We start from the raw sequence: 57,671 nt of genomic DNA on the forward strand, positions 1-57,671 counted from the left end.
AGCTTTCCGCGTACGCCGCCGTGGCCCGGGCGGCGAGCTTCACCGCCGCCGCCGCACAGCTTCACGTCTCTCAGTCGTCGCTGAGTCGGGCGGTCGCCGACCTCGAACGGCTGGTGGGGGCCCAGTTGCTGGAGCGCGACACCCGCAACGTACAGCTGACCGCGGCCGGGGCGGAGGCGCTGCGGATCGCGGACCAGATCCTCGGTGCGCACCGGGCGGGGATGAAGGAGATGGAGCGCTTCCTGCTCGGCGAGTCCGGGACGGTCGCCGTGGCGACACTGCCCTCGGTCGCCGCCGTGCTGCTCCCGCAGGTCATTTCCCGGTTCCGCAGAGAGCGGCCCCACGCTTCCGTACGGATCATGGACGGGCCGGAGCGCACAGTGCTGGCCCACGTCACCTCCGGCGACGCGGACTTCGCGATCACGACGGGGGAGCCGTCGGCGCAGCTCGAACACCGGCCCCTGGTCCGCGACCGGTTCGTCGCGGTGCTGCCGCCCGAGCACGAACTGGCGGAACGGGACGAGGTGACCTGGGAAGACCTCGCACGGCATCCGTATCTCGCCATCGGCCGGGACTCCAGCGTGCGGCGGCTCGCCGATGCCACCTTCGCGCAGATCGACGCCCGGGTCGCACCCGCGGCGGAGGCGGGGAGCGTGGCGACGGTCGGCGGTCTGGTCGCCGCCGGGCTGGGGGTCTCGGCGATGCCTGCCCTCGTCCTTCCGCTTCTGGGCAGCGGTCCCTTCGTCACCAGGCCGCTCTCCCGGCCGGTGGTCCACCGGCGTCTCGACGTCGCCATGCGGACCAGGCGGACGGTGCCCCTCGCGGCCCACCGCTTCCTGGAGACTCTCGACGCGCTGCGCGAAGCGGGCAGCGGCCTCCCGGACGGCGTCTCGTGGGCGTGAGGCGGCCACTGGAACGGCCATGCGAAAAGCGCATCGATTGATGGTCCTTTCTTGCTGGACAGGCATTTCTCGCTCGGAGAGGCTGAAGCGGAAGACACCCGCGACGAGGCCGAACGAGGGAGCCGCTCTGTGACCGACGACCACCACGCCTCCGGACGCCGCGGGCAGCTGTGCGACCTGAAGGTGGTCGAGTTCGCCCATGTCGTCGCCGGACCGCTGGCCGGCTCGATGCTGGCGGACCAGGGCGCGGACGTCGTACACGTCGAACCCCCGGGCTCCGGTGACGCGGCCCGGGCCATGGGCCCCCGGCGCGACGGCACGCCCCTGTGGTTCAAGGTCGCCGGACGCAACAAGCGGTCCGTCACCCTCGACCTGCACCAGGAGGAAGGACGGCGGCTCGCGCACCGCCTCGTCGCCTGGGCCGACGTCGTGATCGTCACGCTGCGGGCGGGCCGCCTGCGCGAGTGGGGTCTCGACTGGGAATCGGTGCACCGGCTGAACCCGAAGGCGGTGCTGCTGCAGATATCGGGCTACGGCGCGACATCGTCACTGGCCGACAGCCCGGGTTTCGGCAAGATGGGCGAGGCGCGCAGCGGGGTCGTTCATCTGACCGGCTTTCCGGACGGCCCTCCCGTCCACACCGGCTTCTCGCACGGCGACGCGGTCAACGGGCTGATGGGTGCCTACGCGGTGCTGGCCGCCCTGCACCGCCGCGAACGCGACCCGGACTTCGACGGGGAGTGGATCGACCTCGCCCTCTTCGAGCCCCTCTTCCGCCTCGTCGAATGGCAGGTCATCGTGCACGACCAGCTGGGCACGGTGCCCGAGCGGTCGGGCAACCAGCTCGCCGTCGCACCCGCCGCGGTGATCAACACCTACCGGTCCCGCGACGGCGAGTGGATCACCGTCACCTCCGCGACGCTGCGTTCGGTACGCAACGTGGCTGTCCTTCTCGGCCTGCCCGAGGAGGAGTTCGCCACCGCCGAGGCGCAGCAGGCCAGGCGCGACCAGCTCGACGCGGGACTGCGTGAGTGGGTCGCGCAGCGCTCCACGGACGAGTGCCTGGAGCTGTTCGCCCGCAACGAGGTGGTGGCCTCCCGCGTGTTCGACGCCGCCGACATCGCGGCCGACCCCGTGTACGCGGAACGGGAGGACATCGTGACCGTCGAGGACCCGGAACTCGGCCCCGTTCGCATGCAGGCCGTCATCCCTCACTTCCGGCAGAACCCGGGGCGGGTGTGGCGCACCGGGCCGGCTCTCGGCGAGGACAACCGCATCGTCTACCAGCGCTGGCTCGGCATCGGGGACGAGGAACTCGCTGAGCTGGAGCGGCACGGTGTCGTCTGAGCCGGGCGGCGCTTCCGGGGTCGGGCGGACACCCCTGCGCTCGCTGCTGTTCGTACCTGGCACGAAGACGGAATGGCTGCCCAAGGCCGAGGCGTCCGGCGCCGACGCGGCGATCCTCGACCTGGAGGACGCGGTGGCGGGCCAGGACAAGCGGACGGCCCGTGCGCGCGTGGCCGAGGCCGTCACCCGGCACGCCGCACCCGGGGACCGCGCAGACGGCGGCATGGAACTCTTCGTGAGGATCAATCCGCTCGGCGACTGGTCCGCCGCCGAGGAACTCCGGGCCGCCGCCCGGCCCGGCCTCGCCGGAATCGTCCTGCCGAAGGTGTGCTCCGAGGAGGACATCAGGATCACCGACCGCCTGCTGACGTGGTGCGAGCGCGAGCACGGCCTGCGGGCGGGCACCTTCGCGGTGGTCCCTCTGCTGGAGACGGCGCGGGCTCTGCGCAACGCGCACGACATCGCAGCCGCCTCCGCCCGCGTGGCCTACGCGGGCGCGCTCACCGCCCCCGGCGGCGACGTCGAACGGGCGGTCGGTTACCGCTGGAGCCCCGAGGGCGGCGAGACGCACGCCCTTCGTTCGCGCGTCCTGCTGGACGTGCGTGCCGCCGGCGCCGAACACCCCGTCGGCGGTCTGTGGACGGACATCGGCGACCTGGCAGGCCTGCGGCGCTTCGCCGAACAGAACCGGGCACTCGGCTACACCGGCATGATGGCGATCCACCCCTCGCACGTTCCCGTGGTCAACGAGGTCTTCTCCCCCGGCGCGGACGAACTCGCCCGCGCCGAGCGGCTGATCGCCGCCGTACGCGACGGGCAGGCACGGGGCGCGGGTGCCGTGACCTTCGAGGGCCGGATGGTGGACGAGGCGATGGCCGCCGGCGCGGAGCAGCTTCTATTGCGGCACGGGCGGCGTGAGCAGGGTCCGGATGCCGTGGAGAGCCCGCCCGAGGGCTGAGCGCGGCTGCCGCGCAGCGACTCCGGCTCCGGAGCGCCGCCGGTACGACGCGGGGCGGCGCACGGCGGCGCGGAGCGGGGCGGCGTACCCGGCACCCGGGCGCGCGGCCGCCGCTCCCGCTGCCCGTGTCAGGCGGCGGACGAGAGACGGGCGACGGCGTCCGCCACCGTCAGCTCCTCGCGCTCGCCGGTGCGTCGGTCCTTCAGCTCGACCAGACCGTCCTTCGCGCCACGGCCCACGATCAGGATCGTCGGGACGCCGATCAGCTCGGCGTCGGTGAACTTCACTCCCGGCGAGACTCCCGCGCGGTCGTCCACGATCACGCGCACGCCGGCCGCACCCAGCTTCTCCGCGACGTCGACCGCGAGCTCCGTCTGCAGCGCCTTGCCCGCCGCGACGACGTGGACGTCGGCGGGCGCGATCTCCCGCGGCCAGCACAACCCCTGCTCGTCCGCGGTCTGTTCGGCCAGCGCCGCCACGGCGCGCGTCACGCCGATGCCGTACGAGCCCATCGTCACGCGCACCGGCTTGCCGTCCTGGCCGAGCACGTCCAGCTCGAAGGCGTCGGTGTACTTGCGGCCGAGCTGGAAGATGTGGCCGATTTCGATCGCCCTGTCGAGGACGATGCCGGAGCCGCAGTTCGGGCAGGGATCTCCGGGCTCGACGACGACCACGTCGAGGTAGTCGTCCACCTCGAAGTCGCGTCCGCAGACCACGTGCCGCGCGTGCTTGTCCGGCTTGTTCGCACCCGTGACCCATTCGGTGCCGGGCGCGACGCGGGGGTCGGCGATGTACCGGAAGGCCTTGCCGGCCATGCCGTCCTGCGGGCCGACGTAGCCGCGCACCAGGTCGGGCCGGCCGACGAAGTCCTCCGCGGTGACCAACTCGACCTCGGCGGGAGCGAGATGCTCGCCCAGCTTGCCGAGATCCACGTCGCGGTCGCCGGGGACGCCGACGGCGGCGATCTCACCGTCGATCTTCACCAGCAGGTTCTTCAGCGTGGCCGAGGCCGGGATGCCCAGGTGCTCGGCGAGCGTCTCGATCGTCGGGGTGTCCGGGGTGTCGAGTTCCTCGATCGCGGGATGCCCGGCCGCTTCCGCGGGCACCACGGGGACCGACAGCGCCTCGGTGTTGGCCGCGAACCCGCATGAGGGGCACTGCGCGTAGGTGTCCTCACCCGCGGCGGCCGGCGCAAGGAACTCCTCCGATGCCGAGCCGCCCATGGCGCCCGAGACGGCGGAGACGATGCGGTAGTCGAGGCCGAGGCGCTCGAAGATGCGCTGGTACGCCTCGCGTTCGCGCGCGTAGGACTCGGCGAGGCCCTCGTCGGAGACGTCGAAGGAGTAGGCGTCCTTCATCGTGAACTCACGTCCGCGCAGAATCCCGGACCGGGGACGCGCCTCGTCCCGGTACTTCGTCTGGATCTGGTAGAGCGTGACAGGCAGGTCCTTGTACGAGGTGCACTGGTCCTTGACGACCTGGGTGAAGATCTCCTCGTGCGTCGGCCCGAGCAGATATCCGGCGCCCTTGCGGTCCTCCAGGCGGAAGAGCAGGTCGCCGTACTGGTCGTAGCGTCCGGAGACCTCGTAGGGCTCCTTGGGCAGCAGCGCGGGAAGCAGCACCTCCTGGGCGCCGATGGCGTCCATCTCCTCGCGTACGACCCGGGTGACGTTCTCCAGCACCGTGAGCCCGAGCGGCAGCCACGTCCAGATGCCGGCGGCCGCCCGCCGCACATATCCGGCGCGCACCAGCAGCTTGTGGCTGGTGGTCTCGGCATCGGCCGGGTCGTCGCGCAGCGTCTTCAGCATCGACCGGGACAAACGCTGGACTCGGGCTGCCATGGAATTCTCCGTGCGGTGGTTGAAAGAAGCCGGAAACAACTGAGGAGGAGGGTATCCGGCCCGCTGCACGGCACGGAAATGCGATTCCCCCGTCGCGTCAGGAACGCCTCAGCGGCAGCCATGCCCCCATCACCGCGTACGGGCTGGGCGCGCTCGGGAAGTGCACGTTGCGGGCCAGGTCGCGGTAGCCGAGCCGGTGGTAGAGGTGGCGGGCGGGGCTGTCGGTGTCGATCGCGGAGAGCAGGGAGCGCGGTTCGGCGGCGGTGTCGGTGAGCATGGTGATCAAACGGCGTCCGAGACCCCGCCGCTGGTGGAGGGGGAGGACGTGGAGTTCGGTGATGACGAACGAGTCGTCCAGCCAGTCGCCGCAGCCCGCCGCGCGCAGATATCCGGCGACGACGGTGGACCACCACTGGGTGCGGTCGTTGGGCATTCCGTAGACGAAACCGATCAGCCGGCCTTCCGGTGTGCGGGCGCCGAGCGCCCGCGCTCCGGGGGACTTCATGTGCCGCAGCACGATGTGGCGCCGCACTGCGATCTCCTCGTCGCTCAGCCCGAAGGCGACGGCCTGCACGGCGAGCGCATCGTCGACGTCCGCCTCCAGGTCGAGCGGTCCGACGAGGGGTTCGCGGGGGTCCTGGGGTGATGGTCCCCCGGCAGAATGCAGCATGCCCGGGAGGCTACTAGGAGCTACCGACGGTCAACGCCTCCGCCGACCGCCGTGGACGCCCGTTCTCAGAAGAGGACGCTCATGAACGCGCCGGTCTCGCGGAAGCCGACACGTCTGTACGCGGCACGCGCCGCCAGGTTGTAGTCGTTGACGTAGAGGCTCGCGAGGGGCGCCACTTCGTTCAGCGCGTAGCGCAGCACCGCCGCCATGCCGGAGACGGACAGGCCTTCGCCTCGCCGCTCGGGGGTGACCCAGACGCCCTGGATCTGGCAGGCATGGGGCGTGGCAGCGCCGATCTCGGCCTTGAAGACGATCCGGCCGTCCTCGACGCGGGCGAACGAGCGCCCGGAGCCCACGAGTTCGGCGACCCTCGACTGGTAGACCAGGCCGCCGTCACCCGCGAGCGGGGAGACACCCACCTCCTCGGTGAACATCTCCACACAGGCGGGGAGCACCAGTTCCATCTCGTCCTTGCGGAGGCGGCGCACCAGAGGATCGGGGCGCACGTCCCGGGGGACCTCTTCGGTGATCATGAGCGGCTGCCGGCGGCGGACCTCGCGGGCGGGGCCCCAGTGCGGTTCGAGGTAGGACCACAGGGCGGCGGTGGAGTCCGCCGGGCCGACGATGGAGGAGCAGCGGCGCCCCTGCCGGCGTGCCCTTTCGGCGAAGGCGCGGACGGCCTCCGGTCCCGCGCACAGCGGTACGAGGTTGGCCCCGGCGTAGCAGAGGGACTTCAGCCGGCCCCGCTGGTACCAGCCCCACATCTCACCGCCGAGACGCAGCGCGTCGAGCCCGGCGGCGTGGACGCGGGAGGCGATGAAGGCATTGTTGACAGGCTCACGACGCAGCACGGCGAAGACGTCGTCGAGTTCGGCCGGGTCGACAACCCTGGTGGAGGTGGTGGTCAACAACGTGTCGGCTGCCTCACCGTGACATGCCCCCTGAGGACGGAAGGGATGGAGTGGGGGCTCTCCGACTGTACCTGCCACGCGGCCGGCGCGACTGCGCCACAGGGCCCCGTCAGCCATCGCGGCGACGGGGCCCGGTTCCAGGCGCGTGTGCGGACGTCCGCGGACGTCGGCGGCAGTTCAGCCGCTGACGGCGACCTCGGGTTCACCGGAGGCGACGCCGTCCTTCTCCATCTTCTCGGCGATCTTCATCGCCTCGTCGATGAGCGTCTCGACGATCTTGGACTCGGGGACGGTCTTGATGACCTCGCCCTTGACGAAGATCTGCCCCTTGCCGTTGCCCGACGCGACTCCGAGGTCCGCCTCGCGGGCCTCCCCGGGGCCGTTGACGACGCATCCCATGACGGCGACGCGGAGCGGAACCTCCATGCCCTCCAGTCCCGCGGTGACCTCGTCGGCCAGCTTGTAGACGTCCACCTGGGCACGTCCGCAGGACGGGCAGGAGACGATCTCGAGACGACGCTGGCGCAGGCCGAGAGACTCCAGGATGGAGATGCCGACCTTGCACTCCTCGGCGGGCGGCGCCGACAGCGAGACCCGGATCGTGTCGCCGATGCCCTCGGCCAGCAGGGCGCCGAAGGCGACGGAGGACTTGATGGTGCCCTGGAAGGCGGGACCGGCCTCGGTGACGCCGAGGTGCAGCGGGTAGTCGCACTGGGCGGCGAGCTGCCGGTAGGCGTTGATCATCACGACCGGGTCGTTGTGCTTGACCGAGATCTTGATGTCGCGGAAGCCGTGCTCCTCGAAGAGGGAGCATTCCCACAGCGCCGACTCGACGAGCGCCTCCGGTGTGGCCTTCCCGTACTTCTGCAGCAGCCGCTTGTCGAGGGAGCCCGCGTTGACGCCGATGCGGATGGGCGTCCCCGCGGCGGAGGCCGCCCGTGCGATCTCCTTGACCTTGTCGTCGAACTGCTTGATGTTGCCGGGGTTGACGCGGACGGCGGCGCAGCCCGCGTCGATCGCGGCGAAGACGTACTTCGGCTGGAAGTGGATGTCGGCGATCACCGGGATCTGCGACTTGCGCGCGATGGTGGACAGCGCATCCGCGTCGTCCTGCGTGGGGCAGGCGACCCGCACGATCTGGCAGCCGGACGCGGTCAGTTCGGCGATCTGCTGGAGAGTCGAGCCGATGTCGGCCGTGCGGGTCGTGGTCATCGACTGTACGGACACCGGTGCGTCACCACCGACCGCGACCGGACCGACGTGGATCTTCCGGCTCTTGCGGCGGTCGGTGAGCTTGGTCGGTACGTCCGGCATTCCGAGCGAAATCGCTGTCGCTGTCATCAGGCGTGCAACCCCAAGGTGTGGTTCGAGAAGTCCCGGGAGATCGACGGGCTCCGGCCCCCGAGATTACGGCACCCCCACCCCTGGGAGCACATCCCTCTCCCGCGAACCGGATGAAGCGTACATACGGAGCAAAGGCACGGCGGGCGGGACGGGACGCGTTTCCGGCGGCGCCGACGGGCGTTCCCCTGCCCGGCCGGGCTCGCCCGACCGAGCCTGCCAGGACCGTCTGCTCTCCCCCGCTATCCCGCGAGTCTGACCGGGTTGACCACGTCGGCCACCAGGACCAGGAGGGTGAAGCAGATGAAGATCCCCGCGACCACGTACGCCACGGGCATCAGCTTCGCCACGTCGAACGGTCCGGGGTCGGGTCGCCGGAAGACCCTGGCGAAGGCCCGGCGCAGCGACTCCCACACGGCGCCCGCGATGTGGCCCCCGTCCAGGGGCAGCAGCGGCAGCATGTTGAAGAGGAAGAGCGACAGGTTGAAGCCCGCGACGAGGAACAGCATCGTCGCCACGCGCTGCGTCGGCGGGATGTCGAGCGAGAAGACCTCGCCGCCGACGCGGGCCGCGCCCACGACTCCCATCGGCGAGTCCTGCTGCCGCTCGGCGCCGCCGAAGGCGGCGTTCCACAGGTCGGGGACCTTCGACGGGAGGGCGACCAGCGCCTCCACGCCGGAGACCATCATGTCGCTCATCCGGTCGACGGACTGCGGGAAGGTCTGCGGGACCACGCCGCTGGCCGGCGTGAAGCCGAGGAAACCGGCCGTCACGTACTCGCCCTCGACGTAGCCGCCGCGGCCGTCGGACTTGGCGACCTTGTTCGGGATCAGATCGGCCTGGAGCGTCTTGCGGCCGCCGTCACGCGCGACGGTGATGGTGGCGGGCCCCGTGGTGTCCCGGATCTGCTGCTGGAGGGCGCCCCACTCGGTGACGCGCTTGCCGTCGAAGGCCACGATCTTGTCGCCCGGCAGCAGACCGGCGGCCTTGGCCGGTGAGTCCTTCGCGCCCGCCGGGCACTTGTCGGACTTCGACGACGCCGGGATGACGCACTTGGACACGGAGGAGACCGTCGTGGTCTGGGTGTTGATGCCGAAGGACATCAGCACGACCAGGAAGATCACGACGGCCAGGATGAGGTTCATGAACGGCCCGGCGAACATCACGACGACGCGCTTCCAGGGCGCCCGCGTGTAGAAGAGGCGCTTCTCGTCGCCCGGCTTCAGCTCTTCGAAGGCCGCGGCACGCGCGTCCTCGATCATGCCCCGGAACGGCGAGGTCGAGCGCTGCCGCAGCGCCCCGTCCTCGCCGGGCGGGAACATGCCGATCATGCGGATGTAGCCGCCGAGGGGCACCGCCTTCAGGCCGTACTCCGTCTCGCCCCTGCGGCGGGAGAAGATCGTCGGGCCGAAGCCGACCATGTACTGCGGCACGCGGATGCCGAACATCTTCGCCGTCGAAAGGTGCCCCAGCTCGTGCCAGGCGATGGAGAAGAGCAGCCCCACGATGAAGACGACTATGCCGAGAATCGTCATGAAGGTGATCACGCGCGGGCCTCCGCTGCTGCCGTCGCCAGTTCACGGGCGCGTGCGCGCGCCCACGTCTCCGCGTCGAGGACATCGTCGAGCGTGAGCGCCGCCTCGGCAGGCGTCCCGTGCTCCTCGACCACAGCGGCAACCGTATCCACGATGCCGGGGAACGGCAGCCTTCCGCTCAAGAACGCCTCGACGCATTCCTCGTTCGCCGCGTTGTAGACGGCCGGTGCGGTCCCCCCGTACCGGCCCACCCGGAAGGCGAGCGGCACGGCCGGGAACGCCTCGGCGTCCAGCGGGAAGAAGTCCCACGACATCGCACGCGACCAGTCGAAGACCGGGCCCGCGTCCGGAACCCTCCGGGGCCAGCCGATGCCGAGCGCGATCGGCAGCCGCATGTCCGGCGGCCCGCACTGGGCGAGTGTCGAGCCGTCGGTGAACTCGACCATGGAGTGCACGGCCGACTGGGGGTGCACGACCACCTGGATACGGTCGAAGGGCAGGTCGTAGAGGAGGTGGGCCTCGATCACCTCCAGGCCCTTGTTGACGAGCGTCGCCGAGTTGACGGTGATCACCGGGCCCATTTCCCAAGTGGGGTGGGCGAGCGCCTCCTTCGGTGTCACGTCGGCGAGTTGAGCCTTCGTACGGCCGCGGAAGGGCCCGCCGGACGCGGTGATCAGCAGCTTGCGCACCTCCTCGTGCGTGCCGCTCATCAGGGCCTGGAAGAGGGCGGAGTGCTCGGAGTCGACGGGCACGATCTGGCCGGGTGCCGCCAGCGCCCTCACCAGGGGGCCGCCGACGATCAGCGACTCCTTGTTGGCCAGCGCCAGCGACCGGCCCGCCTTCAGTGCCGCGAGTGTGGGGGCCAGGCCGATGGAGCCGGTGATGCCGTTGAGCACGGTGTGGCACTCGCTTGCCGCCAGTTCGGTCGCCGCGTCCGGCCCGGCCAGCACCTCGGGAATCGCCTTCCCCGGCCCGTACTCGGCGCGCAACGTCTCCCTCAGCTGCACGGCCTTGTCCTCGCGGGCGACGGCCACGGTCCGCACCTGGAGCCGGTGCGCCTGCCCGGCCAGCAGCTCCAGCCTTCCGCCGGCGGCCGACAGTCCGGTGACCCGGAACCGGCCGGGGTTGCTCAGTACGACGTCGACCGCCTGGGTGCCGATGGAGCCGGTCGATCCGAGGATGACGATGTCGCGGGGCCCTTCCGGCACGTCCGGCGCCACGGAGGGCCGCAGGTGCGGATCAGCGAGGGATTGGGTCATGGCCCCATTCTGACGGTTCCTCTGCCTGCTGCATCAACCGCCTGCCGCCCCCGCCCCACCGGAGGTCCGCCGGCAGGCCGCGACTTCGCTGCGGAGCCACCGTGCGCATCGGCGCGGGCGCCCGGCGCGCGTGCCCGCGCCGGGCGCCCACCCCCTCCCACGCCGGATCAGCGGTGCTTCAGCCGATCCGCCTGTGCACGTCCTTCTTCTTAGAGGGTCCCGGCACTGCCTCGGCGATCCACGGACCGTCCGACGAGGCGTCGACGACGCCCTCCTCCAGCCACGTGTAGGCGCCGTCGAGGATGCCGCCCACGACCTTGCGGTCCAGGTCGTCCGTGTTGTGCCACAGCCGGCCGAACAGCTCCTCGACCCGGATGCGCGACTGCCTGCAGAACGCGTCGGCCAACTGGTACGGCGCCTTGCCGTCGGGGCCGCTGCTCAACGCGTCGCGCCGCAGCTTCTCCGCGCGTACGCACGCCGCGCTCTGCGCGAACAGCTCGGCGCCGATGTCCACGACCCGTCCGAGGAAGCCCTGCTTGGTCTCCATGCGCCCCTGCCAGCGCGACATGGCGTAGAAGGTGGAGCGCGCGAGCTTGCGCGAGGTGCGCTCCACGTAGCGCAGATGCCCGGCGAGTTCACCGAAGTCCGAGTACGTGCCGGGCAACTGGCCCGGCCCCGCGACGAGTTTGGGCAGCCAGCGGGCATAGAAACCGCCGGCGGCCACGGCCGCGCGTCCCTTGTCGGAGATCGTCTTGTCCGGGTCGATCAGATCGCCCGCGACCGCCAGGTGCGCGTCGACGGCCTCGCGGGCGATGAGGAGATGCATGATCTCCGTCGAGCCCTCGAAGATGCGGTTGATGCGCAGATCCCGCAGCAGCTGCTCGGCGGGGACGCCCCGCTCGCCGCGCGCCGCGAGCGACTCGGCCGTCTCGAAGCCGCGTCCGCCGCGGATCTGGACGAGTTCGTCAGCCATCAGCCACGCCATCTCGCTGCCGAACAGCTTGGCCAGCGCGGCCTCGATCCGGATGTCGTTGCGCTCCTCGTCGGCCATCTGGCTGGAGAGGTCGACCACTGCCTCCAGAGCGAACGTCGTCGCGGCGATGAACGACATCTTGCTGCCGACTGCCTCGTGCCTGGCGACGGGCCGCCCCCACTGCACGCGCGCCTCGCTCCACTCGCGGGCGACCTTCAGGCACCACTTGCCGGCGCCCACGCACGTCGCCGGCAGGGACAGGCGCCCCGTGTTGAGGGTCGTCAGGGCGATCTTGAGCCCTTCGCCCTCCTTGCCGATGCGGTTGGCCGCGGGGACGCGGACCTGGTGGAGGCGGGTGACGCCGTTCTCCAGGCCGCGCAGACCCATGAAGGTGTTGCGGTTCTCGACGGTGACGCCCTCGGACTCGCCCTCGACGACGAACGCCGTGATGCCGCCCCTGTGCCCCTCGGACTTCGGCACGCGGGCCATGACGACGAGGAGGTCGGCGACGACGCCGTTCGTCGTCCAGAGCTTCACACCGTCGAGGACGTAGTCGTCCCCGTCGGGCACGGCCGTCGTCGCAAGCCGGGCCGGGTCGGAGCCCACGTCCGGCTCGGTGAGCAGGAAGGCGGAGATGTCCGTACGGGCACAGCGCGGCAGGAAGGTGTCCTTCTGCTCCTGGGTGCCGAACATCTTCAGCGGCTGCGGCACCCCGATCGACTGGTGCGCGGAGAGCAGCGCGCCGACGGCCGGGCTGGCGCTGCTGACCATGGCGAGCGCCTTGTTGTAGTAGACCTGCGTGAGGCCGAGGCCCCCGTATTCGGGGCCGACCTTCATCCCGAGCGCGCCGAGGTCCTTCAGGCCGGCGACGACCTCGTCGGGGATGCGGTCCTCGCGCTCGATCCGGGCGCCGTCGATCGTCGTCTCGCAGAAGTCGCGCAGCTTCGTCAGGAACTCCTCGCCGCGGCGCACCTCCTCGGCGGACGGCTCGGGGTGGGGATGGATCAGGTCCAGCCGGAAGCGGCCCAGGAACATTTCCTTGGCGAAGCTGGGCTTGCGCCAGTCCTGTTCGCGTGCGGCCTCGGCTACTTCTCGGGCTTCGCGCTCGGAGACAGTCATCTCACTCATCTCGCCGCGTGGTAGGGACAGTGAACGCCGTGCGGCGCCGTGCGGCGCCGCGCACTACCGGCCGGTGCTACTCGCTCGTATGTACCCGATTCATCCGGTGCGTACCAGACTTTCCGCACGCGGTGTCCTGGATGCGCCGCGGCGCGTGGCGGCGCGGTCGCACGCCCTTCTGCCCCGTGGGCCGGCCGTCATGCCGCCCGGCGCCGTGCGGAGCGGGCCCGCGCTCGGGCAGGCCGCATCCGGACGGGGTCGCAGCAGCCTCGGCGCCCGGTCAGGGCACCACCCGGAAGTGCGTCGTCAGACGGCCCTCGTCGTCGTGGACGTGGTAGGCGAGCATCGGCGGCAGCGCGTAGTCGAGCGGCCCTCCGGCCTCGCCCTCACAGGGCATCTTCAGCGTGGAGACGACGCCGGGCGCCGCGACCAGCGGAAGGCCCGCGAACGTCGTGACGGCGGGCGTGTGGCTGTGTCCGCACAGCAGCGCCGCCACATGTGTGTGACCTTCGACGACGGCGGCGAGCCGGTGCTCCCCGAACTGGCGTATGGGATCGACGTATTGACCGTGCAGCGGCACTGGCGGGTGGTGGAAGCAGACGAACGCGGGCCTGTCGTGCGGCGCTCCGGCGAGCGCGCTGTCGAGCCAGGCGAGAGTGCCGTCGTCGAGGTAGCCGTCGCCGCGGCCGGGGATGCTGGAGTCGCACATCGCGAAGGTGGCACCGGGCAGCACGACCAGCCGGTTGACGGGCGAGGTGTCGTCCGGGTCGGCGTCCAGCAGCGCGGCACGGTACGGGCCGCGTGAGTCGTGGTTGCCCGGACAGTGCAGCGAAACGTGTCTGGAGCCGTCGAGCAGCTTCGCGGCCTCCGCGTACTCCTCCGGGGTGCCGTGATCGGTGACGTCGCCGGTGAGGACCACGGCGTCCAGGTCGCCCGGCAGCTCCTCCAGGTACCGCAGTACGCGCTCCGTGCGTTCGCGTGCGCGGACACCGCCGTCCCCGCGGTCCTGTCCGATGTGCGTGTCACTCATGTGTGCGAAGACGAACAACCGCTCGGTCCTTCCACTCGGCCGCGAGAGCGCGGGCAGGGTTGTGCACGAATATCCGCTCGGCGGCCTCCGGGCCCAACTCCCGGGCGAGGCGCGGCCGCAGCACCGCCGGCAGGTAGTGCATACCCGGAGCGCCCCGGGCTTCGGCATGCGTGATGTCGGAGCCGATCATGATCCGGTCGCCGTGCCCGTGCTCGACGAGCGACGCGAGGCACTCCGTCAGCCGCGCGTCCGTCGCGCGGTGGGCGCGGGAGGGGCCGTCGAAGACGAGCCAGGCACCGCGTCGCGCGAGCTCGCGGTGGTGCGCGGGATCGGGGAGGCGGCCGACGTGACCCAGCAGCACACGGTCCGGCGGCACACCCTGGCCTTCGCAGAGCAGGTCGAGCACCTCGTGTGCGGCGGTGCCGCCTTCGAGGTGCACCGCGACGGGTGCGCCCGTGGCGTGGTGTGCCTCGGCCGCAGCGTGCATCACGCGCGTCGCGTGTGCGTCCAGGCCGTGGAGGCCGCCGGCCACCGTGATCAGCCCGGCTCGCGGTCCCTCGCCGCAGACGCTGCCGCGCACTCCCCGGGTCAGCTCCTCGACGAAGAGCTCTGCGAGGCCGGCCGCCCCGGCGCCGAGGGGATCCGGCTGTCCGGGACGGCCCGTCGTGCGGTGGGCGCTCTTGCAGCCGGGGGGCTTGTGGTGCACCGCCTGGTGCAGGCCCGTCGCGGCGATCAGATGCAGCCGGGTGCGGCGGGCCAGCTCCGCCAGGGCGCCCGTGCAACGTCCCATCCCGTAGGGCGTCCACTGCACGGCCGACTGCCCGCCCGCGTCCGCGAAGGCGACCGACTCGGCCTCGGCCGCGGCGGCGTCGTCCAGCTCCCGGCCGGGAAGCGCCGGAGAGCGGAGGAAGAGATGGGCGTGCGCGTCGCACACTCCGAGCCGGTCGCCGGGGACATCACCGAGGACGGTGCGGACGGCACTCACGGGCTGCGGCCCGGCCTCTTCGTTCCCACTGGTCACGGGCATGGCGTGAATCTACCCCGCGCAGCGGGCGAAGAGCTCGGGCCTTTACCGGGCGCGTGCTTCTGATAGGACAGAGGCATGCAGGTCGAACCCGGCGAAGACGCTGTAGACACCTTCCTTGCCGCCTTCAACGCCCCGAACCAGGCCTACGTGACCGAGTTGCTCTCGCGCGCGCTGACGCAGGACGTCGTCTTCTGGGGGCCGCTGGGGCGCAGCACCGGGGTGGAGGCGGTGGAGAACTTCATCAACGAACTCCGCGCGCATCCCGACGGCCCGGGAAAGGTGACGCGGACCACGGTGGTCGACGCCCCCGGCGAGTGGGCGCGCTACAGCTGGAGTTACCACAACGGAGCGGGTCAACTGCTGCTGACGGGAACCGACATGGTGCACCTGCGTGACGAACGCATCGACCAGATGGTCGTCTTCGCCGGGGACCTCGCGGCGATCTGAGCGCCCCGCCCCGCCCGCCGGTCCGTTCCCGTCCGGCGCAGAGGGCCGGACGGCACACACGACGCGACGCGGCGGACCCGGACCGCGCGCACACCGCGCACGGTCCGGGTCCGTCTGTCTCCGCCGGGTCCGCCGTTCCGGATTCCCCCTGGAGCGGCGAGCGCTACAGCTCCAGATTGGTCAGCACCATCACGCGCTCGTAGGTGTAGTCCTCCATCGCGAAACGGACGCCCTCACGGCCCACGCCCGACTGCTTCGCACCGCCGTAGGGCATCTGGTCGGCGCGGTAGGAGGGGACGTCACCGACGATCACGCCGCCCATCTCCAGCGCACGGTGCGCGCGGAAGGCGGCCTGGATGTCGTGCGTGAACAGGCCTGCCTGGAGGCCGTACTTGGAGTCGTTGGCCACGGCGAACGCCTCGTCCTCGCCGTCCACCTTCGTCAGCGACATGACCGGCCCGAAGACCTCCTCGCAGCCGATCTGCGTCTCGGGGCCCACGCCCTCCAGCACGGTCGGCGCGTACGTGGCGCCCTCGCGCTTGCCGCCCGCGAGCAGCTTCGCGCCTGCCGAGACGGCCTCCTCGACCCACGCCTCCACGCGCTTGGCCGCGTCCTCGCTCACCAGCGGCCCGACGTCGGTGGCCGGGTCGGAGGGGTCTCCGGTGCGCAGGGCCTCGACGGCGGTGACGATCCTCGGCACGAGACGGTCGTAGACGGAGGAGTCGGCGATCACGCGCTGCACCGAGATGCAGGACTGGCCCGCCTGGTAGTTGGAGAACGTCGCGATGCGCTGCGCCGCCCAGTCGAGGTCCTCCTCCGAGGAGAAGTCGCCCAGCACGATCGCCGCGCCGTTGCCGCCGAGTTCGAGCGTGACGCGCTTGCGCGGGGCGGAGTCGAGGATGGACCAGCCGACGGGCGCCGAGCCGGTGAAGGAGATGATCGGCAGCCGCTCGTCCTGCACCAGCTCCGGCATCCGGTCGTTGGGCACGGGCAGCACGGACCACGACCCGGCGGGCAGGTCCGTCTCCGCGAGCAGCTCACCGATCAGCAGACCCGACAGCGGTGTGGCCGGGGCGGGCTTGAGGATGATCGGGGTGCCGACGGCCAGCGCGGGTGCGACCTTGTGGGCGCACAGGTTGAGCGGGAAGTTGAAGGGCGCGATGCCGAGCACCGGCCCGAACGGGAAGCGCCGGGTGTAGGCGAGGCGTCCCGTGCCGCCGGCGTCCGAGTCGAGCCGCTGCGCCTCGCCGCTGTTGAAGCGGCGCGCCTCGTCGGCGGCCCAGCGGAAGACGGAGACGCACCGGCCGACCTCGCCGCGCGCCCACTTCATGGGCTTGCCGTTCTCCGCCGAGATCAGCGTCGCGATCTCCTCGGACCGCTCGCGGACGCGGGCCGTGACGTGGTCCAGAGCGGCGGCACGCACGTGCGCGGGAGTCGCGGAGAACTCCTCGGCGACGGCGGCAGCGGCGGCCACGGCCTCCTCGACCTGATCGGCCGTGGGAAGGCTGATGCTTCCCACGTGCCTGCCGTCCCAGGGCGAGGTGACATCGAGCGTGTCGTCGCCCGTGGCCTCACGGCCGGCGAGCCAGAACGCGTGCGGGGAGGTCGCTGTCGTCACTGCGGGGCCGCCCTTCCGGTGTGGTGGTGTCAGAGCAATGCGATGTGAGCGTGCAAGGCGGCAGACCACGGCGGAACGGCCACGGTGGAAACCGGGCCTGTCCGCGGACACTGCCGGTGGAGCCGGACGGCTTTCGTCCGTCTCTTCTGCCAACGGTAGAGCCTGCGGATGGGCACGTTTCTTGTCCGGTGCGGCACACTTGCCCCTCGCCACACGCCGATTTGGCACGGCCACCGAGCGTGGCCTTCCCGGCCGCCGCGGCGTCGCCGCCGGGGTCCGTCCGGCGGGGCGGCCCGCCGTGCGACCGGGCCGAGGACGGCGCCGGCGGTCCGGCGGCGCGGCACGCTCAGGGCTGCGGCGCCGCGCAGGCCGCCCGCCCGCGCTCCGCGGCGGTCACCGGGCCGCTCACCCCGTGGCCTTGAGGGCGAGCCACAGCTCCATGCGTACGTCCGGATCGTCCAGGGAACGGCCCAGGATCTCCTCGACGCGGCGCATGCGGTAGCGCAGCGTGTGCCGGTGCACGCCCAGATCGGCGGCCGCCGCGTCCCACTGGCCGTGCCGCGAGAGCCAGGCGCGCAGCGACGCGACGAGATCGCCGCGCCCGTTCGCGTCGTGGTCCCGGAGCGAGCGCAGCAGACCGTCGGCGAAGGCCCGCACCGCGTCGTCGGCGAGCAGGGGCAGCACCGAGCCGGCGGCGACGTCCTCGTGCTCGACGAGCGGGGCACCGCGGCGGCGGGCCACCGAGAGCGCCTGGTCCGCCTGCTTGAACGCGACGGTCGCGGCGGCGAGACCGGTGGGAGCGGAGACCCCGATGGCGAGCGCGTCGTCGGGCACGGATGCCGGCCCTCCGGACTGATGCGCACCGCCGGAGCCGGACGCTTCGACGGCTTTGGCGCACGCGGCAGCGTACTGGGCGCACGCCGCGACGGCGGCGCCCCCGTCGGCGGCGAGCACCACGAGACGGTTGCCGTCCGGCACGACGAGTACGGCTTCCCCGTTGCGTGCCGCGGCGGTCTCGACAAGGTCCGCGAGCTGTTCCAGAGGTCCCGTCAGGCCGTCCGCGATGCCCTCGGGCACGGGGACCGGCACGCCCGAGGACTCGGTGACCGTCACGACGGGCAGGTTGCCCCCGGGCCCGCCGCCGACGGCCGCTGCGGCAGAGGCGCCGCCGGCCGCCGGCCTGTCCCCGTTCACGGCGGCCTGCCCGTCGGCGCCACGCCGCCCGCGGGACGCCGAGCCCGCCGCGGGCTCGGCCACCAGAACCCGCATCGGCGCGTCCAGCAGTCCGCCGTAGAGCGCACCGGCGACGGCACGCGCGTGATCGGGCTCGCCGGAGAGCAGCATCCTCATCACCGCGGCGCCGAGGCGCTGTTCGGCCTCCTGCAGTGCCCTCGACCGTTCCATCGTGAGCGTCAGCAGCGCGATGGCGGAGTGCACCGCGTAGCGTTCGGCGGTGCCCAGCGGTGCGGCCGTCCCGACGGCGAGCACGGCCTTCGCGCGGCGCCCGCTGCCGACCGTCTGCAGCTCGACCCGGTCGTCACCGGCGTCCGATCCGCTGACGACGGCGCTCGCGGGGGCCGGCCTGTCGCGCAGCCGTTCCGCGTCCGTGACGAACCGGGCGGCACGGCGCACCGCCCAGGCCGGCGCGGTGGCGACCATGGCACCGGAGACGTCGTACAGCGCGGCCCAACCGGCCACCTCGGAGGCGAGTTTGGTGAGCAGGGCGGAGGGGCCCTCCTGCGACAGTGCCGCCCGTGTCATCTCCCGCTGCGCCTCGAAACCCGCCGTGACCGCCCGGTACTGCTCGGCGGCTATGGCGGCGGAGACAGCCTTGCTGATGGCGATGAAGGGGGTACGGCGCGGAACTTCGAGCAGCGGCAGGCCCTCCTCACGGCATGCCTCGACGGTCGCTTCCGGCACCTTCTCGTAGTTGACCCCGGCGGCGAACCCCAGGCCGACCACGCCCTTTTCGGTGAGCCGCCGCACGTAGGCGCGCATCGCCTCCGGGTCCTCGGCGTCCAGCTTCAGGGCCGTGAGGAGGAGCAGTTCGCCGCCGTCCAGATACGGGGTCGGGTCCGCCAGCTCGCTGGCATGCGCCCAGCGCACATCGGTGTCCAGCCTGTCCTGCCCGGTGAGCACGGCCAGTCGGAGCGCGGAGTGCTGCACGAGTGAGGCAAGAGTGGGTGGCATAACAAGGCTCACCGTACAGGCGCCCAGCTCATTTCGGTCATTCCCGAACTCATTCCCCCAACTCCGTGAGGATCGGCGGTGTCCGCTCTCCACGGACAGTGGTCACCGACAGCACAGCGTGACCGGGAGGCAGGTCGTTCGCCAGGTCGGAGGCGGACCAGCGCTCGCGCTGCACCCTGCGGACGGTGACGGACTCGGCCGTCACGTGCCTGCCCGTGGCGAGCCTGCGCACCGCGTGCATCATCTTGGTCAGCGGCTCGTCGGAGACGAGCTGACGGTTCGTCACGTCGCGCGTCTCCACCCACTCCGTGCCCCACACCTCGGCGAAGTGTTCCGCGTCCCAAGGGGTCACGCCGGCGCACACCATGCGGCAGCCCACCGCGCCCAGCAGTGGGCCGCGAAGCTGCGCCGGCACCTCGTCCAGAGCGCGCAGCGTCAGCAGGACGCCGCCGTGCGCGGACCGCACGCGCTGCAGTCCGCGCAGCGACTGGGGGGTGACGGTCTGGGCCGCGTCGTCGAGCACGAGCCCCGCGAAGAGGGACTGGTCCTCGCGTGCGCTCACGCACTCGGTGAACTGCGCGAGGACGAGCCGCGCGAGGATGCGCGACGCCTCGGCGTGGCCCCGCTCGGGCAGGTCGATGCGCACACGCAGCGGCTTCTCCAGGGCACGCAGCGAGAACGGCCTCGGCGACGCCCCCGCCCCGGCGGCACCGGCAGGACCGCCGGGGCCCTCGGGCACGAAGAAACCGGAGAACGCGGGCCTGTCCAGCAGCGCGATGCGGTCCGCGAGAAGCGCCGGTGCGTCGGCGGGACGGCCCGACTGCCGCCCGTACGCGTCGAGTTCACGAAGCTGGGCGTGCAGGCCGGCGTCGTCGAGTGCGGTGCGCAGCTCATCGAGCGCGGAGGCGGAGCCGTCCAGCAGTTCGCGCAGCTCCGGCACGGCGGGGAAGCGGCCGTGTGCGGCCCGGAAGGGCCCGATGAGCTGGGCCAGTGCCGTCGCCGCGCGGCGGCTGTCGCCGCCGGGGAGGGAGTCGGTCAGGTCCCCGACGAGGGCCTCGGCGAGCATGCCCGCGGCCTCGTCCGGGTCGTGCGCCCCGCCGTAGAGGTCGAGGTCGTGCGTGGAGTCGGGGTGGCCGACGCGGACGACGAGGTCGAAGGACTCCTCGCGCGCCAGCCGGTCGCCGTTCGCCGTCACCGCGACGACGGCGGCCTGCCCCGCGAGCGCCTGGAGGCAGAGCGATTCGGTGACGGGCCGGGCGAGCCGCGTCGTCTTCCCCGACCCGGGGGGCCCGACGGCGAGCGCGGAGGTGCCCAGCAGCGACGGCTCCAGGGCAACGCCGGCACCCCGGTAGTTGAGCGGGTTGCGCTCGCTGTCGGCGGCTGTGCCGATGCGCACCTGGCTCACGCTCAGGTCGTGCCGTGCCGCCCGGCCGTGCGGCAGGTCGCGGCGCCCCGAGGGATGTGCGCAGGCCCCGGCGCCCTTCGCCTCGACGGCCTCGACGAACGCGGAGAGCCGTCCCGGGCGTGCGCGTACGGACTCCCAGGCGCGGTGGATGCGGGCGTGGTCGACGTCGTTCATGCGGCCGCCGCGCACCTCGGCGGCGAGGAGGTCGGCGGCGCCGGCAGCGCCGTGGCCCCGCAGGTCCGGCCACTCGACGGGGTCCGCCTGCGGCGGGGGCGCCGGGACCGGGGGCGCCTCCGTGGCCTCGTGCCGTTCCCTCGCGGGCCGGTGCGCGCTGCTGCCGGAGAGGCGCGCCCACGCGCGGCGGGCCAGCTCCGGCCAGTGGCCCAGCCGTCCGAAGACGACGGCGAGGGCGGCGACGACGAGGCCGTAGTAGATGTACGAGGCGACGACGTACTCCATGTGCCCGAGCCAGGAGTCCGGCGTGAGGACCTGCAACGGCCAGAGCCAGTAGCCGCCCAGGTAGTTGTTGTAGAGCAGCGACCAGACCAGCCAGCCGATCAGGAACGCGACCAGCGCGCCCCCGAGCAGCTGACGCGTCGGCGTGCGGTCCGGGTCGACGGGCGGCAGCGGGCGGTACCCGTACCGCCAGATTCCCGGTTCCGCCTCGGGGCGCGGAACCCGCAGCCAGTCGGCGAGCCGGGTGCCGGATCCGGGCGCATGCGCGGGCATCGGCGGAGCCGCGGGCCGCGGCTCCTGAACGGGCGGCCGGGGCCGGCCCCCGGGACGCGGGGACGTCTGCTCCGCCGGCGGTGCCTGTTCCGCGGGCGGTGCCTGTTCCGCCGGAGGCGGGGCGCTCCCCCGCCGGTCCTGCCCGCTCCCCTGCGGGGGCAGCCCCGTGCGGGGCTCCCTCTGCGAACCGTGTGCGCTGCCCGCACCCTGCCCCCGGTGCGGAGACTCCATGTCCATGTACTGCCTCTACCCCTGCCCGGCCGGTGGGTTTCCGCCCCGTCACGGCGCCCTGGTCCCTGGTCCCTGCTCCCGGTCCCAATCTAGCCGCCGGAGGGGGGAGTTGACCCACGCAGGTCGGCCCGCCGGATCCTCCGGCGACCGTGGACGCGGTACGTCGCCACTCCCCGTGCCTATAGCCGTGACGGCCAACACGACACGGGGACTTCTCCGCACCGGTGCATGTCCCGCCCTCCTCCGGGCCTCTAGCCTTCGAGGGACGTGCAGACCCCTTCGCCCTGAGAGAGAGCGCTATGAGCACGATGACGGAAATGTCCGGTGGCCCTGCCCTCCCCCAGGAGCGCCGCGTCGTCACGTCCGTCCCGGGCCCGAAGTCCCAGGAGCTGATGGCCCGCAAGCAGGCCGCCGTCGCCGACGGCATCGGCACCGTGATGCCTGTCTTCGCCGAGCGCGCGGGCGGTGGCGTCCTGGAGGACGTCGACGGCAACTCCTTCATCGACTTCGGTTCCGGCATCGCCGTGACCGGTGTCGGCAACAGCGCCGACGCGGTCGTGCGCCGCGCTTCCGCGCAGCTCGCCCAGTACACGCACACCTGCGTGATGGTGACGCCGTACGAGCCGTACGTGGAGGTCTGCGAGGAGCTGGCGAAGCTCACACCCGGCGACCACGCGAAGAAGAGCGCCCTGTTCAACTCGGGTGCCGAGGCCGTGGAGAACGCCGTCAAGATCGCGCGCTCGTACACCAAGCGCCAGGCCGTCGTCGTCTTCGACCACGGCTACCACGGCCGCACGAACCTGACGATGGCTCTGACGTCGAAGAACATGCCGTACAAGCACAGCTTCGGGCCGTTCGCGCCCGAGGTGTACCGGGTGCCGGTCGCCTACCCGTTCCGCTGGCTGACCGGGCCCGAGAACTGCGCCGAGGAGGCCGCGGCCCAGGCCATCGACCAGATCAACAAGCAGGTCGGCGCCGAGAACGTCGCCGCGATCCTGATCGAGCCGCTGCTCGGCGAGGGCGGCTTCATCGAGCCGGCGAAGGGCTTCCTGCCGCGCCTCGCGCAGTTCGCGAAGGAGAACGGGATCGTCTTCGTCGCGGACGAGATCCAGTCCGGCTTCTGCCGCACGGGACAGTGGTTCGCCTGCGAGGACGAGGGCATCGTCCCCGACCTGATCACCACCGCCAAGGGCATCGCCGGCGGAATGCCGCTGGCCGCCGTCACCGGCCGCGCCGAGATCATGGACGCGCCGCACGTCGGCGGCCTGGGCGGCACCTACGGCGGAAACCCGGTGGCCTGCGCCGCGGCGCTGGGCTCCATCGAGACGATGCGCGAGATGGACCTGCCGGCAAGGGCCAGGCGCATCGAGGAGGTCATGAAGCCGCGGCTGCGGAAGCTGGCCGAGCAGTACGACGTCATCGGCGACGTCCGCGGGCGCGGCGCCATGCTCGCCATCGAGCTGGTCAAGCCCGGCGGCAAGGAGCCGGACCCCCAGGTCACCGCTGCTCTCGCCAAGGCGTGCCACGAGAACGGTCTGCTCGTTCTGACCACCGGGACGTACGGCAACGTGATGCGTTTCCTGCCTCCGATGGTGATCGGCGAGGACCTGCTCGATGAGGGCCTGGACGTGCTGGAAGGCGCCCTGGCCGAGCTGTGAGCAGAACCGGGAATCCGTACGGCGTGAAGAATCTGTGCGAGGCCGATGGCCGGTCCGTAATCCGGCTGTCCGGCCCCGCTGACCTGCCGTACGGTTCCCGTATTCGGGTACTTCGGAACTCCACTCCGGACTCCCGGCCTGAGCCGGCCTCTCCCCAAGACCGGCTCGGAAGTGCCCTGGCGCACGCTCCTCACCGATCGGGGGACCGTCGGCTCCACACCCCCCGGGGCCTGCGGAATACCGGTCGCCACGGCCGCTCCGGAACTCTCCCCCCTGTTCCGGGGCGGTCGGTCTTCCACCTCGCTCTCTGCGCGCTCTGTTGCGTGCTCTTCGCCCTGATCACCTGGCAGGTCGCCCTCGGCGGTCCGCTCGTCGGAGCCGACATGCGGCTGGGGAACGCTCTCCAGCGCACCTCCCCTCCCGACGCCGTGGCCGAGGCCTTCGCGGATCTGGGCAACCTCGTCGTGGCGGTCCCGGTGCTCGTCGCGGCGATGACGTACGCCCTGGTGACCGGGGGTGCGCGCCGCTGGCTGCCGCCGCTGTGCCTGGCGCTGGCGCTGGCCTTCACCGCTCTTGCCGTCACGGCCGTGAAGGTGTGGCTGGGCAGGCCCGGGCCCCCGGGCGGCACCAATTACTACCCCTCGGGTCACACCGCCACGGCGGCCGTCGCCTTCGGCGGCGCGGCCCTGCTCTTCTCGCTGACGGTCCGCCGGCCCCCGTACTGGCCGCTGCCCGCCACGGCCGCGCTGCTCACGCTGGCGTGCAGCGCGGGCCTGGTGTGGCGTGGCTACCACTGGCCGCTGGATGTGGTGGCGAGCTGGTGCCTGAGCTGGGTGGTGCTCACGTCGGCCGCGTTCGCGCTGCGCCGGCTGCTGCGGCGCCCCGGCAACGGCGGTGCCCCGCACAGGAGTTGAGGGTCCTCGTCACGACGCCCGGGAGGTGCGGGTTCGCGTGAAGCGCCGGAGCCGGGCCGTACGCCGGACGTGGCACCGGACCCGGACCCGGACCCGGAGCCGTACGCCGGACCGCACAACCGCGGCCGCAGGGGGAAGAGGCCACGCGGGAGGACGGTCCGGCGTACGGGGTACTTCGGGGGCCTGCCGGTGCCGGGCCGGTCAGGAGTCAGCTGTCGAAGCCCATCCCCGACGCGTCCATGGCCTTCAGCCACAGGTTGCGGCGGCCTCCCCGCGCGTCCGCACGCGCGAGCGACCACTGCGTCAGCGCGATCCCGGCCCAGCGCACCGGCTCCGGCGGGAACGGCAGCGGCTTCTTGCGCACCAGCGTCAGCTCCGTGCGCACCGTCGGCTCACCTCCGAGCAGGTCGAGCATCACCTCTGCTCCGAAGCGGGTCGCCCCCACGCCCAGGCCGGTGTAGCCGGCGGCGTACGCGACGCGCCCGCCGTGCGCCGTACCGAAGAAGGGTGAAAAGCGTGAGCAGGTGTCGATGACACCGCCCCAGGCGTGGGTGAAACGCAGACCCCTCAACTGCGGGAAGGTGTCGAAGAAGTGGCCTGCCAGCTTGCGGAACGTCTCGGGCCGCTGGTCGTACTCGGCGGCGATCCTGCTGCCGTAGTGGTACAGGACGTCGTAACCGCCCCACAGGATGCGGTTGTCGGCGGTGAGCCGGAAGTAGTGGAAGTGGTTGGCGCTGTCCGCGAGGCCCTGCCGCCCCTTCCAGCCGACGGCGGCCCGCTGCCGCTCGTCCATCGGCTCGGTCATCAGCGCGTAGTCGTAGACCGGGACGATGTAGGGGCGCAGCCTCCGCAGCAGCGAGGGAAAGGCGTTGGTGGCGAGGGCGGCCTGCCGGGCACGCACGCGGCCGTACGGGGTGCCCATGGTCACCGCGGTGTCGCCGGCGCTCAGGCCGCGCACCGGTGTGTGCTCGTAGATGCGTACGCCCGCCTCCAGGCATGCCCGCTTGAGGCCCCAGGCGAGCTTCGCCGGGTTGAGCATGGCCACGCTCCGGCGGAACCACAGGCCGGCGAGGAAGGAGGGCGAGTCGACCTGTGCGCGTACGGCCTCACGGTCCAGGAAGGTCACGCGGTCACCGAATCCGTGCCGCCGTGCCTGAGCCGCCGACTCCTGGAGCTCGGCCACCTGGTGCGGCCGGGTCGCCACTTCGATCTCCCCGGTGCGTTCGAAGTCGCAGTTGATGCCGTGGCGCCGCACCGCTCCCTCGATGGCGTCGAGGTTGGCGAGCCCGAGGCGCTCCAGCTTCTCGATCTCGCCCGGCCAGCGGGCGAGCCCGTTCGCGAAGCCGTGGGTGAGCGAGGCGTCGCAGAATCCACCGTTCCGTCCGGAGGCCGCCCACCCTGCCTCCTTGCCCTCCAGCAGGACGACGTCGCGGGACGGGTCGCGCTCCTTGGCGATGAGCGCGGTCCACAGGCCGCTGTAGCCGCCGCCGACGACAGCCAGGTCGCACTTCGTCTCCCTCGCCAGCGAGGGCAGCGCGGCGGGGCGGTGCTCCGGGTCGTCCAGCCAGAAGGGCACGGGCCGCGCACCGGTGAGCGCCCGGGCGGCCTCGGCCTCCCCCTCGCCGGCCGCGGCTGCCGCACCGGCCGGGCGGGAGCCCGTACCGCCCGCACCGCCGGCCGCCCTCGGGCGGGGTGATCTGCGCGGCAGTGCCGTCACGCCTGCCTCCTGCGCCGGCCGGCGGCGATCTGCCCGCCGAGGACGATCGCGACGGCGATCAGGAACATGGCCGTACCGATGACGTTCACCTGCACGGGCACGCCGCGCTGCGCCGCCCCCCATACGAACATCGGGAAAGTGACCGTCGAAGGACCGGCGTTGAACTGCGTGATGATGAAGTCGTCGAAGGACAGCGCGAAGCTGAGCATCGCGCCGGCCGCGATACCCGGCGCCGCGAGCGGCAGCGTCACCCGCAGGAACGTCTGCAGCGGCCCCGCGTACAGATCGCGTGCCGCCTCCTCCAGGCGCGGGTCCATGCTCATCACCCGCGCCTTCACGGCCACCACCACGAAGCTCAGGCAGAACATGATGTGGGCGATGAGGATCGTGACGAAGCCGAACGCCACCCGGGTGTTGAGGAAGAGCGTGCCGAGCGAGGCGCCCATGACGACCTCGGGCATCGCCATGGGCAGGAAGATCAGCGCATTGCCGGTGCCCTTGCCGCGGAACCGGTGGCGGGCGAGGGCGAAGGCGGCGAGCGTGCCGAACGCGGTGGCCACCACCGTGGACAGCAGGGCGATCTGGAGGCTCAGCGCCAGCGACCCGCACATGTCGGCGACGCCGCAGGGGTCGGTCCAGGCGTCGGCGGAGAAGGCGCGCCACTCGTAGTTGAAGCGTCCCGCCGGCTTGTTGAAGGAGAACAGCATCACCACCACGTTCGGCAGCAGCAGATACACCAGTGATGCCGCACCGGCGATGACGACGGCGTGGCGGCGCAGCCGGCGCAGCGGCGCGAGGACCGCGGAGCGCTTGGCCGGAGCCGGTGAGCCCTTCGGTGAACCGTCCCTGTTCCGGGGGGAGTCGGCGAGGTGCGTTGCGTCGGCCATCACACCAGTTCCTCCGTTCCGGCCTTGCGCATGTAGACGCTCACCACGATCAGGATGATCGCCATGAGGATGAACGACATGGCGGCCGCGGCGGGGTAGTCGAGGACGTTGAGGAACTGCTTCTGGATGGCGTTGCCGACCATCTGCGTGTTCGGCGAGCCGAGCAGCTGGGCGTTGATGTAGTCGCCCGACGCGGGGATGAAGGTCAGCAGCGTGCCGGCCACCACTCCGGGGAGGGAGAGCGGGAAGGTCACCTTGCGGAAGACGGTCGCGGGCTTCGCGTACAGGTCCCGGGCCGCCTCGTGCAGCGAGGTGTCGATCCTCTCCAGTGAGCTGTACAGCGGCAGGATCATGAACGGCAGGAAGTTGTACGTCAGTCCGCACACCACCGCCAGCGGGGTCGCGAGGAGCCTGTCGTCCCCGGTCAGGCCCAACTGGCTTGTCACGTCGAGGACATGCACGGACTTCAGCACGGTCACCACCGGACCGGCGTCCGAGAGGATCGTCTTCCAGGCGAGGGTGCGGATGAGGAAGCTGGTGAAGAAGGGCGCGATCACCATCACCAGCAGCAGCCCGCGCCACCGCCCCGCACGGAAGGCGATCGTGTACGCGAGGGGGTAGCCGATGAGCAGGCACAGCAGCGTGGCCGTCGCGGCGTAGAGGAACGAGCGCACGAAGTGCGGCGCGTAGGCAGCCAGCGCGTCGGTGTAGTTGGTGAAGTCCCAGGTGACGCGGAAGCCCTCCTCCAGGCTGCCGCTCTGCACGGACGTGGAGGCCTGGTAGAAGAACGGCGCGACGAAGAAGACGGCGAGCCACAGCCCGGCCGGAAGCAGCAGCCAGTACGGCGTGAGGCGGCGCCGGGAGCGGGCGGACGCACCGGCATCGTCGCCGGACGGCCCGGCGGGGGCCGCCGCCCCGGCCGGCCCGGGCGGCGGGGAGGCGCCCGCGGACGCCGGGAGGGTGGTCGTCACAGCGCCTCCTCCACCGTGCCGGCGTCGGCGTCCTGTGCGGCGTCGAGCGCGAAGGTGTGTGCGGGCCGCCAGCGCAGTACGACTTCGGTGCCGGGCGTGAGACGTGCGTCCCGTTCCACGTTCTGTTCGTAGACGCTGAACTCGGGGCACACCGGGCTGTCGACGACGTACTGGAGGCAGACGCCCAGATATCCGGCGTCGCGTATGCGGCCGGTGAGCAGGTTGTCGGCGCCGCCCGTGTCCGCGTCGGCGTCCTCGGCGTGTGTGAGGGAGATCTTCTCGGGGCGTACGCCCACGAGCACCTTGCCGCCCGCCTGCGGGTTCTCGAGGGCGCACCGGTCCGCGGGCAGGCGCAGCACGGTGTCGGAGGCGACGGCCTTCAGCACCAACTCCTCGCCCTTCGCCTCGGTGATCTCCGCCTCGATGAGGTTGGACGTGCCGAGGAAGTTGGCGACGAAGGTGGAGCGGGGCCGCTCGTAGAGCTCGTCGGGCGGACCGAGTTGCTCGACGCGTCCCGCGTTCATGACGGCCACGGTGTCGGCCATCGTCATGGCCTCCTCCTGGTCGTGCGTGACGTGGACGAAGGTGATGCCGACCTCCGTCTGGATGCGCTTGAGTTCCAGCTGCATCTGCCGGCGAAGCTTGAGGTCGAGGGCTCCGAGGGGCTCGTCCAGCAGCAGCACCTGCGGCCGGTTGATCAACGCGCGGGCGAGCGCGACGCGTTGCTGCTGCCCGCCGGAGAGCTGGCGCGGCTTGCGCTTGGCGAGCGGTCCCAGCTCGACGAGTTCCAGCATCTCCTCGACCTGCTTGCGCACGGAGCCGATCCCCCGGCGGCGCAGCCCGAAGGCGACGTTCTCCGACACGTCGAGGTGCGGGAAGAGGGCGTAGTTCTGGAAGACGGTGTTCACGGGGCGCTTGTGCGGCGGCAGCGCGGTGATGTCCTCGTCGCCGAGCCGGACGCTGCCGCCCGTCGGCTCCTCGAGCCCGGCGATCATGCGCAGGGTCGTGGTCTTGCCGCAGCCGGATGCGCCGAGCAGCGCGAAGAAGGAGCCTTCAGGGATGGTGAGGTCCAGCGGGTGCACGGCGGTGAAGTCGCCGAAGACCTTGCTGATTCCGGTGAGCGTGATCGTCATGGCCGATGCCCCCTAGGCGCCGATGAGTTTGGCGAACTTGTTCTCGTAGCGGGCCTGTTCCTTGTCGGACATCGGCCGGAAGGCCTTTCCGCGCCCTGCGGTCCTGGCGTCGGGGAAGATCAGCGGGTCCTCCGCGAGGTCCTTGTCGATCTTCTCCATCTCGGCCTTGGCTCCGGATACCGGGCAGATGTAGTTGACCCAGGCAGTCAGTTCTGCGGCCACCTCGGGGTCGTAGTAGTAGTTGATCAAGTCCTCGGCGTTCGCCCGGTGCCGTGCTTTGGCGGGTACGAGCAGGTCGTCCGTGGCGAAGCGGTAGCCGCTCTCCGGGATGGCGAACTCGATGTCCGGGTTGTCGAGCTTCAGCTGCACGATGTCGCCCGCCCAGGCCAGACATGCGGCGATGTCGCCCGAACTCAGCTCGTCGATGTAGTCGTTGCCGCTGAAGCGTCGCAACTGCTTACGGTCCACGGCCTTCTGTATCCGGGCGATGGCCTTGTCGAAGTCGTCGCCGTCGAACTTCTCCGGATCGATGCCGAGGTCCAGCATCGTCATCCCGACGGTGTCGGTCATCTCGGTGAGCATGGACACCTTGCCCTTGAGCGACTCGTCCTCCAGCAGCTGGCTGACGCTGGTGACCTTCTTTCCACCCGTGGCCTTCTTGTTGTACGCGACGACGCAGGCGATGCCCGCCCACGGGTAGCTGTACTGCCGTCCCGGGTCCTGCGCGGCCGTACGGAAGCGGTCCTCCAGGTTGGCCACCGCGTTGGGCATACGAGCGGGGTCCAGACGCTGCGCCCAGCCCTGGCGGATCAGGCGCCCGGCCATCCAGTCGGTGAGGCAGACCAGGTCGCGTCCGGTGCTCTGGCCGGCGGCGAGCTGCGGCTTGATCTTGCCGTAGAACTCGTTGTTGTCGTTGATGTCCTCGACGTACTTGACCTTGATGCCGGTCTGCCGCTCGAAGCGGTCCAGCGTGGGGCGCTTCTTCTTGTCCTTGTCGTCGACGTCTATGTAGAGCGGCCAGTTGGCGAAGTTCAGGACCCGCTCCTTCTTCGAGTAGTCGGGATTCTCGTCGGGGTCGTCGCCGCGGCCACCCTCGGCGGGCGGGATGCCGCACGCGGCGAGCGCCGCGCCGCCCATGGTCAGGGAGCCGAGGCGCAGCAGCCGGCGGCGGCTCATGGCCGCGCGTCCGCTGGTCAGGCTCCGTTCCCAGGCCTTGCGCACGGGGTCGGGCAGGCCTTCGTACAGCTGCGGGTCCAGGTCCATCGGGGCTGCCTTCCGGTTCGATGGGGCGGGGAAGGGAGTTCGGGAGGGTGCGAGGCCGGGGCCGCTGGTCTCAGCGGTCGCCGAAGACCGTGCGGTGCCAGTCCTTGCGGGGCTGTGCGGTGGTGTCCTGCATGACGTGCTTGAGCTGCGTGTACTCCTCGAAGGAGTAGGCGGACATGTCCTTGCCGTAGCCGGAGGCCTTGTAGCCGCCGTGCGGCATCTCGCTGATGATCGGGATGTGGTCATTGATCCAGACGCAGCCCGCCCGGATCTGGCGTGCCGCGCTGCCCGTGCGGAAGACGTCGCGGCTCCAGGCCGAGGCGGCCAGCCCGTACGGGGTGTCGTTGGCCAGGGCGATGCCCTGGTCGTCGGCGTCGAAGGGCAGGACGGTCAGTACCGGCCCGAAGACCTCCTGCTGGACGATCTCGCTGTCCTGCGGCGCGTCCGTGATCAGGGTCGGCAGGTAGTAGGCGCCCTTCGCCCGCCCGCCTCCCGGCGCCTCGCCTCCGGTGACGACGGTGGCGTAGGCACGGGCGCGTTCCACGAACCCGGCGACGCGGTCGCGGTGCGCGGAGGAGACGAGTGGCCCCAGGTCGGTGCCGGGGGCGAAGGGGTCCCCCACCCGCACCTCACGCATCAGGTCGGCGACCCCCGCGACGAACTCCTCGTAGAGCGGCCGCTGTACGTAGGCGCGGGTCGCGGCGGTGCAGTCCTGGCCGGAGTTGATCAGGGCGCCGGCCACCGCCCCGTGCACGGCGGCCGTCAGGTCGGCGTCGTCGAAGACGACGAACGGCGCCTTGCCGCCCAGCTCCAGATGGAGCCGCTTGACGGTGCCGGTCGCGATCTCGGCCACGCGCCTGCCGACGGCGGTCGACCCGGTGAAGGAGACCATGGCGACGGACGGATGGCCCACCAGCGTCTCCCCCGCGTCGGGGCCGACGCCGGAGACGATGTTGACCACTCCGTCCGGGATGCCCGCCTCGCAAGCCGCCTCGGCGAACATCAGCGAGGTCAGCGGCGTCAGTTCGGACGGCTTGAGGACGATCGTGTTGCCCGCGGCCACGGCCGGGAGGATCTTCCAGGCGGCCATCTGCAGCGGATAGTTCCAGGGCGCGACGGAGCCGATGACGCCGAGAGGTTCGCGGCGCACGTACGAGGTGTGGTCGCCGCTGTACTCGGCGGCCGCGACCCCCGGCAACTGCCGGGCGGCGCCCGCGAAGAACGCGACGTTGTCGAAGGAGCCCGGCACGTCGAACTCCTCGGAGAGCTTCAGCGGCTTGCCGCACTGGAGCGACTCCGCGTACACGAACTCCCCGGTGCGCTCCCGCAGTACGGCCGCCCAGCGGTGCATCGCGTCGGAGCGCTCGCCGGGTGTCGCGCCCGCCCACTCCGGCAGTGCGCGCCCCGCCGCCTTGACTGCGGCGTCGACGTCGTCAGGACCCGCGAGTTCGTAGGTGAGGACGCTTTCGCCCGTGGCCGGGTCGAGGACGGTGTGCGTCCGTCCAGAGGTGCCGGACCCGTACCGGCCTCCGGTGAACTGCGCGCCCGCTGCGAACCGTGAGGACACGTCGAAGCGCTGGACCATCGGGCTCTCCTGCCAGGGCGGGGCGTCAGCTGCTGTTGGACGCCGATCCTGGCAGGACCCTTCCGATTCAACAAGGGATTCCGTCGTTACCTTTTGATTGCGCTACGGAATCTGCATCCTCTGCGTGCTTCGAGCCTCACGATCCGCAGCCCCGCTGCCCCTCAGGCCCCGCCGTCCGGGGCCGCCGGCAGCACCCGCGCCGCGCTGCCGCCACTGCGCGCGTCGAGCGAGGAACCGTCCCCGCCGGTGCCGGGACCGGAGTCGTCGGACCCCTCGTTGTAGAAGATCAGCATCACAAGGAGGAAGGCCACGCAGATCACGGCCAGGACGGTCCCGACGATCCCCATCACGAAGCCCGCGACCGCCTGGCCCCGGCCGCCCAGCTCACCCCTGTCGACGGCCCGCTTCGCGGAGAGGCCGAGCCCGAGCGCGACGGGGCTGATGAAGATCCCGACGAAGCTCCCCCAGCAGGTGGAGACCGCGACGAGCCCGATGATGCCGGTCACCATCGCCGCGACCGACTTCCCGTTGGACGGCGGAGGGCCGTGCCAGCCGTAGCCGCCGGGGACGGGCCCCGCTCCGTATCCGTAAGGCTGCGGACCCGGCGCCGGATACCCGTAGGCGGCACCGCCCTTGCCGTACTGCTGGTGGTGGGCCTGCTGCCCGTACGGTGCCTGGGGACCGTACGGCGTCGGCGCACCGTACGGCGAAGCCCCGTACCCGGCGCCCGCACCCCCGGCCGGGCCCCCCGCAGGCCCGCCCGGTGCCGGAGGGACCGGGGGCGGCGCGGCGCCGGAGCCCGACGTGATCGTCGGCTGCTCCGCCACCGAACGGCGCTTCCGGTCCTCTTCGTTCTGGTCCATGCTCCCCCTGCCCGGTGCGACCCCGTCCCGAGGAGGCGCCCACGGATTGTGCGGTTCCTCGCCGGGCCGGCCCGGCTGCCCGGTGTCGTCTTCCATGTCCCCTCCCGGGGTTCTCCGTCCGGCAGCCATGCTATTCGCCTGCCGGAACTCCCCGCATACGATGATCCGGTTCGCTTTTCCCCACTGGAGGCCTCACTTGTCCGACCTCAACGCATTCATCGCCGGGCTGCCCAAGGCCGAGCTGCATGTGCACCACGTCGGTTCGGCCTCACCCCGCATCGTTGCCGAACTGGCCGCCCGGCACCCCGACTCGAGCGTCCCGCACGACCCGGAGGCGTTGAGGGACTTCTTCACCTTCACGGACTTCGCGCACTTCATCGAGGTCTATCTCTCGGTCGTCGACCTGCTGCGGGACGCCGAGGACGTGCGGCTGCTCACTTTCGAGATCGCCCGCGACATGGCTCGCCAGCAGGTGCGCTACGCCGAGCTGACCGTCACCCCGTTCAGCTCCACCAGCCGCGGCATACCCGCGGAGGCTTTCCTGGAGGCCATCGAGGACGCCCGCGTCGCGGCGGAGAAGGAACTGGGCGTCGTCATGCGCTGGACCTTCGACATCCCCGGTGAGGCGGGCCTGCCCGCGGCCGAGGAGACCACCCGCATCGCCACGGAGATGGGCCCCGACGGCCTGATCTCCTTCGGGCTCGGCGGGCCCGAAATCGGCGTCCCCCGCCCGCAGTTCAAGCCGCACTTCGACCGGGCGACCGCCGCCGGGCTGCACAGCGTGCCGCACGCGGGCGAGACGACGGGACCGGAGACGGTCTGGGACGCCCTCACCTCGCTGAAGGCCGAGCGCATCGGGCACGGCACGAGCTCCGTGCGGGACCCGCGGCTCCTGGAGCACCTCGCCGAGCACGGCATCCCGCTGGAGGTCTGCCCGACCTCCAACGTCGCCACCCGCGCGGTCGAGGACCTGGACGACCACCCGCTGCGGGAGATGGTCGACGCCGGCGTCCTCGTGACGGTCAACAGCGACGATCCGCCGATGTTCAGCACGGATCTCAACACCGAGTACGCCATCGCCGCACGGCTGCTGAGCCTCGACGCGGCGGGCATCGCGGACCTGGCGAAGAACGCGGTGCGGGCCTCCTTCATGGACGGGCCCGGCAAGGCCCGGCTGAACGGCGAGATCGACGCGTACCTCACCGACTGGGGCCGGAGGGGCTGACGCCGCACCCCTGCACCGTGCGCAGACGCCGGAGGGGCAGGCGGCCTGTGGCCTCCTGCCCCTCCGGCGCGTCGTCGGTGCGTTCGCGCAGCGACCGGCGTCAGGACTGGTACGGATTCTGCGGCGGCTGCCCGCCCTGCGGGTTCTGACCGGCGAACGGGTTCCCCTGCGGCGGTATGTGGGGGGCCTGACCCGGCTGCGCAGCGCCGTACCCGGCCTGCGGGCCTCCGGTGCCGCCCGGCTGGGGAGCGCCCCCGCCGTGTGCCAGCAGCTGCTCCGCGTTCTCCTTCGTCGTCTCGCTCGAACCGCCGCAGAAGGTGCACTGCAGGTAGTGCTTCGCCGGCGCTATCGGGAACAGCGGGATGAAGAACAGCGAGAACTTCATGACGCGCTTGCGCAGCGAATGGGCCGCCGGATTGCCGCAGAAGCCGCACAGCAGATTCAGCATGGCCAGCTGATGCATCTTGGTCGAGGTGCCGAATATGAGCACGCGATCCCCGTTTCCGAGTGTGTTCCGGATGTTCAGGTGTCGGTGCAGCCAACCACCCGGGGCGTGCCTGCCGTCAAGCGGCCCGTGTCACGAGTCGGCCCCGACCGGGCAGGGCCCCGGCGTGGCCGCGTACCACTCCGGGGCCCTGAGAAGGCAGCGGCCCGTGCTCGCCGGGCCGTGGCTCAGCGGGTCACAGCGCCGTCATGACGTGCTTGACGCGGGTGTAGTCCTCCAGGCCGTAGGCCGAGAGGTCCTTGCCGTAGCCGGACTTCTTGAAGCCGCCGTGCGGCATCTCCGCGACGAGCGGGATGTGGGTGTTGATCCACACGCAGCCGAAGTCGAGTGCACGGGACAGGCGCATGGCACGGCCGTGGTCCTTCGTCCACACCGACGAAGCCAGCGCGTACTCGACGTCGTTGGCCCATCCCACGGCCTGGTCCTCGTCGGTGAACTTCTGAATCGTGATCACCGGTCCGAAGACCTCGTTCTGGATGATCTCGTCGTCCTGGCGCAGCCCGGACACGACCGTCGGGGCGAAGAACCAGCCCGCCTCGCCGACCCGTTCACCGCCCGACTCGACCTTGGCGTGCGCGGGGAGCCGGTCGATGAAGCCGCTCACCTTCTCCAGGTGGGTGGGGTTGTTGAGCGGGCCGTAGAAGCAGTCCGGGTCGCTGAGGTCGCCGGTCTTCACCTCGCCGGCGGCCTTGGCCAGCGCGGTGACGAACTGCTCGTACACGCCTTCCTGCACGAGCACGCGCGTCGCGGCGGTGCAGTCCTGTCCGGCGTTGAAGAAGCCGCCGTCGCGGATGCCCTCCACCGCGGCCTGGACGTCGGCGTCGTCGAAGACGACACAGGGCGCCTTGCCGCCCAGCTCCAGGTGCACGCGCTTGACGTCCTTGGCCGCACTGCCGGCGACCTCGATGCCCGCGCGCACGGAGCCGGTGATCGAGGCCATGGCGGGCGTCTTGTGCTCGACCATGAGGCGTCCGGTGTCGCGGTCGCCGCACACGACGTTGAAGACGCCCTTGGGCAGGATCTCGCCCATCACCTCGGCCATGAAGACCGCCGAGGCGGGCGTGGTGTCGGACGGCTTGAGCACGACCGTGTTGCCCGCCGCCAGAGCCGGGGCGAACTTCCACACGGCCATCATCGCCGGGTAGTTCCAGGGCGCGACCTGCGCGCAGACGCCGACGGGCTCACGGCGCACGTAGGAGGTGAGCCCCTCCATGTACTCGCCCGCGGACTTGCCCTCCAGCATCCGGGCGGCGCCCGCGAAGAACCGGATCTGGTCGAGCATCATGGGCAGTTCTTCCTGCCGTGTCAGCTCCAGCGGCTTGCCGCAGTCCCGGCACTCGACGGCGAGGAACTCGTCCGCACGGGCCTCGAGGGCGTCCGCGATCTTCAGGATCGCCTTCTGCCTCGCGGCCGGAGTGGCATCGCGCCAGGCCGGGAAGGCCTTCTCGGCTGCGGCCATCGCGGCGTCGACATCGGCGGCGGCGGAAAGCGGGGCGGTGGCGTACACCTCGCCCGTGGCCGGATCGACCACGTCCGTGGTCCGGCCGTCAGCGGCGTCCCGGAACTCCCCGTCGATGTAGTTGCGCAGCCGACGCAGCTCGGTGGTCACTTCGCACCCCTCCTGCTCCGTTGTCCATTGGGTGAGACCGCCACCCTAACCAGCAGCGCAACGCTTTCGATACACCACCACACCAGCAACGACGGATTCTGTTCTTGCAGGTGCGTATTGCTTCGAATTACATTGCTTATGGGTTGCTATTCGGAGGAGGTCTCATGCACAGTGTCGTGCGTGGCCCGAGACGCGAAGAAGACAAACGGCATCCGTTCGCTTGACGACGTATCGCTGGCGATCATCGAACAGCTGCAGGAGGACGGCCGCCGGCCCTACGCCGCCATCGGCAAGGCCGTCGGACTGTCGGAGGCCGCCGTACGCCAACGGGTCCAGAAGCTCCAGGACCAGGGTGTCATGCAGATCGTCGCCGTCACCGACCCCCTGACCGTGGGCTTCCTGCGGCAGGCGATGGTCGGCATCAACGTCGAGGGCGACCTCGAAGCCGTCGCGGACGCCCTCGCGGAGATCGACGAGGTCGACTACGTGGTCATCACCGCCGGTTCCTTCGACCTCCTCGTGGAGATCGTCTGCCAGGACGACGAACACCTTCTCGAAATGATCACCAAGCGCATCCGCTCGCTTCCCGGCGTGCGCTCCACCGAGAGTTTCGTCTATCTCAAGCTGCGAAAGCAGACCTACACGTGGGGAACCCGATAACCGTGAGCAAGGATCTCTCCAAGAGCGCCCACGAGCACCTGTGGATGCACTTCACCCGCATGTCGACGTACGAGAAGACGCCCGTCCCGACAATCGTCCGCGGCGAGGGCACCCACGTCTACGACACCGACGGCAAGCGCTACCTCGACGGCCTCTCCGGACTCTTCGTCGTACAGGCGGGTCACGGCCGCGCGGAACTGGCCGGAGCCGCCGCCAAACAGGGGCAGGAGCTCGGGTTCTTCCCCATCTGGTCCTACGCCCACCCCAAGGCGGTCGAGCTCGCGGAGCGGCTCGCCCACCACGCGCCCGGCGACCTGAACAAGGTCTTCTTCACCACGGGAGGCGGCGAGGCCGTCGAGACCGCGTGGAAGCTCGCCAAGCAGTTCCACAAGCTCACCGGGAACCCCGGCAAGTACAAGGTCGTCTCCCGCAACGTCGCCTACCACGGCACGCCGCACGGCGCCCTGTCGATAACCGGCCTCCCCGGTCTCAAGGCACCGTACGAGCCGCTCGTGCCGGGCGCGCACAAGGTCCCGAACACGAACATCTACCGTGCGCCCGTACACGGCGACGACCCCGAGGCGTTCGGCCGCTGGGCCGCCGACCAGATCGAGCAGCAGATCCTCTTCGAGGGCCCGGAAACGGTGGCGGCCGTCTTCCTCGAGCCCGTCCAGAACGCCGGCGGCTGCTTCCCGCCGCCTCCCGGCTACTTCCGGCGCGTCCGCGAGATCTGCGACCAGTACGACGTACTGCTCGTCTCCGACGAGGTCATCTGCGCCTTCGGACGCCTGGGCACCCTCTTCGGCTGCGACAAGTTCGGCTACGTGCCGGACATCATCACCTGCGCGAAGGGCATGACCTCCGGGTACTCGCCGATCGGTGCCGCGATCGTCTCCGACCGCGTGGCCGAACCGTTCTGGAAAGCCGACAACACCTTCCTGCACGGCTACACCTTCGGCGGCCACCCGGTCTCCGCGGCGGTGGCGCTGGCCAACCTCGACATCTTCGAGCGCGAAGGGCTCAACCAGCACGTCCTGGACAACGAAGAGGCCTTCCTCGGCACTCTGCGCAAGCTGCTCGATCTGCCGATCGTCGGCGACGTGCGCGGCAACGGCTACTTCTGCGGCATCGAACTCGTCAAGGACAAGGCCACCAAGGAGACCTTCACCGAGGAGGAGTCGGAGCGGATCCTCTACGGCTTCCTCTCCAGGGCCCTCTTCGACGCCGGGCTGTACTGCCGCGCCGACGACCGCGGAGACCCGGTCATCCAGCTCGCACCGCCGCTCATCGCCGGCCAGAGCATCTTCGACGAGGCCGAAACGATCCTCCGCTCCGTGCTGACGGAGGCGTGGACGAAGCTCTGACGGAGCGGGCCCGGCGAACTCCCCGGCGGCCTGCCAACCGGCACGCCCCACAACACCCGCCGGATCAGCACCACTTGAGCGCGAACCACAGCTCCATGCGTACGTCCTGCTCGGCCAGGTCCTGGCCGAGCAGGGCACCGACGCGGGCGATGCGCTGCCGCACCGTGTTGCGGTGGACCTCCAGCGCCACCGCCGTACGGTCCCAACTGCCGTTCAGCGAGAGCCACATGCGAAGGGTCTCCACGAGCTCGGGGCGGCCGTCCAGCGGCGCGAGCCGCGCCTTCGCCAGCGCCCTGCCCTCCTCCGGCGCCACCAGCGAGGCCACGTCCGCGACTTCGCCCTCACCGGCCGGCGCCTCACGCACCAAAGGGCGCCTTTCCGCGAGCGCACGCCGCAGCGCGCGCCGGGCTTCCCTGTCCCCGCGGTCGAGCCCGCCGGCCGGCACCGGGCGGCTCACGCCGAGCGTCCAGCCCTGCTGGGGGCCCACCGGAACATCCCCGTCGGCACCCGGCCCTCCGTCCGCTCCGGAACCCCCCACCGGTACGAGGGCGTGCAGCTCCCCGCCGTCGAGGTCGATGAGGGTGGTGCCCAGCCCCGCCGCCAGCGCCGCCGCCGCGAACGGGTCCTCCTCGCCCGCGGCGCCGGCGCGGCCGTCCGCACGGGCGGCACCGTGCCCGCGACGACGGCGCCCGTGCACCACGGCCCACCGCTGGGCGCCGCCGCCGAGCAGCGGCGCCGCCTCCTCGGCCGAGGCACCCAGCATCAGCCGTACGAGCGCGGCGGAGCGCCGCTCGCCGGCCGCCGCCGCGCGCCGCTCCGTGAGCAGCGTGAGCAGGACCACCGCGACTGCCGCGATGGCTCCGTCGATGCCGTCCCTGTGAGGTGCGCACAGGCCGAGCACGAGGGGCCGGCGCCGTCCTCCGCCGCTCAACCCGTAGACGCTCAGGTGAAGTTCACCGGCCGTGCCCGCGGCCGACGACGGCCCGGAGCGCAACAGCCCGGTGAGCGAGGCGAGCTCGGCACGGGCCTCCTCCGGAGGAGCCGTGCCCGCGGAGGCGAGCTCGGCCCCGTCCGGGGACAGCAGCACGGCCCAGCCGTCGAGGCGCTGGGCCAGCTGCCCGAGCACCGCCGGTACGGGATGGGGCCCGGCCGCCGCGGCGGCCAGCGTCTGCTGCGATTCGCTCAGCCTCCGCAGCGCCTGGTGCCGGCGCTGGGTGACCGCCTGCCACACGGACCGCGCGACCGCGGTGAAGGGGGTGTCCCGCGGCACCTCGACCAGCGGGAGGCCGTACCGGTCGCACGCGTCCGCGAGTTGTGCGGGCACCTCGTCGTGCACGGGAGCGATGCCGAATCCGAGCGCGGCCGCTCCGGCCTCGACGGACCGCTCCACGTAGCGATCCCAGTGCGCGCCCTGCTCCGGGCCGGGCGGGCAGTGGACACCCGCGCTGAGCAGCAGCTCACCGCCGAGCAGATACGGCAGCGGGTCCGCCATCTCGCTGGTGTGCACCGAGTACACGGCCGTCTCGCGCCCCCCGTCGGGGCCCGCGATCTGCCGCAGTCCGAGCTCGGCGTCGTCCGTGAGCACGGACAGCGGGACGGGCACGGTGGGCGGGACCAGTTCCTGCACGGCCGGCACCTCCCGTCGGCGGTCACGAGACCGCCGGGACGGTCGAGAACCCCGCACGGTCATGGACGATTCATACAGCCGAAGCCGTCTTGATGGAGGAAACGTACACTTCCTGGCTCCCTTGACGACACCTAGGCTCCCGGTCGAACGCTCGCACAATCCCGTCCCCCACCGGGCGCACCTCCCCGCTTCTCCCTCTCTCCCCTCCCCGCCCCCGCTTCCTCCCCCTCCCTCGCCCCTCCCCCGACTTCCCCTCCCCGCCCGGCCCCAGGAGCGCTCCATGGCTGTCGACTACGCAGTGATCATCATCTACCTCGTGGGCATGCTCGCGGTCGGCTGGTGGGGCATGCGCCGCGCCAAGTCCAAGAGCGACTTCCTCGTCGCCGGCCGCCGGCTCGGCCCGGCCATGTACTCCGGCACGATGGCCGCCATCGTGCTCGGCGGCGCCTCGACCATCGGCGGGGTCGGCCTGGGATACCAGTACGGACTCTCCGGTGCCTGGCTGGTGTTCACGATCGGCTTCGGGCTGCTGGCCCTGAGCATCTTCTTCTCGGCGCGCATCTCGCGGCTGAAGGTCTACACGGTCAGCCAGATGCTCGACCTGCGCTACGGCGGCTCGTCCTCCGTCATCTCCGGGCTGGTGATGTGGGCGTACACGCTGATGCTCGCCGTCACCTCGACGATCGCCTACGCGACCATCTTCGACGTCATCTTCGGCCTGGACCGCACACTGGCGATCATGCTGGGCGGCGGCATCGTCATCGCGTACTCGACGCTCGGCGGCATGTGGTCGATCACGCTGACGGACATGGCGCAGTTCGTCGTCAAGTCGGTGGGTGTGCTGCTCCTGCTCCTGCCCATCGCGGTCTGGAAGGCGGGCGGCATCGACGGCATGCAGGAGCAGCTGCCCGACGACTACTTCTCCCCCATGAACATCGGCGTCCAGACGGTGTTCACGTACGTACTCATCTACTCCTTCGGCATGCTGATCGGTCAGGACATCTGGCAGCGCGTCTTCACCGCGCGCAGCGACACCGTGGCCCGCAGCGGCGGTTCCGTCGCGGGTGTCTACTGCCTCGTCTACGCGATCGCGGGTGCCGTGATCGGCACTGCCACCAAGGCGCTCTACCCGAAGCTGGACAGTCCCGACGCCGCGTTCGCCACCATCGTCGGCGAGGCGCTTCCCATCGGGGTGAAGGGCCTCGTGCTGGCGGCGGCGCTCTCGGCGGTCATGTCGACCTCGTCCGGCGCGCTCATCGCATGCGCCACCGTCGCCAACAACGACATCTGGAAGCGGCTGCGCCGCACCGCCTCGGGCGGCCCCGCCGAGGGCGAGGCGAACGCGGCTCCCCATGACGAGATCCGCGGCAACCGTGTCTTCATCCTGATCATGGGCGCGGCGGTCGTGGTGATATCCATCGCGCTCAACGACGTCGTCGAGGCCCTGACCGTGGCGTACAACCTGCTGGTCGGCGGGCTGCTGGTGCCGATCCTCGGCGGTCTGGTGTGGAAGCGCGGCACGGCCAACGGTGCGCTGGCAGCCGTGGCGGTGGGCGGCGCGACCGTCGTCGCGATGATGCTCTGGAAGGGAGTGCTCGCCAACGAGGCGATCTACTACGGGCTTCTGGCCTCGCTGATCGCCCACATCGTCGTGAGCCTGGCCGGCAAGCCCACCGACCCGGCGGTACTGGCCGAGTGGCGGGCACGCCTGGCGGGCGAGTCCGCGTCAAGCGGCGAGAAGCCCGCGGCCGACGCACCCGCCGGAGTCTGACCCGCCCCAGCACCCTGTGCCGTCCCGGCACGGCCGCCCAAGGACGGACGTGCCGGGATCCGCACACACGCCCCTGCCCGCTCCGGGCCCCTCAACCCCGGGCGCCCCGTCCCGCATGCACCACGAAAGGCGCAACCCCCCGCATGGCATCCGCACCGGCAGTCCGCACAGGCAGCGACCTCGTCACCGAATCCCTCACCGCCCTCGGTGCACACACCGTCTTCGGGCTGCCGGGTCAGCACGCACTGGGTGCCTTCGACGCCGTACGCCGCTCCGGACTGCCGTACGTCGGCCTGCGGGTGGAGAACAACGCGGGCTTCGCCGCCGACGCGTACGCGCGCATCACCGGCACCGTCACGCCGCTGCTGATCTCCACCGGCCCCGGCGCCCTGATGTCCCTGGCCGCGCTCCAGGAGTCCGCGGCCGCGTCCGCCCCCGTGCTCGGCATCAGCAGCCAGGTGCCCACCGCCGGTCTCGGCGGCGGCCGCAAGGGGTACCTGCACGAACTCCGCGACCAGAAGGCGTCGTTCCGCGACATCGTGAAGTCCGTCCACACAGTGCGGGCGGCCTCGCAGATTCCCACGGTGCTCGCCTCGGCGTGGGCCGAAGCGGCGGAGGCCCCCTGCGGTCCCACCTGGGTCGAGATACCGCAGGACGTCCTCGTCGCACCCACGGACGTACCGCCCCCGGAGTCGCTCGCCGCCCCCGGCGGCCCGGCACATCCACGGCCCCTGCCCGCCCGTCCCGAACTGACCGCCCGGGCGGCCGCGTTGCTCGACGCGGCGGAACGGCCGGCCGTCCTCGCCGGCGGCGGTGTCGTACGGGCCGGCGCCCGGGCACAGCTGCTCGGCCTCGCCGAACGGCTGGACGCCCCCGTCGCCACGACCTTCGGCGGGAAGGGCGCCTTCCCCTGCGAGCACCGGCTCTCTCTCGGCTCCTGGCTCGAGGACCGGCACACCACCGACTTCCTCGCCGCAGCCGACGTCCTGCTCGTCGTCGGGTCCGGACTCGGCGAACTCTCCTCGAATTACCACACGTTCGCCCCTCGCGGCCGCGTCATCCACATCGAGGCGGACGTCGGCAAGCTGGAGGCCAACCACCCCGCGCTCGGCATCCACGCCGACGCCCGCGCGGCCCTGGAAGCGCTCACCGCGGCCGTCGCGCCGCGGCCCGCGGGCCGTGCGGAACGTGAGGTCGCCGCGCTGCTGGACCGAGTACGGGACAGGATCGCCGCCCAGGGCCTCGACCTCGAACAGCAGGTGCTCGGCGCGGTCCGCGAAGCCCTCCCCGACACCTCCCCCAGCTTCTGGGACATGACGATCCTCGCCTACTGGGCCTGGTCCGCGTTCGACCCCCGCGAAGGTGCCATGCACTCCGCGCAGGGCGCCGGCGGCCTCGGTTACGGCTTCCCCGCCGCACTCGGAGCCGCCGCGGCCGACCCGGAGCGCCGCACCCCTGTCCTCGCCGTCTCGGGAGACGGCGGAGCGATGTACTCCATCGCCGAGCTCGCCACAGCCCGCCAGTACGGCCTCCCCGTCACATGGCTCATCGTCGACGACGGCGGCTACGGAATCCTCCGCAGCTACATGACGGAGGCCTTCGGCGAGGCGACAGGCACCGAACTCGCTCGTCCCGACTTCGTGGCGCTCGCCGAGTCGTTCGGCGTTCCGGCGGTGCGCAGCTCCCCGGAGCGGCTGCGCGAGGACCTGTCGGCCGCGCTCGCCTCTCCCGGACCGTCCGTGGTCCTCCTCCCCGCCGAACTGCGGATGTTCGCGCCCACGCACCTCGACGCGCACTGACCGCCTCCGCAGCCCGCGCACCCTCCCGTGCCGCTGCAGGAGCGGGCCATCTGCGGGGCCCGTTCGGTGGAATCTGCGCCGCGCCCCGGCGGATGACGCCGGATGGACGGTTGGCTGTCCTTACGGTTCCTGTGACCGATGGCCCCGGGCCCGCTTCACCCCTTCGTGGGACGGGGCCCGGCAGGGACCAGCAGAGCAGAGGTGAGTGGAGGTGCCCTCAGTGGCAGCACCCCCGGACAACGACGTGCTCTGGGCACGCGGACTGCACTACTCGTACGGCGGTTCACCCGCCCTGCAAGGCGTCTCGATCGGCGTCCGCGCCGGCGAGATCGTCTGCGTCACCGGACCTCGCGGCAGCGGCAAGACCACCCTGCTGAGCTGCCTGTCCGGTCAACTCACCCCGCACGACGGGGAGATCTGGTTCAACAGCGTGCCGGTGCACACGCTCTCGCGCACCTCGCGCGAACGGCTGCGCCGCGACCGCTTCGGCTGGGTCGGCAGCGAGCCGCAGCTCATCCCGGAACTCACGGCGTGGGAGAACGCGGCGCTCCCGCTCATGCTGTGCGGAACCGGATCCCGCGCCGCCCGCAAGGCGGCCGTCGAATGGCTGGAGAGGCTCGACGTCGGTGACTGCGCGCGCAAGCGCCCCTCGGCGCTGCGGCAGTCGCAGCGCCAGCGCGTGGCGATCGCCCGCGCCCTCGCCCCCGCGCCGGCGATCGTCTTCGCCGACGAACCGACAGCTCCCCTGCACCAGACGGAACGGGCCCAGGTACTGCGCACGTTGACGACCGCCGCGCGCACGCACGACATCACGGTGGTGCTCACGACACACGACCCGGCGGTGATGCTGCCGAAGGTGACACCGGGAGACCCGGAGGCCGCGGACGCGGCGGGACCGACACTCGCGGACCGCAACCTCACGCTCGTCGACGGGCGCCTGGGCGGCGGCCTGATCTCCACGGGCCCCGGCGGCACCAGCAGCGGCGGGGACGACGAGAACGACGGAGCCGGTGGCAAGGGCATGGCCACTGGCGAAGGCGACTCGGACGGCGAAGACTCCAAGGGTGCCGCGTGCTCGCTCTCCGTCTAGCCCGCGGTGGTCACCCCCTCACGCTGCTGCGCCGCCTCCTGGTGGCATGCGCCACGGCAGTCGTGGGCTTTCTGCTGCTGGCGGCTCTCAGTCATGCCCTCGCCCACCCGCAGCAGCCCGGTACCTCTCTCGTCCAGCTGGTGTGGTGCCTCGCGCCGCTCGCGGCGGCCGTGCAGTTCGCCGCGGCGGTCGCCCGCACGGACCCCGGTTCGCGCTCGCCCTCGGCCCTGGACGCGGCGGGCGTGGGCCCGGCCCGCATCCCCCTTCTCGCGGCGGCCTCGACGGCGATGTCGTCGCTGCTGGGCAGCGCAGTCGCGCTCGTGATCTATCTGCATCTGCGCGGTCAGCTGGCGTCGTTGCCCTTCGACGGCGCGGCCGTGAAACTCCTCGCCGCCGACCACCCGCTGCCGGTCGCCGCCACGCTGGTGCTGCTGTGCGTTCCGCCTCTGGTGGCCGCCGGCGCCGCAGCGCTCGCCACCCGGCCCGGGGTCCTCCCGGCCATCGCGGGCGCCGCGGCCGGCGGCGGCACGCACGCACGCACCGCGGAGTCCGGCGCGCACGGCGAGGCGGAAGCACCCCGTGCCCGCGCGGCGGGCGACCGGGAGGCGCAGCCCTTCCGGGTGCTGCCGGGCGCGCTGCCGGCGTCCGTCACCCTGCCCTGGGGGGCCGCGTTCATCGCCGCGGGTCTCGCGACGGAGACGTACGCGAGCCGGTCGCCGAAACCGCTGTCCCTCTCGGCGGTCCTGTCGAACAGTGCCCCCGGTGTTCTGGGGGGCTGGCTGCTCACCGTCCTCGGTCTCGTGCTGGCCGGCCCGGGACTCACCCAGCTGTGCGGGCGGCTCCTGGCGGTCGGCAGGCCGGGCGCGGTACGGCTGCTGGCGGGGCGGGTGCTCCAGCAGGAGGCGGCGCGCATCGGCCAGCCGCTGGGTGTGCTGTGCGCGGTGGCGGGCGGCGGAGTGGCGGCGAGCGAACTGTACGGTGCGTCACCGCAGGACGGTGCCCGCATGTTCGGTCCGCTGACCCTGCTGGGCGCCGCTCTGGTGGTGCTCTGTGTGACGGCGAGCGCGCTGACGGCCGCGGCCGAGTCGCGTGCCGCCCGCAGGCCCGCGAACGAAGCCCTGGCGAAGCTCGGTGCTCCGCGTCGGCTGCTGCGGGGAGCGGCGGCGCTCCGTGCGGTCGTCGTGTGCGTGGTGTTCGGCGCCCTGACCTGGGGGGTGGGCCAACTCGCCGCGCTGCCGCTGACGTCCTGACGCAGGGCGGACACCCGCCCGCGCCCCCCAGAGGGCGGCCCCCTTCCGGCAAGCGGGGCCGCCCTCGTGCTGCGGGCGCATACGCTGACGGGATGCTGGACCACGAGATCGAGAGCCTCGAGGAGTTCGACGACGTCGTCGAGGCGACGGGATCGCTCAGCGGATGGCGCCTGCAGTCCCTGGACCTGCGCGGGCGGGACGGTGCACTGGCGTCCGCGGAGACCGACGGCGCGGTCTTCCTGGGCTGTGCGATGAGCGCCGAGTCGGTCGTGCGGGTGCAGGAGAACGGCGGGCTGGTGTTCCCGCCCGTGCCGAAGCTGCCGTTCAACCCTTACCGCGGGCGGCTCTACACCCCGGAGGAGCTGTTCTCCGGCCTGGCCGAGGGGTACGAGAACACGCCGGACGCCGGCTCGTACGCCTGGTTCCGGCGGACGAAGAGCGACGGCGACGTCTTCTCCTCGATGCTGCGCGCCGTGCACGACGACGCGATCTCCGACGCACTCGACGAACAGCTCGTCGGAGCCCGCGTCGTGGGGGTCATGGGCGGTCACAAGCTGGCGCGCGGCAGCGCCGCGTACGCGGGGGCGGCGCGCCTGGGCCGTGCGCTGACCCGGGAGGGCCACACCGTGGCGACGGGTGGCGGCCCGGGTGCCATGGAGGCCGCGAACCTCGGTGCATACGCGGCGCCTTTCGAGGACGGAATGCTGGACAAGGCGCTGGAGATGCTCTCGACCGCGCCGTCCTTCGAGGAGTCCGTGGGTGAGTGGGCCCGGGCCGCCTTCGCGGTCCGGGACGGCTGGCCGGGCGGCGGTGTCTCCGTGGGCATCCCGACGTGGTTCTACGGTCACGAGCCGCCCAACGCCTTTGCGCAGCACATCGCGAAGTACTTCGTCAACGCGGTGCGCGAGGACGGGCTGCTGGCACGATCGAACGCCGGGGTGGTCTTCCTTCCGGGCGCGGCCGGGACCGTGCAGGAGATCTTCGACAACGCGACGCCCAACTACTACCAGTCGCGCGGCGCTCCGACCCCGATGGTCCTCGTCGACGAGGAGCACTGGACGCGCACGCTGCCGTGCTGGCCCCTGCTCCGGGCGCTCGCCGGTGAGCGGCCGATGGCGTCGAGGATCGCGCTGGCCGGCTCCGTCGAGGAGGTCCCGGAGACGCTCGCCCGGCTCAGGGGCTGACCGGCCGGCCGGTGCGGGGACTTGCGGACTCCCGGACGTCCCTCGAAGCAGCGGGTGTCGACGCCCGTCCCTCGCCGAGCCGGACCACTTCGCGGCCGTCGAAGGTGACGCCGACGTCGGCCCCGGCCTCCGGCGCGTCGCGCAGCGGGCACGAGGCCTCCAGACGCGGGCCGGTCTCCGGCCGGAGCAGCAGCGTGACGTCTGCGGCGTCGCCACCGCGGAAGGTGCGGGCCTCGACGGTGCAGCGCAGCCCGTCCCGTGGTGCCGTCAGAAGGACACCCGCCGGGCGTACGAGGAGCTGGCACGCGCCGCTGTCCGTACCCTCCTCCACCGGGAGTTCACCCCAGGGGGTGCGGGCGGTGCCGCCGCGCACCGTCGCGTCGACGACGTTGTCGAAGCCCAGGAACCGGGCGACGAACTCCGAAGCGGGACGCTGCCACACCTCCAGCGGCGTGCCCGTCTGGGCGATGCGCCCCTCGTTCATCACCACGACGCGGTCGGCCAGTACGAACGCCTCCCCCTGGTCGTGGGTGACGGCGAGGACGGTGGTGCGCAACTCGCGGAACAGCGACCGCAGTTCGACGACGAGGCGCTCCCGCAGCCCCCGGTCGAGCTGCCCCAGGGGCTCGTCCAGCATCAGCAGACGCGGCTGCGGCGCGAGGGCGCGGGCGAGGGCGACGCGTTGCTGTTCACCGCCGGAGAGGGAAGTGACCGTGCGCCGTTCCGCGCCGGGAAGGCCGACGAGACCGAGGAGTCGGGCCACTTGCTCCTGGGCGTCCCGCCGCGCGGTGCCGCGCATGCGCAGACCGAAGGCGACGTTCCCGCCGACGTCGCGCTGCGGGAAGAGCTGGTGGTCCTGGAACATCAGCCCGACGCCGCGCCGGTGCGGCGGCACACCACGCTGGTCCCGGCCGGAGAGTTCGACGCTGCCCGCGTCCGGGGTGTGCAGCCCCGCTATGACGCGCAGAAGCGTCGACTTGCCGCTCCCGCTGGGCCCCAGCACACACACCGTCTCGCGGTCGGCGACCTCCAGGTCCACACCGTCCAGGACGCGCTGTCCGGGACCGAAGCCGGCTGTCACACCGGTGAGCCGCAGCATCAGAACTCTCCCGAGGGGTGGGTGCGTACGCGTTCCAGAACCAGGAGGGTCGCCGCGCACACGACCATCAGGACGGTGCTCATGGCCATCGCCTGCCCGTAGTTGAGCTCGCCGGCCCGGCCGAGGAAGCGGGCGACGGCGACGGGGAGCGTCGGGGCGTCGGGGCGGGCGATGAAGACCGTCGCACCGAACTCGCCGAGGGAGACGGCGAAGGCGAATCCCGCCGCGACGAGCAGCGCGCGGCTCACCATCGGCAGATCCACCTCGCGCCAGGCGCGCAGCGGCGAGGCACCGAGCACGGCCGCGGCCTCGCGCAGCCGGGCGTCGATCGCGCGCAGCACCGGCAGCATCGTCCGGATGACGAACGGAACGCCGACGAGCGCCTGCGCGACGGGCACGATCATCCACGACGAGCGCAGGTCCAGGGGCGGTTCGTCCAGGGCGACGAGGAAACCGAAGCCGACGGTGACCGCGGAGGTGCCCAGCGGCAGCATCAGCATCGAGTCGAAGCCCCGCACCAGCCGGTCGACGGCCCCGCCGCTCCGGCCGCCGCCTCCGGTGCGTGCCGTGAGCGCCGCCGCTGCCGGCACACCGACCGCGAGGGCGATGAGCGTGGCCACGGCGGCGTACGCGAGTGAGTTGCCGATGGCGTCGACGGGCGGGACGGTGAATGTGGCGGTGCCCGAAACCTCGCCCAGTGCACGGTAGTTGGCCAGTCCGTAGCCGCCGGGTCCGTCGAAGGACCGGGCCGCCAGCACTGCGAGAGGCACAAGGATCAGCAGGCCCGTCACCGCCAGGACGGAACCCAGCAGCGCCCACTGGGCGCGGCCGCGGGGACGGCGCGCGGAATCGGCGGCCGGGACCATGCTCAGCGCCGCCTGCCGTTTCCGCACGGTGCGGGCGTGCACGGCGAGCAGAGCGGTGACGGCCGCGAACTGGAGCAGCGTGAGCACGGCTGCGGTCGGCAGGTCGAGCAGCGCGGCGGTCTGCCGGTAGATCTCGACCTCCAGCGTGGCGTAGCGCGGTCCGCCCAGCACCTGGATCACGCCGAACGAGGTGAAGGTGAAGAGGAAGACGATGAGCGCGGCCGCACCGACCGACGGTGCGAGGGCGGGCAGTGTCACGCGCCGCCACGCGGCGAAGCGGCCCGCGCCGAGCACGCGTGCCGCCTCCTCCTGGCGCGGGTCGAGTTGGGACCACAGCCCGCCCACCGTCCGTACGACGACCGCGTAGTTGATGAACACGTGGGCGATCAGGATCGCCCAGACACTCGTGTCCAGACGCAGCCCGGCCCACTCGTCCAGGAGGCCGCCGCGCCCCAGCAGCGCCAGGAACGCCGAGCCCACGACCACCGTCGGCAGTACGAAGGGGACGGTGACGACGGCACGCAGCACCTGCTTCCCGGGGAAGTCGAACCGGGCGAAGACGTAGGCGCACGGCAGCGCGAGCGCCAGCGTGCACGCCGTCGAGGCAGCGGCCTGCCACACCGTGAACCACAGCACGTGCAGCGTGTCCGGGTCACCCAACACCTTTGCGAGCGAGCCGAGTTGCCACGAGCCGGCCTCGGTGCGCAGCCCACGGCCGACGATCCCGGCGACGGGCCAGGCGAAGAAGAGCGCGAAGAAGGCGACGGGCAGCGCCATCAGCGCGAGGCGCGGCGCGGCACCGGTACCGGTGCCCGAGCCGGTGCCGGTGCCGGTGCCCGAGCCGGTGCCGGCGCCCGAGCCGGTGCCGTGCCTGTGCACAGCACGTGCGTGCGGTGCCGGTTGCGCGAACTCCTGCTCCGGACGGGCCCGTTCGCGCGTCACTTCACGACGATCGACGTCCACGACTTGATCCAGCGCTCGCGGTGTTCGTCGATCCTCGCCGGGTCCATGGTGGCCGCGTCCCCGGTGCTCCGGCCGTACTTGGTGAACACCTCGGGCAACTCGGCGTCCTCACGGGCCGGGTTGACGAACATCTGCAGCGGCAGGTCCTCCTGGAAGGTCCGGCTGAGCATGTAGTCGAGCAGCGCCCTGCCGCCCTCGGCGTTGCGGGCGCCCTCCAGGAGCCCGGCGAACTCCGTCTGCTGGAAGCACGTCCGCTTCGCGATGCCCGTGGGCGCCTCCGCCGGGAGCGGCTTCTTGCCCAGTACCTCGGCGGGCGGGCTGGAGGCGTAGGAGACGACGAGGGGCCGGTCGCCCTTGCCCTTGCCGCCGGCCGAGCCGCTGAACCGCTCGTTGTACGCCTGCTCCCAGCCGTCGACGACTTCGACGCCGTTGGCGCGCAGCTTCTTCCAGTAGTCCTCCCAGCCGCTGTCCCCGTACTCGTCGACGGTGGCCAGCAGGAAGCCCAGCCCGGGCGAGGAGGTGGCGGCGTTCGGGGTGACGAGGAGGTTCTTGTACTCGGGGTCGGCGAGGTCGTCCAGTGAATCGGGCGGCGTCCGGTCCCGCTTCTCGAACCAGCCGCGGTCGTAGTTCACGCATATCTCACCGGAGTCGACGGGCGTGACGCGGTTCCGCTCCTTGTCGAGCTGCAGCTCGGCGGGTACGTGGCCGAGGCCGTCGGCCTTGTACGGCTCGAAGACCCCCTTGCCGAGGGCCCGGGAGAGCAGGGTGTTGTCGACGCCGAAGAAGACATCGCCCTGCGGATTGCCCTTGTTGAGGACCGCCTGGTTCACGGCGGCGCCGGCGTCACCGCCACGCAGCACCTTCACCGTGTAGCCGGTCCGCTCCGTGAACTTCTTCAGCACCGGCTTGGAGACGGCGAAGGAGTCGTGCGTGACAAGGGTGACGGTCTTGTCGTCGTCGCCGCCCTGTCCTGAACCGCCGCACGCGGTGAGTGCGCCCGTGAGGGCGAGGACGCCGGCGGTGGCCGCGGCTGCGCGCAGCACATGCTTGTTCATAGAAATCATCGACTTCCTACCCGGCATGACCCGGGCGAGGTTCGAGGGTCTGCGGGCCGTACGTGCACCCGGCCGCGGACGCCGCCCGGCGCCCCGCGGGGTGTACGTGCAACCGCACTCTCAGCGCTGTGTGCGCTCCCCTGTCGGTCTGCTGTCTGTTGTGCGGGCCCTCGTCGCTTGATGTGCCTGCGACAAGGCGCCCCGACGAAGATTACCAGCCACCCCCGCGTCGGCCCCGGCCCGCTCGCTCCGGTACGAACACCCCGGTACCCGGTATCCGGTACCCGGCACGAACACCCCGGTACGGGCCGGGCCCGCCCGAACGCACCGGGCGGCGCCGGCTCAGCGTTCCGTCGCCGCCAACTGCCCGCAGGCGCCGTCGATCTCCTGCCCGCGGGTGTCCCGTACGGTCACCGGCACGCCGTGTGCCTGAAGCGCCTGCACGAACGCGGCCTCGTCCTCGGGGCGCGACGCCGTCCACTTCGAGCCCGGAGTCGGATTGAGCGGAATCAGATTGACGTGCACGGGCCTGCCCTTGAGCAATCGCCCCAGCAGATCCGCCCGCCACGCCTGGTCGTTGATGTCCTTGATCAGCGCGTACTCGATCGAGACGCGGCGCGAGGACTTCGCCGCGTACTCCCATGCGGCGTCCAGCACCTCGCGGACCTTCCAGCGGGTGTTGACCGGGACGAGGGTGTCGCGCAGTTCGTCGTCCGGCGCGTGCAGCGAGACGGCCAGACGGCACTTGAAGCCCTCGTCCGCGAACCGGAGCATCGCCGGGACGAGCCCCACCGTCGAGACCGTGATCCCGCGCTGCGAGAGCCCCAGCCCGTCGGGCTCCGGATCGGTCAGCCGCCGGATCGCACCCACGACGCGCTTGTAGTTGGCGAGCGGCTCGCCCATGCCCATGAAGACGATGTTCGACAGCCTCGCCGGAGTTCCGGCCGCGCCTTCCGCCTGGCCGCCGGCTCCCGGAACCTCGCCGTCGCGCAGCGCCCGCACACCGTCGACGATCTGGTGGACGATCTCGGCGGTCGACAGATTCCGGTCGAGCCCCGCCTGACCCGTCGCGCAGAACGGGCAGTTCATGCCACAGCCCGCCTGCGAACTGATGCACATCGTGACCCTGTCCGGGTAGCGCATCAGGACCGACTCCACGAGGGTTCCGTCGTGGAGCTTCCACAGCGTCTTACGGGTCATGCCCTCGTCGCAGCTGATGTGCCGCACCACGCTCATCAGGTCCGGCAGCAGCTCGGCGGCGAGCTTCTCGCGTGCCGCCGCGGGGATGTCCGTCCACTGCGCGGGGTCGTGCGCGAGCCGGGAGAAGTAGTGCTGCGACAGCTGCTTGGCCCGGAACGGCTTCTCGCCCGCCCCGGCCACGGCCTCCCGGCGCTCGGCGGGCGTGAGATCGGCAAGGTGCCGCGGCGGCCTGGCGGCCCCCCGCGGCGCGACGAAAGTCAGTTCTCCGGGCTTCGGCATAGCCGTACCAGTGTCGCAGACCGGGGGAGGTGGCCCAGGCCGGAGAGGTGCGACGACAGTCACCATCCGGCATCGACTGTCAGCGCCGGCCAACCTCGCACGGCCCAGAGACGGCCCGAGGACCGAACTCCTGGTCTGGTGATGTCAGCCCTGAACCCCCACACTCCAATGACATGGGGGACAACGGACTGTGGATCGCAACGCTCACAGGCTTCACGGCTGTGCTGGCGAGCCGGGTGACCAGCCGCGGGCACACACGAGCCGCGCAGCTGCAAGCCGAGGCAGCAGCAGCCATTCAAGACAAGGCGCGACGAGACGAAGAGAGACGGACGTCGTACCTCGCCTTCCTTGAGCAAGCCCACCTCATGGGCAGTGAGTACCGCCGTACTCCAGCCATCCTCAGCGTTGAAGATCGCCAGGAACGCAGCGGGCGCCTCCTAGAGCATCGGGCACGCCTACGCGAGCGCTATGGGGCCTTTGCCAAGAACTCGTCTCATTTGGAGAGTCTGCGGTAGCAGATGAGGATGCAGGCGATGCTGGTGAAGGCGAGGAAGTGGTCAGCTTTGCGTTCGTAGCGGCGGTGGAGGTGGCAGCAGCCGGCGAGCCAGGCCATGCGGACAAACATGTCGGGCGCGCTTGACTTGTTGTCGAACTTCGGAACAACCAAATACGACATAGCCCAGCAGATTCGCCCAATAGCAGTCGAGACCCATGGAGCATTGAATGCCACGCCATGACACGTCAAACGCGCCCGTCTTCAGTCTGTACTACATCGCTATCGATACCGAGGCCGGCGTGACGCCGGAGCAATTCGAAGCCTTTGTTCGCCATAAAGGCGTGCACATTCCCTGCTACCCCGGATGGCGCTGGACGCTGCTGCGCGGCCTGCGTGGCGAACGAGCAGGCCAATACATGATGCTGTTCGAAATCGATGACGCCGGGCAGCGCGACCGCTACCTGGCGGCTGACGGCAATCAAACAGAATTGGCACGCCAGTTCTGGCGCGATCGCCGCGAGGCGCGGGAGCTTATCCGCGAATGGAAGAAATACGCCACATTCAGCGAATTGCCCACGATCTATACCGACTACCGCTTGCTGGCGGAAAACAAGAAAAGCACCGTCGCCGATGGGCCGCGTTATCAGGAGCGCCACCCAGGAGAAGAACCTCTCGCCCGGGTGATCGGCATCCACAATCTCGCGCTGCGCCCCGACGTCCGGGCAGATACCTTCGAAAGCTTCATCGCTGAAAATCATCATCGCATCGAGGACTATCCCGACTGGAAATTCCGCCTGCTGAAAGGCGAGCGCGGAAACCGGCTGGATCAGTATGTAGTGCTGATGGAGATTGCCAGCCTCGCGGCACTCCATGCGTTCTATCCTGATGCGGACATCGCGACTGCTGAGGCTGCTGCATTCGCCAAATCCTATCGGGACACGAAGCAGATGTACGAGGAATGGAAGCAGCTGGCTTCGTTCTCCGGCTCACCGCAGATCTACACCGATTACCTGTCGGTGGCGGAAAGCCTGAGCTGACGCAAGTGAGGTGATCTCACCGAATTTCAGTTGGTCTTGCCGTGTTCGAAATGAGTGAGTTCAAGTGCGGCTCTGACGATGTGGCTGATCTTGCGGGGGCTGGTTGTGACGTGTCGCAGGGCGCGCCAGCGGCCGGTGAGCAGGGCGAATCCGCGTTCGCCGAGACATCGCAGGCTGCGGAGTAGGGCGTTGTGGGTTCGCGTGTCCACGTCGAGCACCTGACCATCTGCTGGCTGCTTGATCGGTGTGAACACGCCGATGCCGACTGCGTCGTAGCCGTTGTCGGCCAGGGTGGGCAGGGCGAGTTGCGAGGCGGCCGGGACTGATGCACGGGTCCGGGCTCACTTCGCCGGAGACCCGCTTCCCTCGGACTACCTGCTCGTCGACGCCTCCTCACGCTGACAGGGAGCGGCGCCCGGGTACGGGACGGGAGGACGGAGGCAGGAGCCGGGCTGCGGGGCCGGGTGGTGGAGGCGCGGAACGAGGGGGCTGCCGCATACCGCATCCAGCGGCCCGTCCCGCTCAGCCCCCGCCGACGAATGCGACGAGCAGCAGCCACACGACCGGGGCCGTCGGGAGGAGCGAGTCGAGCCGGTCCATGATGCCGCCGTGTCCGGGGAGCAGTGTGCCCATGTCCTTGATGCCCAGGTCGCGCTTCATCATGGACTCGCCGAGGTCGCCCAAGGTGGCGGTGACCGCCACTGCCATGCCGAGCAGCAGGCCCTGCCACCAGACGCCGCCCTCTACCAGGAACTGCATGCACAGGGCCCCCGCCACCATGCAGAAGGCGATGGCGCCGCCCAGACCCTCCCGCGTCTTGCCGGGGCTGATGCTCGGCGCAAGCTTGTGGGTGCCGAAGCGCCAGCCCACGGCGTACGCACCGGTGTCGCTGACGACGGTCAGCAGCAGGAACGTCAGTACCCGCCACGGACCGTCGTCCGCGGCGAGCATGAGCGCGACGAACGTGGCGAGGAACGGCACGTAGAACGTGGCGAAGACGGCCGCTGTCACGTCCCGCAGGTACTCGTCGGGCGACTCGGTCATCCGCCACACGAGCACGGCGAGGGCCGTCAGCGCCATGATCACCCATGCGCCCTCGGGCCCCCGCAGATAGCCCGCGATCACCATGGCGGCGCCGCCCACGCCCAGCGGCACCAGCGGTGCCTGGATCTCCTTGCACTCGCTGAGCCGTGAGGTCAGCTCCCACAGACCGACGACGACGGCGACGACTATCACGCCGAGGAAGACGGGCTTGTAGAGGAAGAGCGAGGCGAGGATGACCGCGCCGAGTCCGACGCCCACTCCTATCGCGGCACGAAGGTCCCGTCCGGCTCGCTTCTTGCCGCCGAGCGGGGCGGGGCCGGGGTCACCGGGGGCGGGGCGTCTGCCGCCGCCGTCCCGGCTGCCGGAGCCGCCGGAGCCGTGGGAACCGCCTTGTCCGGGCCCGCTCTGGTCACCGCCAGGGCCGCCCGGGTCGGACACGATGGGCATACGCCGAGTCTGCGGCACGGCACCGGTCCCGTGCGCGGGAGCTTCACCCGTGCCGGGCTGGAAGGCGCTCCCGGACACGGCGCCACCCCGGGCGCGTGCGTCCGGGGGTCCGGTACGGGGCGGCGGGGCTCCCCACGTTGAGTCGTTCACAGATTGCAGCCTCAGACCTCGGACCTCGGACGGATCTCGGACAGTCCCGCACGCGGGGACCTCAGACCTCGAGCAGCTCGGCTTCCTTGTGCTTGAGCAGCTCGTCGATCTGTCCCGTGTACTTCGACGTGGTGTCGTCGAGCTCCTTCTCGGCCCGGCGCCCCTCGTCCTCGCCCACGTCGCCGTCCTTGATGGCGGCCTCGAGGGTCTCCTTGGCCTTGCGGCGGACGCTGCGGATGGAGATCTTCGCGTCCTCGGCCTTGCCCTTGGCGACCTTGATGTACTCCCTGCGGCGCTCCTCGGTCAGCTCGGGGAAAGTCACCCGGATGATATTGCCGTCGTTCGACGGGTTGACGCCCAGGTCGGAGTCGCGGATCGCCTGCTCGATGTTGCGCAGCGAGCTCTTGTCGAACGGCGTCACCACCGCCATCCGCGGCTCCGGAACCGAGAACGATGCCAGCTGGTTGATCGGCGTCATCGTGCCGTAGTACTCCGCCACGATCTTGTTGAACATCGCAGGATGCGCACGGCCCGTGCGGATCGCGGCGAAGTCCTCTTTGGCGACCACGACCGCCTTCTCCATCTTCTCCTCGGCTTCGAGGAGGGTCTCTTCGATCACCACGTGCTCCTGGTTTCCTTGAATGAGCCTTGCGGATAAGCCCTGTTTCCTGCACGGTGTCCGACCGGCAGGCGGTTGTCCACCCCGTGTCGAGCCGTTCGTACGACGGCGAGTCACCCCGCGGCACCGAGCCGCACCCGCGCCTGCCGAAGGCCGAACGTCAGCCTCTCGTGCCCTGGTTGCTCACCAGGGTGCCGATCTTCTCACCCTTCACCGCTCGCGCGATATTGCCCTCCGCGAGCAACTCGAAGACCAGGATCGGCAGTTTGTTGTCCCGGCAGAGCGTGACGGCCGTGGCGTCGGCGACCTTCAGGTCGCGCGTGATGACCTCGCCGTACTCGAGGGCGTCGAACTTCACCGCGTCCGGATTCTTGGCCGGGTCCGAGTCGTAGACGCCGTCCACACCGTTCTTGCCCATCAGCAGCGCCTCCGCGTGGATCTCCAGGGCGCGCTGCGCGGCAGTGGTGTCGGTGGAGAAGTACGGCATGCCCATACCGGCGCCGAAGATGACGACCCGGCCCTTCTCCAGGTGCCGCACCGCACGGAGCGGAATGTACGGCTCAGCGACCTGCCCCATGGTGATCGCCGTCTGGACGCGGGAGTCGATCCCCTCCTTCTCCAGGAAGTCCTGGAGCGCCAGGCAGTTCATGACGGTGCCGAGCATCCCCATGTAGTCGGAGCGCGCACGGTCCATTCCGCGCACCTGCAGCTGGGCACCGCGGAAGAAGTTGCCGCCGCCGATGACCACGGCCAGCTCCGCGCCGTCGCGTACGACGGACGCGATCTCGTGGGCCATCTTGTGCACGATGTCGGGATCGACGCCGAGCCCCCCGCCGCCGGCGAACGCCTCACCGGAGAGCTTGAGCAGGAAACGCTTGCGGCCGCTGCGGCTGCTCCTGCCTGTGTCGGATGTATCGCTGTCCTTGCTCATGAACTCTCCTCGTGCACATACGAAGAGGCCACTGCCGGCGGATCTCGAAATCCCTGGTGCGGCAATGGCCTCCTCGTCACAACTGCCCTGTGCCCGACCTTATCGGGCGCGTACCGCGCGCGTGCGTCACGCGTCGGCACGCCTGCACGGGGCCGGTACCTCAGGCACCCACGCGGAAACGCGCGAAGTGCTTCAGCGAGACGCCCGCTTCTTCCAGGACCTTCTGGACGCTCTTCTTGTTGTCCTTGGCGAAGGGCTGGTCGAGGAGGGTGTTCTCCTTGAAGAAGCCCGTGACGCGACCCTCGACGATCTTGGGCAGCGCCTGCTCCGGCTTGCCCTCCTCGCGTGCGGTCTCCTCGGCGATGCGGCGCTCGTTCTCGACGGTCTCGGCCGGGATCTCGTCGCGGGTGAGGAACTTCGGCGCGAAGGCGGCGATGTGCTGCGCGACGTCCTTGGCGACCTCCGCGTTCTCCTTGTCCAGCTCGACGAGCACGCCGACCTGCGGAGGCAGGTCCGGGCTCGTGCGGTGCAGGTAGGAGGCGACGTAGGCGCCGGAGAACTGGGCGAAGCGGTCCAGGACGATCTTCTCGCCGAGGTTGGCGTTGGCCTCGTCCACGTACGCCTGGACGGTCTTGCCCGGCTCGATCTCCGAGGCGAGCAGCGCCGCGGTGTCGGCGGGGGAAGTGGCGGCGACGTGGCCTGCGATGGCGTCGGCGACGGCGAGGAACTTCTCACCCTTCGCGACGAAGTCCGTCTCGCACTTGAGCTCCACGAGCACGCCGGAGGCGTTGTCGTCTGCGATGCGGGCGACCAGCGCGCCGTTCGAAGCGGTGCGGCTCTCGCGCTTGGCCACGCCCTTCTGGCCCTTGACGCGCAG

General features: G+C 71.1%; 46 protein-coding genes, 1 pseudogene and 1 riboswitch (2 of these 48 cut by a window edge). Of the genes and pseudogenes, 15 read left to right on the top strand and 32 right to left on the bottom strand.

Features of this window, described 5'->3' with window-relative positions; translation table 11 throughout:
- The 3 genes from H180DRAFT_RS13455 to H180DRAFT_RS13465 all read left to right on the top strand — a co-directional run.
- Window positions 1-902 carry the 3' portion of a LysR family transcriptional regulator gene (locus H180DRAFT_RS13455; protein ID WP_055486298.1) on the top strand. Its footprint begins 19 nt before the window's first position, so 902 of the gene's 921 nt are visible here — the last part of the coding sequence; its start codon lies beyond the left edge, outside the window; it ends in the stop codon at window positions 900-902.
- Between the two features lie 129 nt (window positions 903-1,031).
- Window positions 1,032-2,249 (top strand): CaiB/BaiF CoA transferase family protein, encoded by a 1,218-nt coding sequence (locus tag H180DRAFT_RS13460; protein ID WP_055486299.1) that lies wholly within the window; start codon window positions 1,032-1,034, stop codon window positions 2,247-2,249.
- Window positions 2,239-3,207, top strand: a complete 969-nt coding sequence (locus tag H180DRAFT_RS13465) for an HpcH/HpaI aldolase/citrate lyase family protein (protein ID WP_055486300.1) — start codon at window positions 2,239-2,241, stop codon at window positions 3,205-3,207. Before H180DRAFT_RS13460 ends, H180DRAFT_RS13465 begins: the two co-directional genes overlap by 11 nt.
- A gap of 128 nt (window positions 3,208-3,335) precedes the next feature.
- On the opposite strand, the gene H180DRAFT_RS13470 is transcribed toward H180DRAFT_RS13465, so the two are convergent.
- The 9 genes from H180DRAFT_RS13470 to H180DRAFT_RS13510 all read right to left on the bottom strand — a co-directional run bounded on the left by H180DRAFT_RS13470 (window position 3,336) and on the right by H180DRAFT_RS13510 (window position 14,913).
- On the bottom strand, window positions 3,336-5,048 hold the full coding sequence (locus H180DRAFT_RS13470) for a proline--tRNA ligase (RefSeq protein WP_055486301.1): 1,713 nt from the start codon (window positions 5,046-5,048) through the stop codon (window positions 3,336-3,338).
- A gap of 97 nt (window positions 5,049-5,145) precedes the next feature.
- A complete protein-coding gene (locus H180DRAFT_RS13475) occupies window positions 5,146-5,718 on the bottom strand; it encodes a GNAT family N-acetyltransferase (protein ID WP_055486302.1) in 573 nt (190 codons plus the stop codon).
- A gap of 65 nt (window positions 5,719-5,783) precedes the next feature.
- Window positions 5,784-6,629, bottom strand: a complete 846-nt coding sequence (locus tag H180DRAFT_RS13480; RefSeq protein ID WP_055486303.1) for a GNAT family N-acetyltransferase — start codon at window positions 6,627-6,629, stop codon at window positions 5,784-5,786.
- Between the two features lie 177 nt (window positions 6,630-6,806).
- Window positions 6,807-7,970: a flavodoxin-dependent (E)-4-hydroxy-3-methylbut-2-enyl-diphosphate synthase gene (ispG, locus tag H180DRAFT_RS13485; RefSeq protein WP_055486304.1), complete on the bottom strand. Its 1,164-nt coding sequence runs from the start codon at window positions 7,968-7,970 to the stop codon at window positions 6,807-6,809.
- Window positions 7,971-8,212: 242 nt separating this feature from the next.
- On the bottom strand, window positions 8,213-9,517 hold the full coding sequence (locus H180DRAFT_RS13490) for a M50 family metallopeptidase (protein ID WP_055486305.1): 1,305 nt from the start codon (window positions 9,515-9,517) through the stop codon (window positions 8,213-8,215).
- Window positions 9,514-10,764 carry a 1-deoxy-D-xylulose-5-phosphate reductoisomerase gene (dxr, locus tag H180DRAFT_RS13495; protein WP_079100089.1) on the bottom strand — a complete coding sequence of 417 codons (1,251 nt, stop codon included), beginning with the start codon at window positions 10,762-10,764 and terminating at the stop codon, window positions 9,514-9,516. The genes H180DRAFT_RS13490 and dxr overlap by 4 nt, the downstream gene beginning before the upstream one ends.
- A gap of 178 nt (window positions 10,765-10,942) precedes the next feature.
- Window positions 10,943-12,856 carry an acyl-CoA dehydrogenase family protein gene (locus tag H180DRAFT_RS13500; RefSeq protein WP_079100090.1) on the bottom strand — a complete coding sequence of 638 codons (1,914 nt, stop codon included), beginning with the start codon at window positions 12,854-12,856 and terminating at the stop codon, window positions 10,943-10,945.
- A gap of 280 nt (window positions 12,857-13,136) precedes the next feature.
- Window positions 13,137-13,886 (bottom strand): metallophosphoesterase, encoded by a 750-nt coding sequence (locus H180DRAFT_RS13505; RefSeq protein ID WP_254666017.1) that lies wholly within the window; start codon window positions 13,884-13,886, stop codon window positions 13,137-13,139.
- Window positions 13,879-14,913, bottom strand: a complete 1,035-nt coding sequence (locus tag H180DRAFT_RS13510) for a phosphotriesterase family protein (RefSeq protein WP_107097648.1) — start codon at window positions 14,911-14,913, stop codon at window positions 13,879-13,881. Before H180DRAFT_RS13510 ends, H180DRAFT_RS13505 begins: the two co-directional genes overlap by 8 nt.
- A gap of 75 nt (window positions 14,914-14,988) precedes the next feature.
- Between H180DRAFT_RS13510 and H180DRAFT_RS13515 the strand changes: the two genes are divergently transcribed.
- A complete protein-coding gene (locus H180DRAFT_RS13515) occupies window positions 14,989-15,360 on the top strand; it encodes a nuclear transport factor 2 family protein (protein WP_055486308.1) in 372 nt (123 codons plus the stop codon).
- A gap of 163 nt (window positions 15,361-15,523) precedes the next feature.
- Here H180DRAFT_RS13515 and H180DRAFT_RS13520 read toward each other — a convergent pair whose 3' ends face one another.
- From H180DRAFT_RS13520 to H180DRAFT_RS13530, 3 genes are all read right to left on the bottom strand, one after another.
- Window positions 15,524-16,978, bottom strand: coding sequence for an aldehyde dehydrogenase family protein (locus H180DRAFT_RS13520; protein WP_055486309.1), 1,455 nt, complete (start codon window positions 16,976-16,978; stop codon window positions 15,524-15,526).
- A gap of 405 nt (window positions 16,979-17,383) precedes the next feature.
- On the bottom strand, window positions 17,384-19,168 hold the full coding sequence (locus H180DRAFT_RS13525) for a PucR family transcriptional regulator (protein WP_055486310.1): 1,785 nt from the start codon (window positions 19,166-19,168) through the stop codon (window positions 17,384-17,386).
- Between the two features lie 49 nt (window positions 19,169-19,217).
- Window positions 19,218-21,302, bottom strand: a complete 2,085-nt coding sequence (locus tag H180DRAFT_RS13530; protein WP_254666018.1) for a type IV secretory system conjugative DNA transfer family protein — start codon at window positions 21,300-21,302, stop codon at window positions 19,218-19,220.
- Window positions 21,303-21,841: 539 nt separating this feature from the next.
- Here H180DRAFT_RS13530 and gabT point away from each other — a divergent pair.
- Both gabT and H180DRAFT_RS13540 read left to right on the top strand, forming a co-directional pair.
- Window positions 21,842-23,191, top strand: coding sequence for a 4-aminobutyrate--2-oxoglutarate transaminase (gene gabT, locus H180DRAFT_RS13535; RefSeq protein ID WP_055486469.1), 1,350 nt, complete (start codon window positions 21,842-21,844; stop codon window positions 23,189-23,191).
- Between the two features lie 323 nt (window positions 23,192-23,514).
- Window positions 23,515-24,105, top strand: a complete 591-nt coding sequence (locus H180DRAFT_RS13540) for a phosphatase PAP2 family protein (RefSeq protein WP_055486311.1) — start codon at window positions 23,515-23,517, stop codon at window positions 24,103-24,105.
- A 208-nt stretch (window positions 24,106-24,313) separates the two neighbouring features.
- Here the strand turns inward: H180DRAFT_RS13540 and H180DRAFT_RS13545 are convergent, their stop codons facing one another.
- From H180DRAFT_RS13545 to H180DRAFT_RS13575, 7 genes are all read right to left on the bottom strand, one after another.
- Window positions 24,314-25,681: an NAD(P)/FAD-dependent oxidoreductase gene (locus H180DRAFT_RS13545; protein WP_055486470.1), complete on the bottom strand. Its 1,368-nt coding sequence runs from the start codon at window positions 25,679-25,681 to the stop codon at window positions 24,314-24,316.
- Window positions 25,682-25,818: 137 nt separating this feature from the next.
- Window positions 25,819-26,709 (bottom strand): ABC transporter permease, encoded by an 891-nt coding sequence (locus H180DRAFT_RS13550; RefSeq protein WP_107097650.1) that lies wholly within the window; start codon window positions 26,707-26,709, stop codon window positions 25,819-25,821.
- Complete coding sequence (locus H180DRAFT_RS13555; RefSeq protein WP_055486312.1) at window positions 26,709-27,680, bottom strand: ABC transporter permease; 972 nt, start codon at window positions 27,678-27,680, stop codon at window positions 26,709-26,711. The genes H180DRAFT_RS13550 and H180DRAFT_RS13555 overlap by 1 nt, the downstream gene beginning before the upstream one ends.
- Complete coding sequence (locus H180DRAFT_RS13560; protein ID WP_055486313.1) at window positions 27,677-28,813, bottom strand: ABC transporter ATP-binding protein; 1,137 nt, start codon at window positions 28,811-28,813, stop codon at window positions 27,677-27,679. Before H180DRAFT_RS13560 ends, H180DRAFT_RS13555 begins: the two co-directional genes overlap by 4 nt.
- Window positions 28,814-28,825: 12 nt before the next feature.
- The gene (locus tag H180DRAFT_RS13565) at window positions 28,826-30,076 is read right to left on the bottom strand and encodes an ABC transporter substrate-binding protein (protein WP_055486314.1); all 1,251 of its coding nucleotides are present in this window, start codon (window positions 30,074-30,076) and stop codon (window positions 28,826-28,828) included.
- 70 nt (window positions 30,077-30,146) lie between these two features.
- Window positions 30,147-31,661 carry a gamma-aminobutyraldehyde dehydrogenase gene (locus H180DRAFT_RS13570; RefSeq protein ID WP_055486315.1) on the bottom strand — a complete coding sequence of 505 codons (1,515 nt, stop codon included), beginning with the start codon at window positions 31,659-31,661 and terminating at the stop codon, window positions 30,147-30,149.
- 161 nt (window positions 31,662-31,822) lie between these two features.
- Window positions 31,823-32,524, bottom strand: a complete 702-nt coding sequence (locus H180DRAFT_RS13575; RefSeq protein WP_254666019.1) for a DUF4190 domain-containing protein — start codon at window positions 32,522-32,524, stop codon at window positions 31,823-31,825.
- Window positions 32,525-32,720: 196 nt separating this feature from the next.
- On the opposite strand from H180DRAFT_RS13575, the gene H180DRAFT_RS13580 reads away from it, so the two are divergent.
- Window positions 32,721-33,749: an adenosine deaminase gene (locus tag H180DRAFT_RS13580; protein WP_055486316.1), complete on the top strand. Its 1,029-nt coding sequence runs from the start codon at window positions 32,721-32,723 to the stop codon at window positions 33,747-33,749.
- 100 nt (window positions 33,750-33,849) lie between these two features.
- Here the strand turns inward: H180DRAFT_RS13580 and H180DRAFT_RS13585 are convergent, their stop codons facing one another.
- The gene (locus H180DRAFT_RS13585) at window positions 33,850-34,239 is read right to left on the bottom strand and encodes a zinc-ribbon domain-containing protein (RefSeq protein ID WP_055486317.1); all 390 of its coding nucleotides are present in this window, start codon (window positions 34,237-34,239) and stop codon (window positions 33,850-33,852) included.
- Between the two features lie 190 nt (window positions 34,240-34,429).
- Window positions 34,430-35,863 carry a gamma-aminobutyraldehyde dehydrogenase gene (locus tag H180DRAFT_RS13590; protein WP_055486318.1) on the bottom strand — a complete coding sequence of 478 codons (1,434 nt, stop codon included), beginning with the start codon at window positions 35,861-35,863 and terminating at the stop codon, window positions 34,430-34,432.
- A 138-nt stretch (window positions 35,864-36,001) separates the two neighbouring features.
- Between H180DRAFT_RS13590 and H180DRAFT_RS13595 the strand changes: the two genes are divergently transcribed.
- Window positions 36,002-36,523 (top strand): Lrp/AsnC family transcriptional regulator, encoded by a 522-nt coding sequence (locus H180DRAFT_RS13595; RefSeq protein WP_074466794.1) that lies wholly within the window; start codon window positions 36,002-36,004, stop codon window positions 36,521-36,523.
- Window positions 36,508-37,887: an aspartate aminotransferase family protein gene (locus tag H180DRAFT_RS13600; RefSeq protein WP_074466795.1), complete on the top strand. Its 1,380-nt coding sequence runs from the start codon at window positions 36,508-36,510 to the stop codon at window positions 37,885-37,887. Before H180DRAFT_RS13595 ends, H180DRAFT_RS13600 begins: the two co-directional genes overlap by 16 nt.
- 64 nt (window positions 37,888-37,951) lie before the next feature.
- Here the strand turns inward: H180DRAFT_RS13600 and H180DRAFT_RS13605 are convergent, their stop codons facing one another.
- Entirely contained in the window at window positions 37,952-39,514 is a 1,563-nt protein-coding gene (locus H180DRAFT_RS13605) for a PucR family transcriptional regulator (protein WP_254666020.1), read from the bottom strand.
- Between the two features lie 280 nt (window positions 39,515-39,794).
- On the opposite strand from H180DRAFT_RS13605, the gene H180DRAFT_RS13610 reads away from it, so the two are divergent.
- From H180DRAFT_RS13610 to H180DRAFT_RS13630, 5 genes are all read left to right on the top strand, one after another.
- Window positions 39,795-41,285 (top strand): sodium:solute symporter family protein, encoded by a 1,491-nt coding sequence (locus H180DRAFT_RS13610; protein WP_055486322.1) that lies wholly within the window; start codon window positions 39,795-39,797, stop codon window positions 41,283-41,285.
- A gap of 143 nt (window positions 41,286-41,428) precedes the next feature.
- Entirely contained in the window at window positions 41,429-43,084 is a 1,656-nt protein-coding gene (locus tag H180DRAFT_RS13615) for a thiamine pyrophosphate-binding protein (RefSeq protein WP_055486323.1), read from the top strand.
- Window positions 43,085-43,304: 220 nt separating this feature from the next.
- The gene (locus H180DRAFT_RS13620) at window positions 43,305-44,174 is read left to right on the top strand and encodes an ABC transporter ATP-binding protein (protein ID WP_055486324.1); all 870 of its coding nucleotides are present in this window, start codon (window positions 43,305-43,307) and stop codon (window positions 44,172-44,174) included.
- A complete protein-coding gene (locus tag H180DRAFT_RS13625; protein ID WP_055486325.1) occupies window positions 44,156-45,424 on the top strand; it encodes a hypothetical protein in 1,269 nt (422 codons plus the stop codon). Before H180DRAFT_RS13620 ends, H180DRAFT_RS13625 begins: the two co-directional genes overlap by 19 nt.
- A 92-nt stretch (window positions 45,425-45,516) precedes the next feature.
- On the top strand, window positions 45,517-46,608 hold the full coding sequence (locus tag H180DRAFT_RS13630) for an LOG family protein (protein ID WP_055486326.1): 1,092 nt from the start codon (window positions 45,517-45,519) through the stop codon (window positions 46,606-46,608).
- Here H180DRAFT_RS13630 and H180DRAFT_RS13635 read toward each other — a convergent pair.
- The 5 genes and pseudogenes from H180DRAFT_RS13635 to H180DRAFT_RS29125 form a co-directional block, all read right to left on the bottom strand.
- Window positions 46,598-47,707, bottom strand: coding sequence for an ABC transporter ATP-binding protein (locus H180DRAFT_RS13635; protein ID WP_055486327.1), 1,110 nt, complete (start codon window positions 47,705-47,707; stop codon window positions 46,598-46,600). The genes H180DRAFT_RS13630 and H180DRAFT_RS13635 overlap by 11 nt on opposite strands.
- Window positions 47,707-49,350, bottom strand: coding sequence for an ABC transporter permease (locus H180DRAFT_RS13640; protein WP_055486472.1), 1,644 nt, complete (start codon window positions 49,348-49,350; stop codon window positions 47,707-47,709). The genes H180DRAFT_RS13635 and H180DRAFT_RS13640 overlap by 1 nt, the downstream gene beginning before the upstream one ends.
- 161 nt (window positions 49,351-49,511) lie before the next feature.
- Complete coding sequence (locus H180DRAFT_RS13645) at window positions 49,512-50,591, bottom strand: thiamine ABC transporter substrate-binding protein (protein WP_055486328.1); 1,080 nt, start codon at window positions 50,589-50,591, stop codon at window positions 49,512-49,514.
- A riboswitch (TPP riboswitch) is annotated at window positions 50,588-50,743 on the bottom strand. It overlaps the preceding gene by 4 nt.
- A 190-nt stretch (window positions 50,744-50,933) precedes the next feature.
- Complete coding sequence (gene rlmN / locus H180DRAFT_RS13650; protein WP_055486329.1) at window positions 50,934-52,070, bottom strand: dual-specificity RNA methyltransferase RlmN; 1,137 nt, start codon at window positions 52,068-52,070, stop codon at window positions 50,934-50,936.
- A 493-nt stretch (window positions 52,071-52,563) separates the two neighbouring features.
- Window positions 52,564-52,683: pseudogene (locus H180DRAFT_RS29125) on the bottom strand (IS5/IS1182 family transposase); the annotation flags it as partial.
- A gap of 110 nt (window positions 52,684-52,793) precedes the next feature.
- On the opposite strand from H180DRAFT_RS29125, the gene H180DRAFT_RS13660 reads away from it, so the two are divergent.
- A complete protein-coding gene (locus H180DRAFT_RS13660) occupies window positions 52,794-53,603 on the top strand; it encodes a hypothetical protein (RefSeq protein WP_055486330.1) in 810 nt (269 codons plus the stop codon).
- A gap of 26 nt (window positions 53,604-53,629) precedes the next feature.
- Here H180DRAFT_RS13660 and H180DRAFT_RS13665 read toward each other — a convergent pair whose 3' ends face one another.
- The 5 genes from H180DRAFT_RS13665 to tsf form a co-directional block, all read right to left on the bottom strand.
- Complete coding sequence (locus H180DRAFT_RS13665) at window positions 53,630-53,902, bottom strand: transposase family protein (protein ID WP_199822490.1); 273 nt, start codon at window positions 53,900-53,902, stop codon at window positions 53,630-53,632.
- A gap of 223 nt (window positions 53,903-54,125) precedes the next feature.
- Window positions 54,126-55,244, bottom strand: coding sequence for a phosphatidate cytidylyltransferase (locus H180DRAFT_RS13670; RefSeq protein WP_055486332.1), 1,119 nt, complete (start codon window positions 55,242-55,244; stop codon window positions 54,126-54,128).
- A 61-nt stretch (window positions 55,245-55,305) separates the two neighbouring features.
- Window positions 55,306-55,863, bottom strand: a complete 558-nt coding sequence (gene frr, locus H180DRAFT_RS13675) for a ribosome recycling factor (RefSeq protein ID WP_055486473.1) — start codon at window positions 55,861-55,863, stop codon at window positions 55,306-55,308.
- A gap of 160 nt (window positions 55,864-56,023) precedes the next feature.
- Window positions 56,024-56,794, bottom strand: a complete 771-nt coding sequence (pyrH, locus tag H180DRAFT_RS13680; RefSeq protein WP_055486333.1) for a UMP kinase — start codon at window positions 56,792-56,794, stop codon at window positions 56,024-56,026.
- A gap of 160 nt (window positions 56,795-56,954) precedes the next feature.
- On the bottom strand, window positions 56,955-57,671 hold the 3' portion of the coding sequence (gene tsf / locus H180DRAFT_RS13685) for a translation elongation factor Ts (RefSeq protein ID WP_055486334.1). Its footprint extends 120 nt past the window's final position; 717 of the gene's 837 nt are visible here — the last part of the coding sequence; its start codon lies beyond the right edge, outside the window; its stop codon occupies window positions 56,955-56,957.

The organism is Streptomyces sp. WMMB 322, assembly GCF_900090145.1.
GTDB lineage: Bacteria > Actinomycetota > Actinomycetes > Streptomycetales > Streptomycetaceae > Streptomyces.

Coding starts and splice junctions, on each gene's coding strand:
- H180DRAFT_RS13470 (WP_055486301.1), bottom strand. CDS start 5,048: ATGGCAGCCCGAGTCCAGCGTTTGTCCCGGTCGATGCTGAAGACGCTG.
- H180DRAFT_RS13475 (WP_055486302.1), bottom strand. CDS start 5,718: ATGCTGCATTCTGCCGGGGGACCATCACCCCAGGACCCCCGCGAACCC.
- ispG (WP_055486304.1), bottom strand. CDS start 7,970: ATGACAGCGACAGCGATTTCGCTCGGAATGCCGGACGTACCGACCAAG.
- dxr (WP_079100089.1), bottom strand. CDS start 10,764: ATGACCCAATCCCTCGCTGATCCGCACCTGCGGCCCTCCGTGGCGCCG.
- H180DRAFT_RS13500 (WP_079100090.1), bottom strand. CDS start 12,856: ATGACTGTCTCCGAGCGCGAAGCCCGAGAAGTAGCCGAGGCCGCACGC.
- H180DRAFT_RS13505 (WP_254666017.1), bottom strand. CDS start 13,886: ATGAGTGACACGCACATCGGACAGGACCGCGGGGACGGCGGTGTCCGC.
- H180DRAFT_RS13510 (WP_107097648.1), bottom strand. CDS start 14,913: ATGCCCGTGACCAGTGGGAACGAAGAGGCCGGGCCGCAGCCCGTGAGT.
- H180DRAFT_RS13515 (WP_055486308.1), top strand. CDS start 14,989: ATGCAGGTCGAACCCGGCGAAGACGCTGTAGACACCTTCCTTGCCGCC.
- H180DRAFT_RS13525 (WP_055486310.1), bottom strand. CDS start 19,168: ATGCCACCCACTCTTGCCTCACTCGTGCAGCACTCCGCGCTCCGACTG.
- H180DRAFT_RS13530 (WP_254666018.1), bottom strand. CDS start 21,302: ATGCCCGCGCATGCGCCCGGATCCGGCACCCGGCTCGCCGACTGGCTG.
- gabT (WP_055486469.1), top strand. CDS start 21,842: ATGACGGAAATGTCCGGTGGCCCTGCCCTCCCCCAGGAGCGCCGCGTC.
- H180DRAFT_RS13550 (WP_107097650.1), bottom strand. CDS start 26,709: ATGGCCGACGCAACGCACCTCGCCGACTCCCCCCGGAACAGGGACGGT.
- H180DRAFT_RS13560 (WP_055486313.1), bottom strand. CDS start 28,813: ATGACGATCACGCTCACCGGAATCAGCAAGGTCTTCGGCGACTTCACC.
- H180DRAFT_RS13565 (WP_055486314.1), bottom strand. CDS start 30,076: ATGGACCTGGACCCGCAGCTGTACGAAGGCCTGCCCGACCCCGTGCGC.
- H180DRAFT_RS13570 (WP_055486315.1), bottom strand. CDS start 31,661: ATGGTCCAGCGCTTCGACGTGTCCTCACGGTTCGCAGCGGGCGCGCAG.
- H180DRAFT_RS13575 (WP_254666019.1), bottom strand. CDS start 32,524: ATGGACCAGAACGAAGAGGACCGGAAGCGCCGTTCGGTGGCGGAGCAG.
- H180DRAFT_RS13595 (WP_074466794.1), top strand. CDS start 36,002: ATGGGTTGCTATTCGGAGGAGGTCTCATGCACAGTGTCGTGCGTGGCC.
- H180DRAFT_RS13610 (WP_055486322.1), top strand. CDS start 39,795: ATGGCTGTCGACTACGCAGTGATCATCATCTACCTCGTGGGCATGCTC.
- H180DRAFT_RS13615 (WP_055486323.1), top strand. CDS start 41,429: ATGGCATCCGCACCGGCAGTCCGCACAGGCAGCGACCTCGTCACCGAA.
- H180DRAFT_RS13630 (WP_055486326.1), top strand. CDS start 45,517: ATGCTGGACCACGAGATCGAGAGCCTCGAGGAGTTCGACGACGTCGTC.
- H180DRAFT_RS13635 (WP_055486327.1), bottom strand. CDS start 47,707: ATGCTGCGGCTCACCGGTGTGACAGCCGGCTTCGGTCCCGGACAGCGC.
- H180DRAFT_RS13640 (WP_055486472.1), bottom strand. CDS start 49,350: ATGGCGCTGCCCGTCGCCTTCTTCGCGCTCTTCTTCGCCTGGCCCGTC.
- H180DRAFT_RS13645 (WP_055486328.1), bottom strand. CDS start 50,591: ATGAACAAGCATGTGCTGCGCGCAGCCGCGGCCACCGCCGGCGTCCTC.
- rlmN (WP_055486329.1), bottom strand. CDS start 52,070: ATGCCGAAGCCCGGAGAACTGACTTTCGTCGCGCCGCGGGGGGCCGCC.
- H180DRAFT_RS13660 (WP_055486330.1), top strand. CDS start 52,794: ATGCCACGCCATGACACGTCAAACGCGCCCGTCTTCAGTCTGTACTAC.
- pyrH (WP_055486333.1), bottom strand. CDS start 56,794: ATGAGCAAGGACAGCGATACATCCGACACAGGCAGGAGCAGCCGCAGC.